At 66.4% G+C, this 57,671-nt stretch carries 42 protein-coding genes and 1 tRNA gene (2 of these 43 only partly in view); 28 read left to right on the forward strand and 15 right to left on the reverse strand.

Annotated features, from left to right (window positions below; genetic code table 11):
- The 4 genes from rpoB to K7G82_RS26405 all read left to right on the forward strand — a co-directional run.
- On the forward strand, positions 1-2,425 hold the 3' portion of the coding sequence (gene rpoB / locus K7G82_RS26390; RefSeq protein WP_222992949.1) for a DNA-directed RNA polymerase subunit beta. The gene continues 1,727 nt to the left of window position 1, outside the view; only the last 2,425 of its 4,152 coding nucleotides appear in the window; the start codon falls outside the window, past its left edge; it ends in the stop codon at positions 2,423-2,425.
- A 71-nt stretch (positions 2,426-2,496) separates the two neighbouring features.
- Complete coding sequence (rpoC, locus tag K7G82_RS26395; RefSeq protein WP_222992950.1) at positions 2,497-6,750, forward strand: DNA-directed RNA polymerase subunit beta'; 4,254 nt, start codon at positions 2,497-2,499, stop codon at positions 6,748-6,750.
- A gap of 133 nt (positions 6,751-6,883) precedes the next feature.
- Positions 6,884-8,935 carry an amidohydrolase family protein gene (locus K7G82_RS26400; protein ID WP_222992951.1) on the forward strand — a complete coding sequence of 684 codons (2,052 nt, stop codon included), beginning with the start codon at positions 6,884-6,886 and terminating at the stop codon, positions 8,933-8,935.
- Positions 8,936-9,105: 170 nt separating this feature from the next.
- Positions 9,106-9,663 carry a CHAP domain-containing protein gene (locus K7G82_RS26405; protein WP_222992952.1) on the forward strand — a complete coding sequence of 186 codons (558 nt, stop codon included), beginning with the start codon at positions 9,106-9,108 and terminating at the stop codon, positions 9,661-9,663.
- Between the two features lie 187 nt (positions 9,664-9,850).
- Here the strand turns inward: K7G82_RS26405 and K7G82_RS26410 are convergent, their stop codons facing one another.
- From K7G82_RS26410 to K7G82_RS26425, 4 genes are all read right to left on the reverse strand, one after another.
- Positions 9,851-10,126, reverse strand: coding sequence for a DUF3297 family protein (locus K7G82_RS26410; protein ID WP_222992953.1), 276 nt, complete (start codon positions 10,124-10,126; stop codon positions 9,851-9,853).
- A 95-nt stretch (positions 10,127-10,221) separates the two neighbouring features.
- On the reverse strand, positions 10,222-11,067 hold the full coding sequence (locus K7G82_RS26415; protein ID WP_222992954.1) for a S1 family peptidase: 846 nt from the start codon (positions 11,065-11,067) through the stop codon (positions 10,222-10,224).
- The gene (locus tag K7G82_RS26420) at positions 11,067-11,480 is read right to left on the reverse strand and encodes a DUF350 domain-containing protein (RefSeq protein WP_222992955.1); all 414 of its coding nucleotides are present in this window, start codon (positions 11,478-11,480) and stop codon (positions 11,067-11,069) included. The genes K7G82_RS26415 and K7G82_RS26420 overlap by 1 nt, the downstream gene beginning before the upstream one ends.
- 247 nt (positions 11,481-11,727) lie before the next feature.
- A complete protein-coding gene (locus K7G82_RS26425) occupies positions 11,728-12,120 on the reverse strand; it encodes a hypothetical protein (RefSeq protein ID WP_222992956.1) in 393 nt (130 codons plus the stop codon).
- 229 nt (positions 12,121-12,349) lie between these two features.
- On the opposite strand from K7G82_RS26425, the gene K7G82_RS26430 reads away from it, so the two are divergent.
- From K7G82_RS26430 to K7G82_RS26440, 3 genes are read left to right on the forward strand one after another with little or no spacing between them, the layout of a single operon-like run.
- Complete coding sequence (locus tag K7G82_RS26430) at positions 12,350-13,240, forward strand: intradiol ring-cleavage dioxygenase (RefSeq protein WP_222992957.1); 891 nt, start codon at positions 12,350-12,352, stop codon at positions 13,238-13,240.
- Between the two features lie 60 nt (positions 13,241-13,300).
- Positions 13,301-14,047: a response regulator gene (locus K7G82_RS26435; protein ID WP_222992958.1), complete on the forward strand. Its 747-nt coding sequence runs from the start codon at positions 13,301-13,303 to the stop codon at positions 14,045-14,047.
- Between the two features lie 6 nt (positions 14,048-14,053).
- Complete coding sequence (locus K7G82_RS26440) at positions 14,054-15,316, forward strand: HAMP domain-containing sensor histidine kinase (protein WP_222992959.1); 1,263 nt, start codon at positions 14,054-14,056, stop codon at positions 15,314-15,316.
- Here K7G82_RS26440 and K7G82_RS26445 read toward each other — a convergent pair whose 3' ends face one another.
- Complete coding sequence (locus K7G82_RS26445) at positions 15,317-16,969, reverse strand: FAD-dependent oxidoreductase (RefSeq protein ID WP_222992960.1); 1,653 nt, start codon at positions 16,967-16,969, stop codon at positions 15,317-15,319.
- 126 nt (positions 16,970-17,095) lie between these two features.
- On the opposite strand from K7G82_RS26445, the gene K7G82_RS26450 reads away from it, so the two are divergent.
- Positions 17,096-17,395 (forward strand): UBP-type zinc finger domain-containing protein, encoded by a 300-nt coding sequence (locus tag K7G82_RS26450; protein ID WP_222992961.1) that lies wholly within the window; start codon positions 17,096-17,098, stop codon positions 17,393-17,395.
- Between the two features lie 48 nt (positions 17,396-17,443).
- Here the strand turns inward: K7G82_RS26450 and typA are convergent, their stop codons facing one another.
- Positions 17,444-19,276, reverse strand: a complete 1,833-nt coding sequence (typA, locus tag K7G82_RS26455) for a translational GTPase TypA (protein WP_222992962.1) — start codon at positions 19,274-19,276, stop codon at positions 17,444-17,446.
- A 77-nt stretch (positions 19,277-19,353) separates the two neighbouring features.
- A complete protein-coding gene (locus K7G82_RS26460) occupies positions 19,354-19,812 on the reverse strand; it encodes a YaiI/YqxD family protein (protein WP_222992963.1) in 459 nt (152 codons plus the stop codon).
- 135 nt (positions 19,813-19,947) lie between these two features.
- Between K7G82_RS26460 and K7G82_RS26465 the strand changes: the two genes are divergently transcribed.
- From K7G82_RS26465 to K7G82_RS26480, 4 genes are all read left to right on the forward strand, one after another.
- Positions 19,948-21,153: a toxic anion resistance protein gene (locus K7G82_RS26465; RefSeq protein WP_222992964.1), complete on the forward strand. Its 1,206-nt coding sequence runs from the start codon at positions 19,948-19,950 to the stop codon at positions 21,151-21,153.
- Between the two features lie 4 nt (positions 21,154-21,157).
- Positions 21,158-21,874, forward strand: a complete 717-nt coding sequence (locus tag K7G82_RS26470) for a hypothetical protein (protein WP_222992965.1) — start codon at positions 21,158-21,160, stop codon at positions 21,872-21,874.
- An 84-nt stretch (positions 21,875-21,958) separates the two neighbouring features.
- A complete protein-coding gene (locus K7G82_RS26475; RefSeq protein WP_222992966.1) occupies positions 21,959-22,582 on the forward strand; it encodes a YqiJ family protein in 624 nt (207 codons plus the stop codon).
- A gap of 4 nt (positions 22,583-22,586) precedes the next feature.
- A complete protein-coding gene (locus K7G82_RS26480; RefSeq protein WP_222992967.1) occupies positions 22,587-24,338 on the forward strand; it encodes a flotillin family protein in 1,752 nt (583 codons plus the stop codon).
- A 113-nt stretch (positions 24,339-24,451) separates the two neighbouring features.
- Here K7G82_RS26480 and K7G82_RS26485 read toward each other — a convergent pair whose 3' ends face one another.
- Positions 24,452-27,754 (reverse strand): M10 family metallopeptidase C-terminal domain-containing protein, encoded by a 3,303-nt coding sequence (locus tag K7G82_RS26485; protein WP_222992968.1) that lies wholly within the window; start codon positions 27,752-27,754, stop codon positions 24,452-24,454.
- A gap of 598 nt (positions 27,755-28,352) precedes the next feature.
- Between K7G82_RS26485 and K7G82_RS26490 the strand changes: the two genes are divergently transcribed.
- From K7G82_RS26490 to K7G82_RS26500, 3 genes are all read left to right on the forward strand, one after another.
- The gene (locus K7G82_RS26490) at positions 28,353-29,048 is read left to right on the forward strand and encodes an EF-hand domain-containing protein (RefSeq protein ID WP_222992969.1); all 696 of its coding nucleotides are present in this window, start codon (positions 28,353-28,355) and stop codon (positions 29,046-29,048) included.
- A gap of 82 nt (positions 29,049-29,130) precedes the next feature.
- On the forward strand, positions 29,131-29,865 hold the full coding sequence (locus K7G82_RS26495; protein WP_222992970.1) for a response regulator: 735 nt from the start codon (positions 29,131-29,133) through the stop codon (positions 29,863-29,865).
- On the forward strand, positions 29,862-31,229 hold the full coding sequence (locus K7G82_RS26500; RefSeq protein ID WP_222992971.1) for a sensor histidine kinase: 1,368 nt from the start codon (positions 29,862-29,864) through the stop codon (positions 31,227-31,229). The genes K7G82_RS26495 and K7G82_RS26500 overlap by 4 nt, the downstream gene beginning before the upstream one ends.
- Before the next feature lie 70 nt (positions 31,230-31,299).
- On the opposite strand, the gene K7G82_RS26505 is transcribed toward K7G82_RS26500, so the two are convergent.
- The gene (locus K7G82_RS26505; RefSeq protein WP_222992972.1) at positions 31,300-33,444 is read right to left on the reverse strand and encodes a prolyl oligopeptidase family serine peptidase; all 2,145 of its coding nucleotides are present in this window, start codon (positions 33,442-33,444) and stop codon (positions 31,300-31,302) included.
- Positions 33,445-33,484: 40 nt separating this feature from the next.
- Positions 33,485-35,578: a TonB-dependent receptor gene (locus K7G82_RS26510; RefSeq protein ID WP_222992973.1), complete on the reverse strand. Its 2,094-nt coding sequence runs from the start codon at positions 35,576-35,578 to the stop codon at positions 33,485-33,487.
- Positions 35,579-35,750: 172 nt separating this feature from the next.
- On the opposite strand from K7G82_RS26510, the gene K7G82_RS26515 reads away from it, so the two are divergent.
- The gene (locus K7G82_RS26515; protein ID WP_222992974.1) at positions 35,751-36,269 is read left to right on the forward strand and encodes an RNA polymerase sigma factor; all 519 of its coding nucleotides are present in this window, start codon (positions 35,751-35,753) and stop codon (positions 36,267-36,269) included.
- A complete protein-coding gene (locus K7G82_RS26520) occupies positions 36,266-37,327 on the forward strand; it encodes a FecR family protein (protein ID WP_222992975.1) in 1,062 nt (353 codons plus the stop codon). Before K7G82_RS26515 ends, K7G82_RS26520 begins: the two co-directional genes overlap by 4 nt.
- 41 nt (positions 37,328-37,368) lie before the next feature.
- Here K7G82_RS26520 and K7G82_RS26525 read toward each other — a convergent pair whose 3' ends face one another.
- Together K7G82_RS26525 and K7G82_RS26530 are read right to left on the reverse strand one after the other, a co-directional pair.
- The gene (locus tag K7G82_RS26525; RefSeq protein ID WP_246623890.1) at positions 37,369-39,690 is read right to left on the reverse strand and encodes a TonB-dependent receptor; all 2,322 of its coding nucleotides are present in this window, start codon (positions 39,688-39,690) and stop codon (positions 37,369-37,371) included.
- 177 nt (positions 39,691-39,867) lie between these two features.
- Positions 39,868-39,941, reverse strand: a tRNA-Gln gene (locus tag K7G82_RS26530).
- Positions 39,942-40,119: 178 nt separating this feature from the next.
- Between K7G82_RS26530 and K7G82_RS26535 the strand changes: the two genes are divergently transcribed.
- Both K7G82_RS26535 and K7G82_RS26540 read left to right on the forward strand, forming a co-directional pair.
- Positions 40,120-41,151, forward strand: coding sequence for a Ppx/GppA phosphatase family protein (locus tag K7G82_RS26535; RefSeq protein ID WP_246623891.1), 1,032 nt, complete (start codon positions 40,120-40,122; stop codon positions 41,149-41,151).
- The gene (locus K7G82_RS26540; RefSeq protein ID WP_222992977.1) at positions 41,148-41,813 is read left to right on the forward strand and encodes an RlmE family RNA methyltransferase; all 666 of its coding nucleotides are present in this window, start codon (positions 41,148-41,150) and stop codon (positions 41,811-41,813) included. The genes K7G82_RS26535 and K7G82_RS26540 overlap by 4 nt, the downstream gene beginning before the upstream one ends.
- 162 nt (positions 41,814-41,975) lie before the next feature.
- Here the strand turns inward: K7G82_RS26540 and K7G82_RS26545 are convergent, their stop codons facing one another.
- The 3 genes from K7G82_RS26545 to K7G82_RS26555 form a co-directional block, all read right to left on the reverse strand.
- Entirely contained in the window at positions 41,976-42,692 is a 717-nt protein-coding gene (locus K7G82_RS26545) for a DsbA family protein (RefSeq protein ID WP_222992978.1), read from the reverse strand.
- A 55-nt stretch (positions 42,693-42,747) separates the two neighbouring features.
- On the reverse strand, positions 42,748-44,118 hold the full coding sequence (locus K7G82_RS26550; RefSeq protein WP_222992979.1) for a M48 family metalloprotease: 1,371 nt from the start codon (positions 44,116-44,118) through the stop codon (positions 42,748-42,750).
- A gap of 96 nt (positions 44,119-44,214) precedes the next feature.
- Positions 44,215-46,896 carry an Rne/Rng family ribonuclease gene (locus tag K7G82_RS26555; protein WP_222992981.1) on the reverse strand — a complete coding sequence of 894 codons (2,682 nt, stop codon included), beginning with the start codon at positions 46,894-46,896 and terminating at the stop codon, positions 44,215-44,217.
- Between the two features lie 468 nt (positions 46,897-47,364).
- Between K7G82_RS26555 and K7G82_RS26560 the strand changes: the two genes are divergently transcribed.
- The 9 genes from K7G82_RS26560 to ileS all read left to right on the forward strand — a co-directional run.
- On the forward strand, positions 47,365-48,615 hold the full coding sequence (locus K7G82_RS26560) for an N-acetylmuramoyl-L-alanine amidase (RefSeq protein ID WP_425517313.1): 1,251 nt from the start codon (positions 47,365-47,367) through the stop codon (positions 48,613-48,615).
- A 102-nt stretch (positions 48,616-48,717) separates the two neighbouring features.
- Complete coding sequence (locus tag K7G82_RS26565) at positions 48,718-51,240, forward strand: penicillin-binding protein 1A (protein ID WP_222992983.1); 2,523 nt, start codon at positions 48,718-48,720, stop codon at positions 51,238-51,240.
- 56 nt (positions 51,241-51,296) lie between these two features.
- A complete protein-coding gene (prfB, locus tag K7G82_RS26570) occupies positions 51,297-52,424 on the forward strand; it encodes a peptide chain release factor 2 (RefSeq protein WP_222992985.1) in 1,128 nt (375 codons plus the stop codon).
- A 23-nt stretch (positions 52,425-52,447) separates the two neighbouring features.
- On the forward strand, positions 52,448-53,101 hold the full coding sequence (locus K7G82_RS26575; RefSeq protein ID WP_222993074.1) for a class I SAM-dependent methyltransferase: 654 nt from the start codon (positions 52,448-52,450) through the stop codon (positions 53,099-53,101).
- Between the two features lie 87 nt (positions 53,102-53,188).
- Positions 53,189-53,983 (forward strand): thymidylate synthase, encoded by a 795-nt coding sequence (locus K7G82_RS26580; protein ID WP_222992987.1) that lies wholly within the window; start codon positions 53,189-53,191, stop codon positions 53,981-53,983.
- Between the two features lie 47 nt (positions 53,984-54,030).
- The gene (locus K7G82_RS26585; protein WP_222992989.1) at positions 54,031-54,519 is read left to right on the forward strand and encodes a dihydrofolate reductase; all 489 of its coding nucleotides are present in this window, start codon (positions 54,031-54,033) and stop codon (positions 54,517-54,519) included.
- On the forward strand, positions 54,516-55,694 hold the full coding sequence (locus tag K7G82_RS26590; RefSeq protein WP_222992992.1) for a dipeptidase: 1,179 nt from the start codon (positions 54,516-54,518) through the stop codon (positions 55,692-55,694). The genes K7G82_RS26585 and K7G82_RS26590 overlap by 4 nt, the downstream gene beginning before the upstream one ends.
- Before the next feature lie 219 nt (positions 55,695-55,913).
- Entirely contained in the window at positions 55,914-56,837 is a 924-nt protein-coding gene (locus K7G82_RS26595; RefSeq protein ID WP_222993076.1) for a bifunctional riboflavin kinase/FAD synthetase, read from the forward strand.
- A gap of 49 nt (positions 56,838-56,886) precedes the next feature.
- Positions 56,887-57,671 carry the start of an isoleucine--tRNA ligase gene (gene ileS / locus K7G82_RS26600; RefSeq protein WP_222992994.1) on the forward strand. It continues 2,092 nt past the right edge of the window, so 785 of the gene's 2,877 nt are visible here — the first part of the coding sequence; it begins with the start codon at positions 56,887-56,889; its stop codon lies off the right edge, out of view.

A 57,671-nucleotide genomic window follows, 5' to 3' on the forward strand; every position in this document is an offset into this window, starting at 1 on the left:
AGGCCCGAACATCGGTCTGATCAACTCGCTCGCGAGCTTCAGCCGGGTCAACAAGTACGGCTTCATCGAGACGCCATACCGCAAGGTCATCGACGGCAAGGTCACCACCGAGGTCGTGTATCTCTCGGCGATGGAAGAGGCGAAGCACACCATCGCGCAGGCGAACGCCGAGCTCGATGCCGAGAACGGCTTTGTCGAGGATCTGATCTCCGCCCGCGAGGCCGGCGAGTTCCTGATGGCGCCGCGCGATCACATCACGCTGATGGACGTCAGCCCCAAGCAGCTCGTGTCGGTCGCCGCATCGCTCATTCCGTTTCTGGAAAACGACGACGCCAACCGCGCGCTCATGGGATCGAACATGCAGCGGCAGGCGGTGCCGCTCGTCCGCGCCGAGGCGCCGTTCGTCGGCACCGGCATGGAAGAGACGGTCGCGCGTGACTCGGGTGCCGCCATCGGCGCCAAGCGCGGCGGCATCGTCGATCAGGTCGACGCGACCCGTATCGTGATCCGCGCCACCGGCGACGTCGAGGCCGGCAAGTCGGGCGTCGACATCTACACGCTGATGAAGTTCCAGCGCTCCAACCAGAACACCTGCATCAACCAGCGCCCGCTGGTGAAGGTAGGCGACATCGTCAACGAAGGCGACATCATCGCCGACGGTCCGTCGACCGAGTTCGGCGAACTGGCGCTGGGCCGCAACGCGCTCGTCGCGTTCATGCCCTGGAACGGCTACAACTACGAAGACTCCATCCTGATCTCCGAGCGGATCGTGAAGGACGACGTCTTCACCTCGATCCATATCGAGGAGTTCGAGGTGATGGCCCGCGACACCAAGCTCGGGCCGGAAGACATCACGCGCGACATCCCCAATGTCGGCGAGGAAGCGCTGCGCAACCTCGACGAAGCGGGCATCGTCTATATCGGCGCCGAGGTCGAACCGGGCGACATCCTGGTCGGCAAGATCACGCCGAAGGGTGAAAGCCCGATGACGCCGGAAGAAAAGCTGCTCCGCGCGATCTTCGGCGAAAAGGCGTCCGACGTGCGTGACACGTCGCTGCGCCTGCCCCCGGGCGTCGCCGGCACGATCGTCGAGGTGCGCGTGTTCAACCGCCACGGCATCGACAAGGACGAGCGCGCGATGGCGATCGAGCGCGAGGAGATCGAGCGCCTGAAGAAGGACTCGGACGACGAGCGCGGCATCCTCAACCGGGCGAGCTATGGCCGCCTGCGGGAGATGCTGCTCGGCCAGGTCGCGACCGCGGCGCCCAAGGGCGTCAAGAAGGGCTCGGAGATCGACGAGTCGCTGCTGGAGGAAGTCGAGCGCCACGAATGGTGGAAGTTCGCGGTCCAGGACGACAAGCGCCAGGCCGATCTGGAAGCCGTGAAGGCCCAGTATGACGAGGCGGTCAAGCTCATCAACGAGAAGTTCGAGGACCGTCGCGAGAAGCTGGAGCGCGGTGACGAACTGCCCCCGGGCGTGCTCAAGATGGTCAAGGTCTTCGTCGCTGTGAAGCGCAAGCTGCAGCCGGGCGACAAGATGGCCGGCCGCCACGGCAACAAGGGCGTCATCAGCCGGATCCTGCCGGCCGAAGACATGCCCTTCCTGGAAGACGGCACCCCCGTCGACATCGTGCTGAACCCGCTGGGCGTGCCTTCGCGCATGAACGTCGGGCAGATCTTCGAGACGCATCTCGGCTGGGCCGCGCGCGGCCTGGGCCGCCAGATCTCCGGTGCGCTGGAGCAGTGGCGAGAGGCCAATCCGAACGGCACCGGCGGCAACGCGCCGCAGGTGGTGATCGATCGGCTGAAGACGGTCTATGGCGAGCATTATGTCGCCGAGATCGAGGCCCGGAACCCCGAGCAGATCATCGAGCTGGCGGGCAACCTGACCGGCGGCGTGCCGATGGCGACCCCGGTGTTCGACGGCGCCCGCGAGTCCGACGTGGCCGACATGCTGGAACTGGCGGGTCTCGATCCGTCGGGCCAGGTGGAGCTGTTCGACGGCCGCACCGGTGATGCGTTCGACCGCAAGGTGACCGTGGGCTACATCTACATGCTGAAGCTGCACCACCTGGTCGACGACAAGATCCACGCGCGTTCGATCGGCCCCTACTCGCTCGTCACCCAGCAGCCGCTGGGCGGCAAGGCGCAGTTCGGCGGCCAGCGCTTCGGCGAGATGGAGGTGTGGGCGCTCCAGGCCTATGGCGCCGCCTACACGCTGCAGGAGATGCTGACGGTGAAGTCGGACGACGTGGTCGGCCGCACCAAGGTCTACGAAGCGATCGTCAAGGGCGACGACACCTTCGAGGCAGGCATTCCGGAGAGCTTCAACGTTCTCGTCAAGGAAATGCGCTCGCTGGGCCTGAACGTCGAGCTGAAGAGCATCGAAGACAGCGAAGACGGCCTGGCCGAGGCCGCGGAATGACGGACGGCGTGCCGCCCATGGCGGCACGCTTCCTCCGCCCGGAAATTTGACCCTTCATAAGGGACTGAGACATGAACGAACTGACCAATTTCGCCAATCCGATCGCGAAGCCCGAGACCTTCGACCAGATCCAGATCGGCATCGCCAGCCCGGAACGCATCCGTTCCTGGTCGTTCGGCGAGATCAAGAAGCCGGAGACGATCAACTACCGCACGTTCAAGCCCGAGCGTGACGGCCTGTTCTGCGCGCGCATCTTCGGCCCGATCAAGGATTACGAGTGCCTGTGCGGCAAGTACAAGCGCATGAAGTACAAGGGCATCGTCTGCGAGAAGTGCGGCGTCGAGGTGACCGTTTCGAAGGTTCGCCGCGAGCGCATGGGCCATATCGAACTGGCCGCCCCCGTCGCGCACATCTGGTTCCTGAAGTCGCTGCCGTCGCGCATCGGCCTGCTGCTCGACATGCAGCTCAAGCAGCTTGAGCGCGTCCTGTACTTCGAAGCCTATATCGTCATCGAACCCGGCCTGACGCCGCTTGAGAAGTATCAGCTCCTCACCGAGGACGAACTGCTCGACGCGCAGGACGAATATGGCGAGGACGCCTTCAGCGCCGGCATCGGCGCCGAGGCCGTGCGCCGCATGCTCGAGGAACTCGACCTGGTCGGCGAGCGCGAGGACCTGCTGAAAGAACTGGCCGAGACCAAGTCCGAACTGAAGCCCAAGAAGATCATCAAGCGGCTGAAGGTCGTCGAGAGCTTCATCGATTCGGGCAACCGCCCCGAATGGATGATCCTCGAGGTGATCCCGGTCATTCCGCCCGAACTGCGCCCGCTGGTACCGCTGGACGGCGGCCGTTTCGCGACGTCGGACCTGAACGACCTGTATCGCCGCGTGATCAACCGCAACAACCGCCTGAAGCGGCTGATGGAACTGCGCGCGCCGGACATCATCGTCCGCAACGAAAAGCGCATGTTGCAGGAAGCCGTCGACGCGCTGTTCGACAACGGCCGTCGCGGCCGCACCATCACCGGCGCCAACAAGCGTCCGCTGAAGTCGCTCAGCGACATGCTCAAGGGCAAGCAGGGCCGCTTCCGCCAGAACCTGCTCGGCAAGCGCGTCGACTATTCGGGCCGTTCGGTGATCGTGACCGGTCCGGAACTCAAGCTGCACCAGTGCGGCCTGCCCAAGAAGATGGCGCTCGAGCTGTTCAAGCCGTTCATCTACGCCCGTCTCGACGCCAAGGGTCTCTCCATGACCCTGAAGCAGGCGAAGAAGTGGGTCGAGAAGGAGCGCAAGGAAGTCTGGGACATCCTGGACGAGGTGATCCGCGAGCATCCCGTGCTGCTCAACCGCGCGCCGACGCTTCACCGCCTCGGCATCCAGGCGTTCGAGCCCGTGCTGATCGAGGGCAAGGCGATCCAGCTTCACCCGCTGGTCTGCTCCGCGTTCAACGCCGACTTCGACGGTGACCAGATGGCCGTGCACGTGCCGCTGTCGCTGGAAGCGCAGCTCGAAGCGCGCGTGCTGATGATGTCGACCAACAACATCCTCAGCCCCGCCAACGGCAAGCCGATCATCGTGCCGTCGCAGGACATGGTCCTGGGCCTCTATTATCTTTCCATGCTGAAGGAGAACGAGCCCGGCGAAGGCATGCTGCTCGCCGACATGGCGGAGGTGCATCAGGCGCTCAACGCCAAGGCGGTGACGCTGCACACCAAGATCGTCAGCCGCGTTCCGCAGACCGACGAGAATGGCCAGCCCTATCTGAAGCGCTTCGAGACGACGCCGGGCCGCATGCTGCTGGGCGAAACGCTGCCGAAGAGCCACAAGGTGCCGTTCGAAACGGTCAACCGCCTGCTGACCAAGAAGGAGATCGGCGACGTCATCGACATCGTCTATCGCCACACCGGCCAGAAGGAGACCGTGCTGTTCGCCGACGCCATCATGGCGCTGGGCTTCCGTCACGCGTTCCGCGCCGGCATCTCGTTCGGCAAGGACGACATGATCATCCCGGGCGAGAAGGAAGGCCTGGTCGACGAGACCCGCGAGCTCGTGAAGGATTACGAGCAGCAGTATCAGGACGGCCTGATCACCCAGCAGGAAAAGTACAACAAGGTGATCGACGCCTGGAGCCGTTGCGGCGACCAGGTGGCCGCGGCGATGATGAAGGAAATCCAGGCCGTCAAGAAGGACGAGAACGGCCGCGAGAAGCCGATCAACGCCATCTACATGATGGCGCACTCCGGTGCGCGTGGTTCGGCCGCCCAGATCAAGCAGCTCGCCGGCATGCGCGGCCTGATGGCCAAGCCTTCGGGCGAGATCATCGAGACGCCGATCATCTCGAACTTCAAGGAAGGCCTGACCGTCCTTGAATATTTCAACTCGACCCACGGCGCCCGCAAGGGCCTGGCGGACACCGCGCTCAAGACCGCAAACTCGGGTTACCTGACCCGTCGTCTGGTCGACGTGTCGCAGGACTGCGTCGTGATCGAGGAGGATTGCGGCACCGAGCGCGCGCTGGAGATGAAGGCGATCGTTCAGGGCGGCTCGACCATCGCGTCGCTCGGCGAGCGTATCCTGGGCCGCACCACGGCCGAGGACATCGTCGACAGCAAGAGCAACGAAGTGCTGATCCCCGAAGGGACGCTGCTCGACGAGCCGATGATCGCCGCGATCGAGGCCATCGGCATCCAGTCGGTCAAGATCCGCTCGCCGCTGGTCTGCGAATCGACCCAGGGCGTCTGCGGCAAGTGCTACGGACGTGATCTGGCGCGCGGTACGCCGGTGAATATCGGCGAGGCCGTGGGCGTGATCGCGGCGCAGTCGATCGGCGAGCCGGGCACGCAGCTGACGATGCGGACCTTCCACATCGGCGGCGCGGCGCAGCTCAACGAGCAGTCGAACCTGGAAGCGGTTTCCGACGGTACCGTCGAATATCGCGACCTGCGTATCATCGTCGATCAGCGCAACCGTCGCGTCGTCCTGGCGCGTTCGGGCGAGCTGGCGATCATCGACTCCGAAGGCCGCGAGCGCGCGGTCCATCGCCTGCCCTACGGCGCCTATGTGCTGGTCGAGGACAAGGCGAAGGTTTCGAAGGGCGATCGTCTGGCCGAATGGGATCCGTTCACCATGCCGGTGATCACGGAAAATCCGGGCGTGGTGAAGTATCAGGACCTGATCGACGGCAAGACGCTGACCGAGCAGGCCGACGAAGCCACGGGCATCACCCAGCGCGTCGTGATCGAGTATCGCGCGCCGACCCGTTCGAAGGAGGATCTGCGTCCGCGCCTGACCCTGCTCGATGCGGCATCGGGCGAGGCCGGCCGCTACATGCTGACGCCGGGCACGACGCTGTCGGTGGAGGACGGCCAGGAAGTGCGGGCCGGCGACGTGCTCGCACGCGCCAGCCGCGAGGCCGCCAAGACCCGCGACATCACCGGCGGTCTGCCGCGCGTCGCCGAACTGTTCGAAGCCCGCAAGCCCAAGGAAAACGCGATCATCGCGAAGGTCTCGGGCCGCGTCGTCTTCGGCAAGGACTATAAGGCGAAGCGCAAGATCGGCATCCAGCCCGAGGATGGCGGCGAGGTCGTCGAGTATCTGGTGCCCAAGTCCAAGGTCATCGACGTGCAGGAAGGCGATTACGTCAAGCGCGGCGACAACCTGATCGGCGGCTCGCCCGATCCGCACGACATTCTCGAGGTCCTCGGCATCGAGGCGCTCGCGGAATATCTCGTGTCGGAAATCCAGGAAGTCTATCGACTCCAGGGCGTGAAGATCAACGACAAGCACATCGAGGTGATCGTTCGCCAGATGCTGCAGAAGGTCGAGATCACCGATGGCGGCGACACCACCCTGCTCGCCGGCGAGCAGGTGGACCGCGAGGAGATGGACGAGATCAACGCCAAGCTGACGAACGGGCTCCGCCCCGCTCAGGGCAAGCCGGTGCTGCTCGGCATCACCAAGGCGAGCCTGCAGACGCGTTCGTTCATCTCGGCCGCGTCCTTCCAGGAAACGACCCGCGTGCTCACCGAAGCGTCCGTGCAGGGCAAGTCGGACACGCTGATCGGCCTCAAGGAGAACGTGATCGTCGGTCGCCTGATCCCGGCCGGCACCGGCGCGGGCATGAACCGCATGCGCGTCACCGCCTCCAGCCGCGATGCCGCGCTTCGCGCCAGTCAGCGCGCCTGGCAGGAAAGCCTGATCGCCCCCAATTCGGCGGCGGAAGAGCATGAAGCGGAACTGCGTCAGCCCGTCGAAGCCGATACCGGTGACGATCCGCTGGCCGTGGTCGTGGCCGACACCAATGGCGAGGACGGCGCCGAAGCGTAAGCTCAACGCCGAACTGGCTTCAAGAAACCCCGCCGGAGCGATCCGGCGGGGTTTTTCTTTGGCCCTGACGCGATTGCGGCATTCCCTTGTTTCGTGCGACCAACGTCGAGGATCCGAACTGAGGGCGCCCCGCATGAAACCCATCGCATTCGCAACCATGGCCGCGCTGATCGCCATCGCCTCCCCCGCCGCCGCGCATGGGGACACGCCGCAAACGGCGGAGGCGGGCCTGGCCGAAGCCGCGCTCGCCAAGCCGCCGGCGGACGCGCGCAAATGGCGCATCACCTCCAGCGCCGGTCCGCATGGCGAGATCAGCCTGTGGACGGCCGCGGACGGCAGTCGATGGTCGCGCCAGAGCCTGTTGCTGCGCGGCTTCAAGACCGAGATCGACCAGCGCTTCACGCTCGCGCCCGATGGCGGGTTCGAGACGATCGAGATCCGGGGCAGCACGCCACAGGGCAATGCCGCTGAGAGCTATTCGGCCAGATCCGGATACAGGACGCCCGTCGACAATGGCCCGCCCGCCCCCGCCGGCACGCTCTACATGCCCTTTGGCGGCACGATCGACATCCTCGCCCATGCCGTCGAAACCCTGCGCAAGGCGCCGGGCGGCACCTTGCCGCTCGGCCCCTCCGGCCGCGCGACCATCTCCGAGTTGACCAGGGCCACGATCTCGAACGGCCGGACGAGCAAGACGCTGACAGCCTATGCCGTTGGCGGCTTCAGCCTGTCTCCCATGCCCGTCTGGTTCGACGGCGACCGCTTCTTCGGCATGGCGAGCTACCTGGCCTTCCTGCCCGACGGTTGGGAATCCGCCGCGCCGGCACTGATGAAAGCGCAGGACGAGGCGCTGGCCGCCCAAGCCCCCGCATTGCTCGCCAGGATCGCACCCAAGGCGACCGCGCCCGTCGCCTTCCGCAATGTCCGCCTCTACGATGCCGAGCGCCGGGCGTGGCGCGACGGCATGAGCCTGGTTGCCGACAAGGGCCGCATCGTCGCGGTGGGCGCGGCCGCGTCGGTGACGATCCCGGCGGGCGCGACGGTCTTCGACGGCGCCGGCAAGACGCTCGTGCCGGGGCTGTGGGACAGCCATATGCATTATGGCGACGACGCCACCGGCCCATTGCTGCTGGCGCAGGGCATCACCAACGTCCGCGACCCCGGCAACGATGTCGAGACCGGATCGGCGCGGCGCGCGCGGATCGAGGCGGGCACGCTGCTCGGGCCGCACAGCGTGCCATCCATGCTCATCGACGGCGCCGGCCCGCTCGCCGCCCAGGGCGCGGTGACGGTTTCCGACGAAGCAGGCGCGCTGGCGGCGGTCCGCCGCGCCAAGCAACTCGGCTTTTTCGGCGTGAAACTCTACGGCTCGCTCGACCCCAGGCTGGTCAAGCCGATCGCGGCGGAAGCGCATCGGCTGGGCCTGCGCGTCCATGGCCATATCCAGCGCACGCGCCGCCCCGCGGAGGCGGTCGCCGACGGCTATGACGAGATCACCCATATCAACTGGGTGATCATGCAGGGCATGCCGCAATCGGTCATCGACCAGTCGAACGGGCTGCAGCGCTTCTACGGCCCCTATCGCTACGGCCCCACGCTCGATTTCAAGGCGGAGCCGATGGACTCCTTCCTGGCCGAACTCGCCCGTCGCAAGATCACGATCGATCCCACCGTCGCGACCTTCGAAGGCGATTACATGCCGCGCGGCGAACTGCCGCCCGCCTATCGCCCCTTTGCCGGCACCCTGCCGCCCCAGGTGGATCGCGGATTGCGCGGCGGCGGGCTCGCCCCCACGCCCGAGGTTTCCACCGCGCAGATCGAGAAGGGCATCGGCGCCTACAAGCGCATGGTGAAGGAACTGCACGATCGCGGCATTCCGATCGTCGCCGGCACGGACGGTTATGGCATCGAGCTGGTCCGCGACCTGGAACTCTATGTCGAAGCGGGCTTGAGCCCCGCCGATTCGCTCGCCACCGCGACCATCGTTCCGGCGACGCAATTCGGCATGGGCGCCGAAACCGGATCGCTGACGGTGGGCAAGCGCGCCGATCTGTTCCTCGTCTCGGGCGATCCGTCGCAACGGATCGGCGACCTCCGCCATGTCGAGGTCGTGATGCATGACGGCCGGCTGATGAAGGCCGGCGATCTCCGGGCGGCGGCGGGGTTGAGCGGCCCGCCACGCTGACGCATTCCCCCGGAAAGGCGGCCGGGCTGTGACCGAGCGCACGGCGTTCCGGCCGCTCATCCCGGACTCCCAACATCTCGCCGCAAGACGGCCCGTTTCGGCGCCCGCCCCTATTTTCCCCCGGCGAACTTCCCGGCAAGCAAGCTGGCAGGGACGCAAAGGGGGATTCGATGACATCGCGAGCTGCAAAGGCGCTTCTCGGCGCACTGGCTGTTCTCGGCGCGGCGTTCGCCGCCGTCTCGCCCGCTTCCGCGCAATTCTGGCAGTGCGCGCCCTATGCCCGCGAGATTTCCGGCATCCAGATCCGCGGCAACGCGAACACCTGGTGGGATCAGGCGGCCGGCAAGTACGAGCGCGGCCATGAACCCAAGATCGGATCGGTGCTCGCGCTCAAGTCCTTCGGCCGCATGCGTGTCGGCCATGTCGCGATGGTCAGCAAGATCGTCTCCGACCGCGAAGTGCTGCTCACCCATGCCAACTGGTCGCGCGGTGGCGCGATCGAGCGCAATGTTCGCGCGATCGACGTTTCCGAAGCCGGCGACTGGAGCAAGGTGAAGGTGTGGTACGCCCCGATGGGTGACCTCGGCCTGACCGCCTATCCCGCCTATGGCTTCATCTACGCGGATGGCGATGACGGCGATGTCGCCCCCGCCCCGGCCAGGAAGTTGCAGTTCACCGAGAATCGGCTGGCCAGCATCGGCACGCTGATCGACGGCCTCCGGAACTGATCCGGACCGTCCTCCCCGCGAGAGCCGAACCCCTTCGCCCGAGCCCCCGCTATCAAGGCAAAGCACAGGTTCGCTTTCGCGGGGTATTTTTTGGACATCGCAAAGCCTTCGCCGCCGGCTGATCGCCGACGGCGGATTTCGTCTTTATGCGGGCAACCCGACGAGCCCGGCTCGCCAAGCCCCGATATTATTCCTGATCGGTCGCCGGATCCTCGGCGGCGTCGCTCTCCGCCTCGAACCATGCCTCGACGGGGCCGCTGAGCTTGATCGTCAGCGGCTTGCCGCGACGATCGAGCGACTTGCCCGCCTGGACGCGGATCCAGCCTTCGGAGATGCAATATTCCTCGACATTGGTCTTCTCGACGCCCTTGAAGCGGATGCCGACGCCGCGCTGCAACAGCGCGGGATCGTGGAAGGGGCTGTCCGGATCGACCGACAGGCGGTCGGGAGGGGTGTCGCTCACTGAATGTCTTCCCGATGAGATGATGGCGCGGTCCCTAAAGCGAGCGTGCGGTCATCGTCAATGGCAGCAGGGCCGAATGCGATGCGCCGACATGATCAACCCGTGACTTCGCAGAAAACCTGCCGGATCGCGCCCGCACGCACCAGCGAGACGAAGCGCGACACGGCGGCGCCATTGTCCGTGATCGGCGTGACCGGATCGGGTTCGGCCGCTGCACGGCTCGCACGCACGAGATTGATCGCCTGCGCCGGATGGGTGGTGAGCACCCTGCCCCGCCGGTCGCTCGACGCCGAATTGATGCCGACGACCCGGCCGAACCGATCGAGCGTCGGCCCGCCACTGATGCCGCCCAGCGTGTGATCGAATTCGGGCATGCGATCGACCTCCGCCCAGGCGAGAATGGGTTGCGCCGTCCCGCCCGCGCGCACCGCATTGGCCTCGCCGATGAAGCGGCTGTGGATCACGGCCGGGCGCCCGGCCGGAAAGCCCATATGATATCCGTCGTCCCCGCGGCGCGGAATCTCACGCGCGAGCGGCAGCGCGACGCCGCTCGGCAAGCCATCGGCGATGATCGCCGCGTCGCTCACCGCGCTGGCGACGACGCGGTCGACACGTTCGGCCCGGTCGGGCGCGGTGGCGAGCCCGATCAGATTGCAGCCGTTCACGACATGCTCGGCGGTCAGCCACAATCCGTTGCGCGCGATCGCGAAGGCCGTGCCCTGGCTGTCGCGCGGCGGCCCCGGATCCTCGATGCCATATTGCGGCGCCATCTCCGATGGCGGAACCACGGGAATCTCCCCATTCGCGCCCGCTTCCGGTATCGCGGGCCGGCGCACCTCGACATCCGGCGCATCGCGACCGCCGTCGAAGGTGAGCACGGCGCCGATGAACAGCGCGAGCAGGATGGGAAAGGCGCAGCCGCCGCGCCGCCCGGATGCCATCAGCCGGAAACTGCCGCCGCGATCAGCATGGCGACGGAGATCTTCATCGAGGCGAGGAAGATCGCGGCCGACACTTCGTCATGCTCGATGCGTTTGGGCAGATGGTGCAGCACCAGATCCACCGCCCGAAAGGCGAGTACCTGCAAGAACAATGTCACCGCGCCCCAGATCACGATATCCCAGACGTTGATCGAATTGCCGAGGCAAAAAGCCATCGGAATGGCGAGGCCCAGCGCGGCGCCGCCGAGCGACACCGCCGCCGCCGTATTGCCCTGGCGGATCAGCTCCATTTCCTTGTGCGGTGTCAGCCACAAATAGGTGGACAGCGCGAACAGGAAAACGGCGAGCGAAACCGCGAGATGGAGGAGGAAAACGGGCAGGCCCGCGACAAGGCTCTGAAGAACGGGCTGCATCGATACTCCCTCGTCGATTCCGGATCGCGGTGACGCCTTGTCTATAGCATCACGCAAAAACGTCGATGCCAGAACGAAACCGCGCCCGCCCAGGGAGTGGGGCGGACGCGGCGATCAAGGACGGGGCGGGAGCGTTTCCACGAAAAGTGGCAACGCTCTTGTCTTTCGCGGTCGCATTTTCCAGGCCGTTAACCGTAGACGGTCAACTCGAAAATGCTTCAGCCAGAAAACAGCCGCCCCGGCCTCGTCAACGGCAGTAACGGACGCGCACGCGGCGCCCATAATAGGGATCCCACACCCGGCGGGTGTAGCAGCCGCGATCATAGCCCCGGTAACGATAGGGCCGATCGTAATAACCGCGATCATAGCCGCGATATCGGTACGGCCGGTCGTAATAATAGGAATCGCCGTAATAGCCGCGATCATAATAATAGCCGCGGTCGTAACGATTGTTCGACGCCAGCGCGGCGCCGATCGCGAGCCCGGCCACGCCCGCCGCGATCGCGGCGCCGCCACGGTCGCGATGATGATAACGGTCATACCGGTCATAACGCCGCTGCGCCTCGGCAGGCGTCCCGGCCATGGCAAGCGTCGCCGCGCCCAGCGCGATCGACGTCGCCTTCACGATCATCGAGTTCATCCTGTGTCTCCTTCCGTCGCCTCGCAGGGTCACGGCCCGACTCGGCACGCAACGCCCGGATCAGACAGACTCTACGCATGGCCACCTGAACCGGTTTCAAATGAGATATTCATCGGGCCGACAGGAACGCCGCCTGAAACAGAGTGAAACATCCTGTCGGGCGGCGGACATACGCGCGCACGACAAGCCTGCCATGCCCGATGCCATCAACGGCCAAAGGGACATGGCGATGGCGGATATCAATGAACATGATCGCGGACTGGCGCACGATCTGGCGACGATCGGGGCAAGGCTGATCGGGCGCAGGCGGGCGCTGTCCCTGTTCGCGTCGGCGGGCACCGCCGCGCTGGTTTCCGGGTGCGGCGGCGGATCCGACAGCGGCACGGGCACGATCGTCTCAACACCGACGCCGACTCCAACGCCGACACCCACACCGACCCCTACGCCCACCCCCACGCCTGCCGGAAGCTGCACGGCCTATGCCGTCGAAACCAATGGCCCCTATCCGGCGGACGGCACCAACACATCGAGCGGCGCCACATCCAATGTGCTCACCTCCAGCGGCGTGATCCGCAGCGATATCAGGTCGAGCTTCATCGGATCCACCACGCAGGCGGCGGGCGTGCTGCTGACGATCACGCTGACCGTGGTCAACGCCAACGCTAGCTGCGCGCCGTTGGCCGGCTATGCGATCTATATGTGGCATTGCGATCGCGACGGGCGCTATTCGCTCTACGACCTGCCCGCCGAAAGCTATCTGCGCGGCGTGCAGGTGACCGACGCCAACGGCCAGGTGACCTTCACCACCATCTTCCCCGGCTGCTATTCGGGCCGCTACCCGCATATCCATTTCGAGGTCTTTTCCAGCATCGGCAACGCCACCGGCGGCCGCTACGCGGTGCTGATCTCGCAGCTCGCCATGCCCGCGACCGCCTGCGCCACCGTCTATGCCAGCAGCGGCTATTCAACGAGCGCGACCAATTATGCGCGCACCGCGATCGCATCGGACAATGTGTTCGGCGACAACAGCAGCGCGCAGATGACCGCGATGACGCTCACCGCCACGGGCGGCGTCGCCGCAGGCTATACCGCGACGGCGGTGATCGGCGTCGCCACCTGATCCGCGATCGATCCGTGGGGGACGGATCATTGCGGAGCCATTGCCCGGGGGGTAGGAATCATGGTCGAAACGCCTGCTCATGCGATCGGCCCGGACGTGAATTCGAACAACCATATCCTTGTGGTCGACGACGATCCCGGCATCCGCGAGGTGATCGGCGATTTCCTGTCCGATCATGGATATGATGTCGTGCGCGCCGCCGACGGCAGGGCGATGCGCGCGGCGATGGCGGCCCGCCCTGTCGATCTGATCGTGCTCGACATGATGATGCCGGGCGAGGACGGCCTGTCGATCCTTCGCTCGCTCGACCCGACGACGATGCCCGCCGTCATCATGCTCTCGGTCATGGGAACCGATGTGGACCGGATCGTCGGACTGGAACTCGGCGCGGACGATTATCTGGCCAAGCCCTGCAATCCGCGCGAATTGCTCGCGCGCGTCAGGGCGGTCCTGCGCCGCCGCGACGAGCGCGCCGCCGGCGCGACCGAACCGCCGATGCTGCATTTCGCCGGCTGGCGGATGGATCCGGCCGCGCGCACCGTGACCGATCCGGATGGGGCGCCGGTGACGCTGACAAGCGGCGAATTCCGCCTGTTGCTCGCCTTCGCCGAGCGACCGCGCCGTGTGCTGACCCGCGACATGCTGCTCGATCTGGCCTGGCGCGGCGACGGCGACTCGTTCGATCGCGCGATCGACGTCCAGATCAGCCGCCTGCGACGCAAGCTCGCGCGCGCGGGCGAAGAGGAGCTGATCCGCACGCTGCGCAACGAGGGTTATCTGTTCGTTCCCGCGGTCAGGCGGGGCTGACGGCCAATGGCGGTTCGTCCAGGCGGCGCCATCACGGGCCGGATCGTGCTGCTGGTGGCCGCCTGCGTGCTGCTGGCCGCGCTGGTCAATTTCGCCATCACCTTCAACGGGCCGCCGCCCAAGCCCGCGCCCTATCGCACCGAGGATCTGGCGATCGCGCTGGCTGGCGGGCGGGTGCCGGGGCCCGGGCAGCCGCCACGGATCATGCGAAGCGCCACGCCGCCCGCACCGCGTGACGGCGAGTTCCGCAATCCGGCGCTGGAAGCCGAGCTTGCCCGCCGCCTGAACCAGCCCGCCGATACAGTGCGCGCCTGGGCCCGGCATGGCGGACGCCGCGATCTGCGGGGCAGCTTCACCGTCGCGATCAGGGACGGACCGGGATGGCGCGTCGCGACCACACGGCCCGAACCCTGGCTCAGCCGCTGGCATCTCGTCACCATCGGCGCGATGACGGCGACGCTGATCCTGCTCACCCTTATCGGATGGGTGGTCGCGCGCGCGATCACGCGGCCATTGGCCAGGCTCGCCGAAGCGGCGGACGCGGTCAGCGTGAACCATCATGGCGCGCCCGCCGACATTTCCGGCCCGCCGGAGATCGCGCGCGTCGCGCACGCCCTGAACGCGATGCGGGCAAGGCTGGTCGACCATGTCGCCCAACGCACCACGATGCTGGCGGCGATCACGCATGATCTCGGCACGCCGCTGACGCGCCTCGCGTTCCGGATCGAGCGGCTGCCCCCCGCCGACCGCGCGCGCGCGATCGCCGATATCGAGGAGATGCGCGCGATGATCCAGAGCGTGCTGGAATTCGCGCGCGGCGAAAGCAGGCCGCATCGGGCGCTCGACCTCGCCCCCCTGCTCGACGGGCTCGCCGATGACATGGCGATCACCGGCGCGCGGATCGAACGCCAGGTGGCGGCGCCCCTGCCGATGATGGGTGACCCCGCCGCGCTGCGCCGCCTGTTCAGCAATCTGGTCGACAATGCGTTGCGCTATGGCGGCAATGCCCGGATCGACGCCACGACCGGGAATGGCAGGATATGCGTGACCGTGGATGATGACGGGCCGGGCATTCCCGCCGCGCTCGCGGCCAGCCTGTTCGATCCCTTCGTTCGCGCGGAACCCTCGCGCAGCCGGGAAACAGGCGGAATCGGCCTGGGCCTGTCGATCGCGCGCAATATCGCCGAGGCGCATGACGGCCAGATCGTCGCCGGCAATCGCGACGGCGGCGGCGCGCGCTTTACGGTCTCGCTGCCGCTGGCCGGCTGATCAACGCGCGACCGATTCCAGATGGCGATGGATCGCCTGGACGACCACCGATCCCTCGCCCACGCCCGACGCCACGCGCTTGACCGAGCCTGACCGGACGTCTCCGACCGCGAAGATGCCGGGCCGGGTGGTGGCGTAGGGGGACCCGCCCTCCCCGGTGCGGACGAAGCCGGCATCGTCTAGATCGAGGCAGCTCCCCAACCAGTCGGTGCTCGGAACCGCGCCGATCATGACGAAGAGCGCGCCGACCGGCTGCGCCCGCGCCGCGCCGGTCCGGCTGTCGCACCAGGTGACCGCATCGAGGGCGTCGTCGCCATGCAGTTCGGTGACGGCGCAATAGGTATGCAAAGTGATCCGGTCGGACGCCGCGATCCGATCGATCAGATAGCTGGACATGGTTTCCGCCAGCCCGTGCGAGCGGACCAGCATGTGCACATGCGACGCCGCGCGCGACAGGAACATCGCCGCCTGGCCCGCCGAGTTGCCGCCGCCGACGACCACGACCGGCTGGTCCGCGCACAGCCCCGCTTCCATCGCGGTGGCGGCATAGTGGATCCCGGCCCCTTCGAAACGCCCATAATCGGGCAGGTCGAGCTTGCGATACCGGGCGCCGGTGGCAATCACGACGACGCGCGCGCGCATCGATGCGCCGTCCGCCAGCGTCAGGCGATAGGGCTCGCCGGCGCCGCCGCATTCGAGCGCCGTCACCTCCCGCGACACCGCAAGCCGCGCGCCGAATTTCTGCGCCTGCACCTGCGCCCGCCCGGCGAGCGCCTGGCCCGAGATACCGGTGGGAAAGCCCAGATAATTCTCGATCTTCGAACTGGTGCCCGCCTGTCCGCCTGGCGCCGTGCCTTCGATCACCACGGTTTCCAGCCCTTCGGACGCCGCATAGACCGCCGCCGCGAGGCCCGCCGGCCCGGCGCCGACCACCGCGACATCGTGAACATGATCGGGATCGATATGCACGGCGATGCCGATGCAATCGGCCAGAGCGTGGTTGCTCGGGTTGCGCAGCACCCTGCCGTCGCAGATCACCACGGGCAGTTCGTCGGCCGCAACGCCGAAATGCGCGAGGAAACCGGCCGCCTCGCCATCCACCTCGGTATCGATGGTGCGATGCGGATAAGCGTTGCGCGTGAGGAACGCGTTCAGCCGCACCATTTGCGCCGAATGGCCGGGGCCGACCAGCGTGACCCCGCCCTGCCCCTGTGACAGCAGCGCGACGCGGCGCAGGATGAAGGCGCGCAGGATGATTTCACCGATATCGGGCTCGGCGGTGATCAGCCTGCGGAAATCGGCGCGGGCGATGCGCAGGACGCGGGTGTCGCCGGCGACGCGGGCGGAAACCAGCGCCTTGGCGTCGTTGAACATGGTGACTTCGCCTGTGAACTGCCCGGCCCGATGCGAGACCACGAAGCGGACGGCGCCGCAATCGTCGTGATCGAACACGTTCACGCCGCCATCGAGGATGACGAAGAACTCGCTGGTCCGGTCACCGCGCCGGAACAGATACTCGCCGTCGCCAACCGCTTCCTCGGCGCCGAACGGCGCGATCCGCGCGATCATCTCGTCCGGCAGCACCGGGAATGTCTGTGCCTCGCGGGCAAGCGGGTCGCTGGGGTCGCGGAGAATCGAGTCGCTGTCGGCCATGGGCGGAAGCGTAACGACCCTTCGCCTTGCAATCGAGCCGCCATTGGAATGATTTCGAGGCAGGTGGACTCACCTGCCGGCCCGAAAATCATGGCCAACAAACGAATATTCTGCGACGCTCCGCCCATGAGCGGCTGCAGCCATCTCGATCGCTTCGCGGAGGTCACGCCCGGAACCGACGGCTGCGCCGAATGCCTCGAGCAGGGCGGCCGCTGGGTCCATCTGCGCATCTGCCGCGTGTGCGGCCATGTCGGCTGCTGCGACCAGTCCCCCGGCAAACATGCAACCGCGCATTTCCATGAAAGCGGTCATCCCGTCATGGAAAGCTACGATCCGCCCGATCCCTGGGGCTGGTGTTATGTCGACGAGGTGATGATCGACCTGGGCGCATCGGTGACGCCGCACCCGAAGGGCTGGCGCTACTGATCCTTGCGCGGGACGGCATCGCGGCCCACCGGCCGCGATGCCCGTGCCTCAGGCCGCCTGCTTCGCCCGGTTGGCGCGCTTGCGCTCGTGCGGATCGAGGTGGCGCTTGCGCAGGCGGATCGACTTGGGCGTCACTTCCACCATCTCGTCCTCGTCGATATAGGCGATCGCCTGTTCCAGCGTCAGCTTGCGCGGGGGCGTCAGGCGGATCGCGTCGTCCTTGCCGCTCGCCCGGAAGTTGGTGAGCTGCTTGGACTTCATCGGATTGACCTCAAGGTCTTCCGGCTTGGCGTTCTCGCCGATGATCATGCCCTCGTACAGCGCTTCGCCCACGCCGACCATGAGCACGCCGCGCTCCTCGAGCGGGCCGAGCGCATAGGCATTGGCCTCGCCCGCGCCGTTCGAGATCAGCACGCCATTGGCGCGGCCCTCGATCGCACCCTTATAGGGTCCGTATTTCTCGAACAGGCGGTTCATGATGCCCGTGCCGCGCGTGTCCGACAGGAATTCGCCATGATAGCCGATCAGGCCGCGCGAGGGGGCGGAGAAGGTGATGCGCGTCTTGCCGCCGCCCGAGGGGCGCATATCGGTCAGCTCCGCCTTGCGGATCGACATCTTCTCGACGACGGTGCCCGAATATTCCTCGTCCACGTCGATCACGACGGTTTCATAAGGCTCTTCGCGGCCACCGGTCTCGCCCTCGCGGAACAGCACGCGCGGACGGCTGATGCCCAGCTCGAAGCCTTCGCGGCGCATCGTCTCGATCAGCACGCCGAGCTGGAGTTCGCCACGGCCGGCGACTTCGAAGCTGTCCTTGTCCTCGGCTTCGGTCACCTTGATGGCGACGTTCGATTCGGCCTCGCGGAACAGGCGGTCGCGGATCATGCGCGACGTCACCTTGGTGCCCTCGCGGCCCGCCATCGGCGAATCGTTGACCGCGAAGCGCATCGACAGCGTCGGCGGATCGATCGGCTGCGCCTGCAGCGGCTCGCTGACCGCCGGATCGGCGATGGTGTTGGCAACCGTCGCGGTGGTCAGACCGGCGATCGAGATGATGTCGCCCGCCTTCGCCTCGTCGACGGGAACGCGCTCCAGCCCGCGGAACGCCATGATCTTCGATGCGCGGCCGCTCTCGACCACCTTGCCCTCGGCGTCGAGCGCATGGATCGGCATGTTGGTCTTGACCGAGCCCGAAAAGACCAGGCCGGTCAGGATGCGGCCAAGGAAATTGTCGCGATCGAGCAAGGTCACCAGGAACTTGAACGGACCGTCCGGGTCGGCCGAGGGCGCGGGCACATGCTCGACGATCTTCTTGAACAGCGGCGTCAGCGTGCCTTCGCGCGCCGCGGGATCCTCGCTCGCATAGCCGTTGCGGCCCGATGCGAAGAGCACGGGGAAATCGAGCTGCTCGTCGGTCGCGTCCAGGCTGACGAACAGGTCGAACACCTCGTCCAGCACTTCCTGCGTCCGCTCGTCGGGACGGTCGATCTTGTTGACGACGACGATCGGGCGCAGGCCCAGCGCCAGCGCCTTGCCGGTGACGAACTTGGTCTGCGGCATCGCACCTTCGGACGAATCGACCAGCAGGATCACGCCGTCGACCATCGAGAGAATGCGCTCCACCTCGCCGCCGAAATCGGCGTGGCCGGGCGTATCGACGATGTTGATGCGGGTCTTCTCGCCCTCATGATCCCATTCGATCGACGTGCACTTGGCGAGAATCGTGATGCCACGCTCTTTTTCGAGATCGTTCGAGTCCATCGCCCGCTCTTCGACGCGCTGATTGTCGCGGAAGGTGCCGGACTGGCGGAAAAGCTGATCGACGAGAGTGGTCTTGCCATGATCGACGTGCGCGATGATGGCCACGTTGCGGAGGCTCATTGACTGTTCCGATGCTGGGAATGCGTTTCAGCGCGGGCCCATAGCCGATTTGCTGCGTTGCGGGAAGGGGTAAGCCCCTATCCCCTTTTCAGTCGCACCAGCGCGGTATCCAGCGCCTGGAGGAAACGCGAGCGATCCTCCTTCGAAAAAGGCGGCGGACCGCCGATATTCGCGCCCATGCCGGCGCGCAGATCGGCCATGATCGCGCGCGTCGCGACGGCGCCGCCGATCGAGGCGGTGGTGAAGGGCTTGCCGTTGGGCCCGATCACCGTCGCCCCCGCCTTCAGGCAGCGATCGGCGAGCAATATATCGGCGGTGACCACCACCGCGCGGGCATCGGCCGCCTCCGCGATCCAGTCGTCCGCGGCGTCGAAACCGTCGCTCACGACGATGCGTGCGATCAGCGGGTGATCGGGAACGCGCAGATGCGCGTTGCTGACGACGGTGACCGGCACTTCGAGGCGCCAGGCGACACGGTAGATCTCGTCCTTCACCGGGCAGGCATCGGCATCGACGAGGATTCGGACGGTGGACATGGCGGCGCTATGGCCCCTGACAAAGCGGCACGGCAAGCCCCGCAGCCCCGCGATCGAGATATCCCGCTCACCGTCATGCTTGAACAACACAGCATTTCCCTCCATCTTGGGGGTGCAAGGGCAGGAGGTTTTTGAATGGCTACCGAAACTTTGGTTGCGGAAGAATTGAAGCTGACCGCACCCGAGCCCGTTGCGCCCATCGCCGCTGAAAAGGCGGCGGGGCTCGTTCCGATCGAGGACGAGAAGAAATCGAAGCTGGACGAGAAGGTGGACGGCTTCATCGCCGATCTGGTCGCGCAGGACGCGAACAGCCCCGAATTCGGCGCGAAGGTGGATCAGATCACCAATATGGGCCGCAAGGAGATCATGGAGGCGGCCGGCCAGTCCAACCGCTTCCTCGACCGGCCGGTTCGCGCGATGGACCAGGAAACCGGCGTCGGCGCCGACCTGGCCGAACTGCGCCGCACGATCGAGGATCTCGATCCCAGCAGCAAGGGCGACCTGATGGCGCCGCGCAAGCTGTTCGGGATCATCCCGTTCGGATCGAAGATCCGCAATTATTTCGACGGCTACAAATCGGCGCAGAGCCATATCTCGACGATCCTGGTCAAGCTGGCCAACGGCAAGGACGAGTTGCTGAAGGACAATGCGGCGATCGCGGTGGAGCGGCAGAATCTGTGGGCGGCGATGGGCCGGCTCGAACAGATGATCCATATCTCCAAGACGATGGACGCCAAGCTGGAAGCCAAGGCGATGGAGCTGGAATCGACCGATCCGGCCAAGGCCAAGGCGATCAAGGAAACCGCGCTTTTCTACGTCCGCCAGCGCACGCAGGATCTGCTGACGCAGATGGCGGTGACGGTGCAGGGCTATCTGGCGCTCGATCTGGTCAAGAAGAACAATGTCGAGCTGGTGAAGGGCGTCGACCGCGCATCGACCACCACCGTCGGCGCACTTCGCACCGCGGTGACCGTGGCGCAGGCGCTGACCAACCAGAAACTGGTGCTGGAACAGATCACCGCGCTCAACACGACCACCGCCAGGATCATCGACGGCACCGGCGAGATGCTGAAGAACCAGACGGCGCAGATCCACGAGCAGGCGGCGGCGAGCACGATCCCGCTCGAAACGCTGCAGCGCGCCTTCCAGAACATCTACGACACGATGGACAATATCGACACGTTCAAGCTGAAGGCGCTCGATTCGATGAAGCAGACGGTCAACACGCTGTCGAACGAGGTCGAGAAGTCGAAGGGCTATATCGCCCGTGCCGAGGGCGCGGCCCAGTCCGCATCGTCGGGCGGCGGATCCAGTTCGCCGCTGTCCGCGCTGGAGGGATAAGCCGATGACCGATGTCGACCGCCAGATCGAGCGGTCCAGCGAGCTGCTCCACCGCCTGTCGCCGCAGGCGCAGCGGCTGGCCCATCGCGCCCGTCAGCGCAAGCGCGCCTTCTTCATCAAGAAGATCGGCCGCGTCATCATGGCCGGCGGCGCGATCCTGATCGCGTCGGTGATCTTCGGCCTTGCCGTGGGGCCGATCGGCAGCAGCGGTTTCCTGGTCGCGCTGGGCCTGTTCATCGCCGCCGCGCTGCTGCTGCTGATCTATCCGCAATATCCCGAGGCGAGCACCGAGACGCTGGTCAACACCGACCTCAAATATCTGCCCGCGCAGACCGAGGTCTGGCTGTCCAGCCAGCGCAAGGCCCTGCCCGCCCCCGCCGCCAACCAGCTCGACCAGATCGGCCTGCGGCTGGAGACGCTGGGGCCGCAGCTCCAGACGCTCGATCCGCGCGAACCCGCCGCGCAGGAAGTGCGCAAGATCCTGACCGAGCATCTGCCCGATCTCGTCAACGGCTATAAGCGCGTGCCCGAAACGCTGCGCCGCGAGCGCCAGTCCAACGGCCAGACGCCCGACCAGCAATTGACCGAGGGGCTGAAGCTGATCGACGAGGAGATCGCGGAGATGACGCGCAACATCGCGGCCGGCGACCTCGATTCGCTGGCGACGCAGGGCAAGTTCCTGGAACTCAAATACCGCGATCCCGAAGGCATGCGCGACTGAACCGCGAGCGCGCCGTCCGCCGGTCGGGTTTCGTTTTGAGAATCACTCGGCTCCGTTCTAGTCTTACTTGAACAGGGAGACGTGATGACTTCGGCGTTGGCGTTCATGCTTGCAGGCGACAATGTCGTTTTCACGTCCGCGCTCGTCCTGATGGTCCTGATCGGCGTCGTCGAGGCGATCGGGCTGGGCGGCAGCGCGGTCGATCTCGATTCGCACGCCGATCTGGACGGTGACCTGCTGGGCTGGCTGGGCGTCGGCCGGCTGCCGTTGCTGATGCTGCTCGTCGTCTTCCTCTGCATGTTCGGCGTGATCGGCCTGTCGCTCCAGCAGCTCGCGGTGTCGCTGACCGACGAGACATTGTCGCCATGGCTGGCGGGGATCGCGGCGGCGGTCGCGGCGCTGCCGGCGACGGGCCTGCTTTCCCGCCCGATCGCGCGCATCCTGCCGCATGACGAGACCACCGCGGTCTCGCTCGAAAGCCTGGTCGGGCGCAGCGCGGTGATCGTGACCGGTCGCGCGGCACAGGGTTCACCGGCCCGCGCCCGCGTTTTCGACCAGCACGGCCAGACCCATTATGTGATGGCCGAGCCCGACAATGCCGGACAAAGCTTCGCGGAAGGCGAGGACATCATCCTCGTCCGCCGCGAGGACCATGTTTTCCGCGCGATCAGCGCGGGTCGTACCCACCTCCCACAACTGGATCCCTGACCCCATGAACGAGATCGTCGAAAGCGGCAGCAGCATGCTCCCCGTCCTCATCTATGCGGGCATCGGCTTGGTCGCGCTGATCACGCTCGGCATCATCATCGCCCGGCTCTACAAGCGCGCATCCAAGGAGATCGCGTTCGTCCGCACCGGCTTCGGTGGCGAGAAGGTGGTGATGAACGGCGGCGCGCTGGTGCTGCCCGTCTTCCACGAGACGATGCCGGTGAACATGAACACCGTCCGGCTGGCGGTGGAACGCAAGAATGCCGACGCGCTCATCACGCTCGACCGTCTGCGGATCGACGTGAAGGCCGAATTCTACGTCCGCGTCCGCCCCGATGCGGGGTCGATCGCGGTCGCGGCGCAGACGCTCGGCCTGCGCACGATGAACCCGGAAGCGCTGAAGGAACTGGTCGAAGGCAAGTTCGTCGATGCCCTGCGTTCGGTCGCGGCGGGCATGACGATGAACCAGCTTCACGAGCAGCGCAGCGATTTCGTGCAGAAGGTGCAGCAGGTTTCGTCCGCCGACCTCGCGATGAACGGTCTGGAGCTCGAATCGGTGTCGCTGACGGGCCTCGACCAGACCTCGATCGAGCATTTCAACGCCAACAACGCTTTCGACGCCGAAGGCCTGACCAAGCTCACCGAGCAGATCGAGATGCGCAAAAAGGCGCGCAACGACATCGAGCAGGATACGCGCGTGCAGATCGAGACCAAGAATCTGGAGGCGCAGCGCCAGTCCTTCCTGATCGGCCGCGACACCGAATTCGCGCGGCTGGAGCAGGAACGCGAGGTCGAGATGCGCCGGGCCGAACAGATCTCGGTCGTCGCCAGCCAGCAGGCAGAGCGCCAGCGCGAAGCCGATCAGGCCCGGATCGCCGCCAAGCAGGTGACCGATTCGGCGCAGATCGAGGCGGATCGCGCGGTTCAGCAAGCCCGGATCGCACAGGAGCAGGCAATCGAACTCGCACGCCAGGAACAGCAGATCGCGGTGCAGAATAAGAGCCGCGAGGAAAGCCAGGCGCGCGCGGAAGCAGACAAGGCACGCGCCGCCGCCGTCTCGGCGGAGGAGCAGGTCTCGACCGCGCGCGAATCCGAGATCGCCGAGCGCACCAAGAAGATCGAGCTGATCGAGGCGTCGAAGGAAGCCGAGCGCCAGGCCATCGGCATCAAGGTTCAGGCCGATGCCGAGAAGCAGGCCGCCGCCGACCGGGCCGAAGCGGTCCGCGAAGCGGCGCGCGGCGAGGCCGAGGCCGAGAAGTTGCGGGCCGAAGCGGCGCGCGTCCGTTTCGAGGTGGAAGCCGCCGGCCAGCGCGCCGTGAACGAAGCGGCGAACCTGCTGTCATCCAACCAGATCTCGCTCCAGACCAAGCTGGCGCTGCTGAAGGTGCTGCCCGAAGTGGTGCGCGAGGCGGCGAAGCCGATGGAGGCGATCGACAGCATCAAGATCGTCCAGGTCGACGGGCTGACCGGCAAGGGTGGTTCGGCGGGCGTGGGCGGCGCCAATGACGATGGATCGGGCGGCGACCGCAATCTCGCCAACAGCGCGGTCTCGGCGGCGCTGCGCTATCGCGCGCAGGCCCCGGTGATCGACGGACTGATGAAGGAACTCGGCTTCGACGGCAGCTCGCTCGACAGTCTGGTCGCGGGTGCGGCCGGCAGCGACTACCCGGCCGTGGCGGATGAAGCCGCCCGCAAGCCGCGCGGCAAGACGAAACCCGCCAGAGCCGAGGAGGAAGGCCAGGACGCCGCCGAATAGAGGATTTGAGATCAGGCGCACGCCTGGCGGCGCGCCAGATAAAACAAGCAAAGAGCGGGCCGCGCTTCGCTGTGAGCGCAGCCCGCTGTCGCTATCCGCTCCGCACGATGCGATCAGGCGAAGCCGTCGGCGAGCAAGTGGATGGGGGTGGATCCGATCGCCTGGTCGCCGACCTTCACGGCACCGTCATAGATCAGGATGCGATCCCCGTCGGCGAAGCGCAGGGTGGCGCCGACAATGCCGATAGGAACGAGCAGTTCGATATCGTCGGAGACCAGAACCGCCAGGCTGCCCGCGACCCGCGCCGTGAAGCTGGTCGCGGCTTCGTTCACGATGATGATGTCGCCGCCGGCGCTGAACGAGCCGTCGAGATTCGCCCGGCCACCCAGAATCTCGATCGTTTCCTGGCCGCGCGAACCGAATATCTCGACATTGCCCGAAACCGAGACCGATTCACCCGCGCCGATCACGACGCGCCCCAGCATATTGGGGTCGCTGCCGGTTGGAGCGGGGCCCGATTCGGCAGCGGCGGAGAGCAGGCTCAGCGCCGAGCCGATCACCTGGCCACCCACACGCACGGCGCCGTCCGCATAGACCAGAGTCCGCAACCCGTCGTCGAACAGCAATGCGGTGCCGACCGTACCGACGGGAATGGCAATCTCGGTATCCCCATCGGACAGAATGGCATTGCTCCCGCCAACCGAGACCACATAGTCGGCGGCATTGCCGTGCAGCCGGACAAGATCGCCACCGCCGCTGAACGAGCCATCCAGCGCCACCGCCCCCGGCCGGTCGAGGATCGTGATCTCCTGGAAACCCGCCCGCGTACCGAATATGTCGCTGTCGCCGCCGCCCCAGCTACCGACGAACTTGCCCGGCGCGATCAGCCGGCTGCTCCTGACGGCGGCTTCGGTCGTGAAGTCGTAACCGGTCAGGCCGGCATAATCATTGCCCGAAAGATCCCTGATCGCTCCAGCCGCGATCGAGACCGTGTAACGGGTCCCGGCGGCGAGTTCCTGGGTCGGATCGACAACCAGCATTGAACCGGAGACAAGGATGCGGCCGCTCGTCGCGATGTCGAAGGTCTCGACCATCGTGCCGTCGTCGCGGCGCAGGACGACGGTTCCGGCACCCCGTGCGATCGCCTCGTCGAACTGTGCGACGATATTGGCGTTGACCACCACGCCGACGGCCGCATCACTAGGGGAAATGGTCGCCAAAGCCGGCGCGGTTCGGTCCACCGCCAGGGTGCGCAGTTCCGCCATCGTCTTGGCGACGCCCGCGAAGACCGCGGTTTCCACATTGGCCAGCCGATCGACACCCTGGTTCTTCGTCTCGACAACGCAGACGTCACCGTCGAAGCTGATCACGCAATCCGCGAGGACATCGGTAAACTCGGCCCGGTCGGCGCCGGCGCCGCCATCGATGCTGTCATTGCCGGCACCGCCGACCAGCACATCATCGCCGTCGCCGCCCTCCAGCCAGTCGTCCCCCGAGCCGCCGTCGAGCGTATCGTTGCCCGCCTCGCCCATGAAATGGTCTTTGCCGAAAATGCCGTAAAGCAAATCATTGCCGGCACCCGCACGGACCGTGCTGTCGCCTTCGAGCGTGCCGACGAAGAAATCATTGCCATTGCCCATGACCAGATCGAACCGCTCGATCGACGTGAACTCGATCAGCGAAACGCCATTTCGCAGGATCTCGCCATGATATTGATCGGTCCGGACGAGCCAGGCCTCATGGGAATCGGGCGCCCAGTCCGTCAGGGCGAGCGTATCGGTGCCGGCACCGCCGTCCACGGTGGCCTTGCCCGACCCCGGATCGAGGCGGTCGTCGCCATATCCGCCGAACAACCCGTCGTCACCCGCGCCGCCCAGCAGCGTGTCGTTGCCGAGTTCGCCGAACAGCAGATCGTCACCGTCTCCGCCCGAGATGAAATCGTGGCCGTTCATATCGAACAGATCGTCCATCCCGTTGCCGCCATGGATGGTGTCGGCGCCCGCACCGCCTTCGAGCGAGTCGGATCCCTCGCCTCCGACGATGAAATCCCCACCATCGCCACCCTGGATGCTGTCCGCACCCGCCATGCCGAACACTATATCGGCGCCTGCAGTACCGGCGACGGGGTTACCGCCATTGCCGTCCACTGTCGCCGCGATCGCGCCGGGCAGCAATTGCTCGAGCGTGAAACTGCCATCGACCAGGATGGAAAGCACGCCGTTCGCCGTGGTCGCGTTCAGGCGGGTCGCGCCACCTTCCGCCGAAACCGAAAAGCCGGTCGCGCCGGTCAGACGCAGATCGATGGTATCGACGCCCGGCGTGAAATCGACGATCCGGTCAGGCGCCGCCTGCGTCGAATCGCCCGCGCCTTGAAACAGGAAAACGTCCGCGCCATTGCCACCGCGCAGCGTGTCCGCTCCGGCACCGCCAATGATGGTGTCGGCGCCGTCACCGCCATCGATCGTGTTACCCGCCTGATTGCCGGTGATCAGATCGTCGCCGCTGCCGCCGACCGCATTCTCGATCACGACGCCGTTGGCGATCGAAAAGCCGCCGATGATGCCGGTCGCCTGCGAGAAATAGCCGCCGCCGCCGGGCGCCACCTGCAAGGTGGCGGCGCGCAGGTCGATCACGCTTGCGGCCGCCCCCTGATACCGCACGGTATCGTTGCCGCCGGCATCCCAGATGCACCAGAAATAGGTGCCGATGCCGTTGGTTGCCGGCAGGTCGTAGATATCGTCACCGGCCCCCGTCGCCATGTTGGCGCCGTAAATCGCCTGCGCCGCCGCGATATCGAACGCCATCGGCCCGCCGATATAGCCCCACTCGACCGAGTAGGAGAGGCCGAAGCGCGACTGATGATCGCCGACATAGGACATCACGCTGTAGGCATCGGTGTTCAGATCGAAGGAACCGCGATCCTGCGGCCCGGATGCGCCGGGGAAATAGACGTCGCCAGAGCCGCCATCATGGGTATGATCAAGCCCCAGGCCATGTCCGAGCTCGTGCAGCAGGATGCGGAAATACTCGCCGCCGACGCGGCTGTCCCCCGGATCGCTATTGGGCAGCAGATCATAACCGCCGCCATAGACGCCGACGAACGAGCTCGGATAATAATGGTAGGCGGTCGCGCCGAAGGAATAAGGCGTGAGGACACGCTCCACCCAATTCGCTTCGGACGCCGAGAACACTTCGGTGAAATCGAGATCGATCACGCTCGCCCATGAGGCGACGGCTGCCCGCAGTCCATCGCCGGCGCCGTCCTGATCCCAATCGTTCACGCCATTATTGTCGTGATCGCTCGGCGCGATATAGTAGGTCACCGGGCCGGCATTGTTGTAGCGGACGCCCGCCGCGAGCGCGAGAATGAATGGATTGTCGGTCGCGGGCGTGAAATTTTCCGCTGTCGTGCTCATGAAGATCCCCCCGGACTCGAACCTTGTCCGGTCCTAGCGAGGAGGCCGGGTATCGACAACCGTGGCCAGCCAGGCCGCGCACGTCCATTTCGCGGCCACCTCATCCGCCGCGCGACACCGGCCGGCATCCGCTCGGTCCGGCACGGGATCACGCATTCGATGATTCTGGTCGATGCGATGCCGTCATCACCGGCATCGGGGTAACGGGCGAGCGACCGGAGACGCGGCAAAAGAAGCGACCCGCGAAGTCGGAACTTCGCGGGCCGACGTCGCTAGGCCAAGGGAAGCCTAGAAACGAACTCTGCGCAGCTTTGAGGATATCGGCCGATCGATGCCCTCATTGGATTGCTGCGTGCTTGCCCCGCCTGTCTGCGGACGGCTGGTTTCTGCCGAATGACAGATTCTTGCAGTATGTTTCAACCGCCCGCGCCGCGCGGGGCAGGCCGGATCGCGGCAATACCGCCCGCATGCGAGGCGATCGCGGCATTGCACGCGCCGCGCCGCTGAAATTTCCGAGCAACATTTGCGGCCGATGGACGCATTCGGGATGCGCCGGATCGCTCAGGCTCTCCTCGAACGGCCTGATAAGGGATGATTGATGCGCAAGATGATCGCTGTCCTGGCAATGCTGGCGGCCACGGCGGGGGGGCAGGCGCAGAATGCCCCGCCCGGCGGTGGGCGCCCCGGCGGCGGCGGGCCGCCCGGCATGGGCCGGCCGGGCATGGGCCAGGGCCCGCGAATGATGAAACCGATCAAGCGCCAGGCGTTCGACAAGGCCGTCACCGCCCTGTTCCGGTCCGGCGACGCCAATCGCGACGGTTTCGTGACGCTGGAGGAATTGCAGTCGATCGTCGGCGCGCGGCGCGATGCGATCGTGCGCACGCGCTTCGAGACAATCGACGGCAACCGCGACGGTGCCATCGACATGAACGAATTCCTGGCCTGGCAGCGGCGGCTGGGATCGCTGGCGGCGGCGGACGACCAGCGTCTGATCGGCAGCGACAGCCCCGTGCCGGAAGTCATCGCGCCCGAACTGGGCGACGACATGGACGATCGCATCCTTGCCCGCCTCATCGAACCGCTGGGCGCGCTGATGATCGTCAATGCGAACAGCAATTACGATACCGGCACGTCGCTGCAGGAACTGCTTGTCTATCAAGGCAAGCGCTTCGACGCCGTGGACACGAACGGTGACGGCGAAATCTCGATGGAGGAGGCGCGCGCCGCCGATCCGCGCGACGGCCCGGCGCGCTTCGGGCGTCCGCCGGGCCGCCCGGACCAGCCGACACCATGAACCGACGCATCGCGCGATGTTCCGGATTTCGCGACGCTGAATTATTGAACCGGTATGGAAACGCTTGATCGTGACGCTGCTGATGACTGACACCGCGCCGGAGACCGAGGCGCCGGTCTGCGTCCTCGTCGTCGACGACGATCGCGATATCCAGACCCTGGTCGCCGAGAGCCTGAGCGCGCGGGGCTATCATGTGCTGTGCGCCTCGAACGCGGTGGAGATGGACCGCCAACTCGCGCAAAATCCGGTGGACCTCATCATCCTCGACATCATGATGCCGGGTGAGGACGGATTGTCGATCTGCCGCCGCATGGGCGGCCCCGGGAACCCGCCGATCATCGTGATGAGCGCGATGGGCGACGAGAGCGACCGGATCGTCGGTCTCGAAATGGGCGCCGACCATTATCTGGCCAAGCCGTGCAGCCCGCGAGAGCTGCTCGCCAATGTCCGCGCGGTGGTGCGCCGGTCGCGCCTGTCGGGAGCCCGCGCCGAGGAACCCCATCGATCGTTTCTGGGCTTCGCCGGCTGGAAAGTGGATCTGATCACGCGGGAACTGACCAATCCGGACAATGTGCTGATCAACCTGTCCGATGGCGAGTTCGCGCTGCTGCGCGCCTTTGTCGAGCGCCCGCGCCGTGTGCTGACCCGCGAACAGCTTCTGGAGGCTGCGCGCGGCCCGGATTCGGATTCGTTCGACCGCGCGATCGACGTCCAGGTCAGCCGCCTGCGGCGGAAATTGCTGATGCCCGATCAGGAGATGATCCGCACGGTGCGCAATGAAGGCTATATGTTCACGCCCAGGGTGATGCGACTGTGACCATCGCCGCCCGTATCTCCGGCCTTGTTCCCGGCCGTATCCGGCGGCTCGTCCAGCCCCTTTTCATCCAGATCTTCCTGACGATGCTGGCCTGCGTGCTGCTGGTCCAGCTCGTCAACATTCTGGTCGTGGTGGCCATGCCGAGGCCGATGCCCGAGGTCTTCACGCTCGCCGACATTCGAACGGCGCTGGTCACGGGCCGGGATCCGACCGGCCGCCTCGACGTCGCAAGGTCTGGTACGGTGGATTTCGACACGAGCGGCGGACGCGCCCAGCACATGCGATCGGCGCTCGCGCGCGAGATCGGGGTGGCGTCCGACGCGATACGTATGTCGTGGCATATGCCGATGCGCCTCGGCCCGAGGCCCCCTCTGCCCGCGCCCTATGCCCAGGACCGTGGCGCGCCGGGATGGCACGAGGATGCCAGACGGGATCTGGTGATCGGCCGCTTCTCGGTCGCCATGCGGCAAGCCGATGGCAGTTGGCGCATCGCCACCTCGTCACGCGGGCTCGACCCCTTCCAGCTGCGGCTGCTGATCTGGCTGCTGGCGGCGCTCGTGCTGGTGACGCCGTTCGCCTGGCTCCTCGCCCGGCGCATCGCGGCACCCATCGGCGCGTTCGCCGCAGCCGCCGAACGGCTGGGCAAGGATCCCCGCCCCCACGCGCTCACCCTGCACGGCCCGCGCGAGGTGGAAGCAGCCAGCCTGGCGTTCAACGAGATGCAGAATCGGCTTGGGCGCTATGTCGAGGATCGCACCGCGATGATGGGCGCGATCGCGCACGACCTGCGCACACCGTTGATGCGGCTCAGCTTCCGGCTCGAGAATGCGCCGGAAGATCTGCGTCGCAAGGCCGAGGCCGACATCCGGGAAATGAAGGACATGCTGTCCGCGGTGCTCGGCTTCGTCCGCGACATGAGCCAGACGTCGCCGCGCCAGAAGCTCGACCTGCGCGCGCTCATCGAAAGCATCGCCGACAACATGACCGATATGGGGGATGACGTCGTCGTCGAGGACGGCGCGGCCCTCATCATGGATGGGGATTCGCTGGGCCTGCGACGACTGTTCGGCAACCTCCTGTCGAACGCGGTCAAATACGGCCAGCGCGCGCGCGTGAAGATCGTCGCCGATCAGAAGATGGTGATGGTGGACATCGCGGATGACGGCCCGGGCCTTCCCGATGACGCGCTCGAACAGGTCTTCGAACCCTTTTACCGGCTCGAGCCATCGCGCAACCGCAACACCGGCGGGGCAGGGATCGGGTTGGCGACGGTGCGCACGATCGCACGCGCGCATGGCGGCGACGCCGCGCTCAGGAACGATCCGGCGGGCGGGCTGGTCGCACGGGTGACGCTCCCGATCTGAGCGGCCGCCTGGAGCAGCCGATCCGATTCTATCGAATCGGCTGCTCCAGATCGATGCGAACGGCGATCGATCAGCGCAGCTTGTCGATCAGGAAGGTCATCCGGTCCGCCATCAGTTCGGGCCGGCTGAGCGGGTCGCTGACGCCGTGGCCGCCTTCCTGGTCCTCCAGATAATAAACCTCCGATCCCGCATCGATCAGCCGCGCCGCCATCTTGCGGGCATGGCCCGGGCCGACGCGATTGTCCGATGTGGCGACGGTGAGCATGAACGGCGGATAGGATTTGCCCGCCTGCACATTCTGGAAGGGCGAATAGCGCTTGATCGCCGCCGCCATCACCGGATCGCCTGGATCGCCATATTCATTGGTCCAGGCGGCGCCCATGCCCATCAGCGGCATGCGGATCAGGTCGGTCAGCGGCACGTCGCTGACGATCGCGCCATAGAGATCCGGCCGCTGCGTGCCCATGGTCGCGGCGAGCAGCCCGCCATTGGACTGGCCGAACACGCCAAGATGCTTCGGCTTGGTGAACCCCTCGCCGATCAGCGCCTCGCTGACCGCAGCGAAATCGTCATAGCTGTTCTGGCGCTTCTCGCGGATCGCCGCCAGATGCCAGGCCTCGCCCCGATCGCCGCCGCCCCGGATGAGCGGCAGCACGAGCGCGCCGCCGCGCGTGAGCCAGGGCACCAGCGAACGCCCGCCGACGATCGCGTCGAGATAGCCGGGCGTGAAGGAGAGCGCAAAGGCGCCATAGCCGGTCATCAGGGTCGGCGTTTCGCCCGGCCGCGCCGGCGATTTGGGGCGCAGCAGATAATAGTCGATCTCGGTGCCGTCCTTCGACCGCGCTGTCTTCAGGTCGACGGTGAAGCGGCTGGCGTCGAACACCGGCTTTTCGGCGAAGAGTTCGGCCGTTCGCCCGCCCGCGCCCGACAGGTCCAGCCTGGTCGGCAGCAGATAGCCGGTCCGCTGCACCACCGCATCGTCGCTCGCGGGATTGGTCGCCGCGACGCTGACGCTGGTGCCGACCGGTTCCGCCGCGCCGCGCGTCACCGTCCACGCGCCATTGGCGAAACGCGCGGTGTCGAGCCGCTTCACGCCGCGACTGTCCATCGCCATGCGCACCGTCGTCCGCCCGGCGGCGAGGCTATTGAACCCGGACAGGAAATCCTTCCCATTGGGACGCGCGACGACGCTGAAGCGCTTGTCCGCCGGGGTCGCGCGCCGCACGTCATAGGCGACGATGGTTTCGGCGGGCAGCGCCTTGCCGGCGACCGTCGCATCCTCGGCGAGTTGGGCGACGATCCAGTCACCACCCGTCACGAACGCCAGCATGCTGCGCCGCTGCGGGATCGCGGTCGTCTCCACCGAACCGTCCCCGCGAACGATCAGCGTCTCCAGGTTGGAATAGTCGATCGCGCGGCTGATCACGCCGACGCGCTCGCCACCACTCCCAGCCGAACTCAGCGTCATGATCGCGTCGTTGGGCTGCGCGCGATAGACGATCCGCGCGGATTCGAGCGGCGTGCCGCGCGTCCAGAGCGAAACGGTGGTCGGCCAGCCGGTCGCGAGCTTCGGCGTGTCGCCCAGCGCATGTTCGATCAGCAGATGGTCGCGGTCCATCCAGATCGCCTGGGCGCGGCTGGCGGGCGCGCGGAAACCGTCCGCCACGAAGCGGCCGTCGGCCAGATCGAACTCGCGCAGCTCGACGTCGTCGGCCCCGGCGGGCGACAGCGCGAAGATGCAGCGATTATAATCGGGCGCCAGGCAGGCATCGGCGAACGAATAGGTGTGGAATTCATAAGGTTTGCCCTCCGCCTTGCGGAGCGCGTCCACGTCCAGCAGGTCTCGCCATGCGCCGGGCTTGCCATTCGCATCCTTGCTCGCGATCGACAGCACGCCATGCGGATTGGCGACCGAACGGCGGAAGCGGAGGATCCGATCGCCCAGGGGATAGAATTGCGGCGGCGGATCGCCGGCCTTGAGCAACGCCCGCAATTCGGCCTCGATTGCCGCGCGATCGTCCAGTTTGGCGATCCTGGCCTGTGCCGCCCTGGTCTGTTCGGCGGCCCAGGAGAGCGCCTTGGCGCTCTGCGGCTCCTCCAGCCACTGATAGCGTTCGTCCTGCGCATGGGCGACACCGCCCGACGCCAGCAGCGTGGCCGCCATCATGCCCAGTATCTTGCCCGTCCGCGCCTTCGGAAAAACATCCTTCTTCATCATCTCACTCCATGTCTGATTTTGTAGACGACAATCCCGATCAGCGCGCCGGGCCACCGAAGCGGAAGCTCGCCTCGATCCCGATAGTGCGCGGGCGGAAGCGGTAGGCGGTGATGTCATTGTCGCCCGGCGCGATCGGCTGGACGCTGCGATAGCTGGTCGCGCCATTCTCGTTGGTCAGGTTATCGGCGAACAGCGCGACGCTCAGTTGATCGAAATCCACGCCGATACGCGCGTCGATCCGGTTGGTGGCGTCGCCCGGCAGATAGCCGGGGAAGGAATTGAAGCGCCGCGGGCTGGCATGCTGCCAGCCGATGCGCGCGGTGCCGAGCACGCCATCGGCGATCTCCGTCCGGTAATCGGCCGAGGCATTGGCGGTGAATTTGGAAACATCGTCGACCGCGGCGCCGTCGACAATGCCCGTCCCCGCAACCGCGCCCGAATAGGTCGCGTCGACATATCCGCCGCTCGCCGAAAGCGTCAGCCCCTTCACGGGCCGCAGGATGACGCTCAGCTCGGCGCCCTTGGTGTGGGTGCCGTTCGAATTGATCAGGCCGTTGAAGCCGGTGGTCGCGATCGGGATGCGGACGGTCACGTCCTTCCAGTTGCTGTAATAGATCGCGCCTTCGATCGTCAGCATGCGATCGAACAGATCGGCCTTGCCACCCAGTTCATAGGTCCAGATCGAATCCTGCGCGAGCGCCGGCGGCAGGTCGATGCCGAACTGCTTGCCCAGCGCGACCGAGACGGTGGGCTGGAGCTGCCCGGCACGGAAGCCCTTGGCGGCGCTGGCGTAGATGGTGGTGTTGGGCTGGGGGTGCCAGGCGATGCTGACGCGCGGATTGAGGCTCTTGTAGGTGTCGCCCTCGTCCGGAGTCACGATCCCCGCATTGACCTCGTATCCGCCCAGATCCTCCTCATAATAGCGCAAGCCCGCGGTGATATCGATCGGCGCCCCGCCCAGCGTGTAGGTCGCTTCGCCGAACACCGCCTTCGCCTTGCTGCGCGTGAAATCCACATTGTCAATGCCGAACAGCGCGAACTCGACGCCGTCGCTGCGCTTCGCCTCACGCAGATAGCCGCCCACCGTCCATTGCAGCGGCCCATCGCCGGTGGAGGCCAGCCGCAGTTCATGCGCATCCACCTTGATGTCGATCGTCGCGACCAGCGTGCCGCCAAGCAGCGGGCCGCTCTGCGGCAGCGCGTATTTGCTGTGGGAATAGCCGTAGAACAGCTCCGCCCCGCCAAAGTCATAGCGCGCCGCGCCATTATAGAGCCGGTATCGGGACTTGCTGGTCAGCACCGAGGATCGCGACTGCTGGCCATCGTCGGTCGCGGTCGATCCGCCTTGCGGGAAGCTGCTGTTGAACATCCAGTAGCTGCCGGTGATCGACAGGCGATCGGTCGGATCGAAGCGCAGCTTCGCCCGGAAGGTATCGAAACGCTGGTCGTTCAGGTTGCGCGTGCCCGCCGCCCGGTTATCGACCCAGCCGTTGAAGCGTTCATGCGTGCCCGCGACACGGACCGCCAATATGCCGGGAATGATCGGCGCGTTGAAGGCGCCCTTGACCCCGCCATTGGTCGCGCCGCCGTCGGTGTCCGACACGAAGCCCGATGCCTTGGCCTCCCAATTGTCGAGATCGGCACCCTTGGTCAGGATGCGGACGGTGCCGCCCATCGACCCTTCGCCGAACAACGTGCCTTGCGGACCGCGCAGCACCTCGATCCGGTCCAGATCCCAGGCGCGCACATCCGGGTTCAGCGGAACCGTCACGCCGGTGAAGGGCAGATCGTCCAGATAATAGCCGTTCTCGTTCGCGCCGAGCGAGGTGGAGATGCCGCGGATGGTGATGCGCGACAGGCCGTTGCCCTGATCATAGACGCCCACGCCCGGCGCCTCCTGAAGAAAATCGCTCAGGTTGCGCGCGCCGCGCTGCTCCAGCGCCTCGCCCGAGACGACGTTCAGCGCGATCGGCACGTCGATCGCCCGCTCCTCGCGCTTGCGCGCGGTCACGACGATATCGTCGCTCTCGGCCGCCTCCGCGCCGGCGCTCTGCGCCATAGCGGGGCTGATCGTCGCCGTGCCGCCGAGCAGGCCGATCACGATCGCGTGCCGCAGATTGAATATGGCCATATGGAGTCCCCTTCTCGCTTGTTATGTTGAGAAGGACGCGCCAGCCTCGGGGACAGATAGGACGATCTCGGAATTATTTTGGCGAACGCGAAAAAAGCGCGCGCGCTGCTATCCCTCAGCCGATCTGGCGCGTCATGCTAGACAGGGCTCACCAGATGGTGGCGGCGGCGAAATGACGGCGGTGGCACAGGAACAGCAACAATCGATCGAGAGCGATCTCTGCCGGCGGTGGCGCCCGGCGCTGGTCTCTTTCTTCCTGCGGCGCATCCGCAATGAAGCGGAGGCGGAGGATCTGGCGCAGGAAGTGCTGTTGCGCGCGCTCAACAGCAAGACGGCGATCGACCAGCTCGACGGTTATATTTTCCGCATCGCGCAGAATCTGCTCGTCGATCGCGCGCGCCGCCAACAGGTTCGCGACAGCCATGCCAGTGCGATCTTGTCCGAAACCGATGCGGATCTGTATGAACTCGATCCCGAACGGATCGCCCAGGGCCGCGAACAGGTGTCGAGCCTGATCGCGATCCTCGGCGAACTGCCCGAACGATCCCGCACCATGTTCATCCTCTATCGGCTGGAGAACATGTCGCAGGACGATATCGGGCAAATCTATGGCATCAGTGCCAATGCGGTGAAACAACATGTGGCGAAGGTGATGGGGGTCCTCGTCAAGAAAATGCGAGAAAAGACGTGAAGCTTGTCCATGATGATGGCGAGGTCGATCGCGACCAGCAGGCGGCCCTGTGGTGCATGCGGCTGTCCGAAGGCCCGCTGTCCGAAGCGGAGCGCGCCGAACTGACCGCCTGGATAGAGACGCCCGCCAACGCGGAGGCCTTTCATGATCAGGCCAGCCTTTGGGGCGTCACCGAAGCAGCCGCCACCGCCCCGGAGATGATCCGCATGCGCGGCGAAGCCCTGGACAGCTATCGCCGCGGCCATGCCGATCGCTGGCGTGGGCAGGCGCGCGCGCGGCCGCGCTGGGTGCTGGCGGGGCTGGCCGCCGCGGCGAGCGTCGTGATCGCGGTCGGCGCGATGACGCTGGTCCGCTTCACGGACCTGCCGGTCAGCGGCTCCGCCGATGATCGGGCCGCGCGCGCCGTCGACTATCGCACCGGCACCGCCGAGCGCAGCGTGGCGGTGCTGGAGGACGGATCACGCCTGACGCTCGACGCGGACAGCGCGGTCAGCGTGCGCATCACCGATGCGCGCCGCGACGTGAAGGTGCTTCAGGGGCGCGCGGGCTTCGAAGTGGCCAAGAACGGCCGCCCGTTCGCGGTGACGGCGGGCGACAAGACCGTTGTCGCCACCGGCACCAGGTTCAGCGTCGAACTGCTGGGCAAGGCGACCAATGTCGCGCTCTACGAAGGATCGGTCGATGTGCTCGGCGCGCGCGCGGGCGGCGCGCGCAAGATCACCGCGATGAAGCCCGGCTCCGCCCTGACGCTTCCGGCATTTGGCGATGTCGACAGCGCCCCGCCACGGATCCAGTCGGCGCGCGCGCCGCTCTGGGAGGCTGGCCAGCTCGAATTCGTCGACGAACCGCTGCCCGAGGTAGTCGCACGCTTCAATCGCTATGCGGCGCGCCCGCTGGTGATCGGTGCCGGCGTACCCGCGGATATCCGGATCACGGGCGTGTTCGAGGCGAACGACGCGGCGGCCTTCGCCCAGGGCGTCGCGGCCTTGCACGGCCTGACCGTCAGCCGAGGGGATCGCGAAACCGTGCTGTCGGCGGGATCCGGCGCCGCGCGCTGAGCGCGTCACATGGCGTGCCGGTGGTCAGGGCGTGCCGGTGGTCAGGGCCTGCCGCCGAAGCGGAGACTCGCCTCGATCCCGATCGTGCGCGGGCGTGGGCGGAATGCCGAGATGTCGGTGCCGCCCGATGCGATCGTCTGAACCAGACGATAGCTGGTCGCGCCATTCTCGTTAGTCAGATTGTCCGCGAACAGCGCCACGCTGACACGGTCGAAGTCCAGTCCGACGCGCGCATCGATCCGGTCGATCGTATCGCCCGGCAGATAGCCCGGAAACGCGACGAAGCTGCGCGGACTGCTGTGCTGCCACCCGATGCGCGCGGTGCCGAACACGCCATCGGCGATCTGGGCACCATAATCGATCGATGCGCTGGCGGTGAAGCTGGCCACATCGTCGGCGATCGCGCCCTTGATGATGCCCGTGCCCGCCACCGCGCCGGAATAGGTGGCATCGACATAGCCGCCATTCGCCGAGAGCGTGAGGCCGTTCATCGGCCGCAGGATCACCGACAGTTCGGCCCCCTTGCTGCGGATTCCCTTGGAATTGATCAGCCCGTTGAAACCGGTGGCCGCGATCGGGATGCGGACGGTCACATCCTTCCAGTCGCTGTAGTAGATCGCGCCCTCGATCGTCAGCATGTGATCGAACAGATCGGCCTTGCCGCCCAGTTCATAGGTCCAGATCGAATCCTGCCCGAGCGCCGGCGGCAGATCGATGCCGAACTGCTTGCCCAGCGCGAGCGATGTGGTCGGCTGAAGCTGGCCAGCGCGAAAGCCCTTGGCGGCGCTGGCATAGATGGTGGCATCGGGCCTTGGATGCCAGGCGATGCTGACGCGCGGATTGACGCTGCGATAGGTGTCGCCCTGATCATGGGTGACGATGCCGGAATTGACCTCGTACCCGCCCAGATCCTCCTCATAGTAACGCAGGCCCGCGGTGATATCGATCGGCGCCCCGCCCGGCGTGTAGGTCGCTTCGCCGAACACCGCCCTCGCCCTGCTGCGCGTGGAATCCACATTGTCGATGCCGAACAGCGCGAAATCGAGATTGTCGTTGCGATCGGCGTCGCGCAGATAGCCGCCGACGGTCCATTGCAGCGGGCCGCCGCCGGCCGATGCCAGGCGCAATTCATGCGAGTCGACCTTGATGCCGATCACGGCGCTGATCGCGCCGCCGAGCAGCAAGCCGTTCTGGGGCAGCCTGTAATCGCTGTGCGAATATCCATAGAAGAGTTCGGCGCCACCGAAATCATAGCGGGCCGCGCCGTTGTAGAGCCGGTGCCTGGGCGTGGTGCGCAACACCGACGAGCGCGATTGCTGGCCATTGTCGGTTCCGAGCGAGCCCCCCGTCGGAAACCGCCCCTGGTAGAACCAGTAGCTGCCGGTGATCGATAGCCGTGCGACGGGATCGAAGCGCAGCCTGACGCGGACGGTGTCGAATCGCTGGCCGTTCAGGTTGCGCGTGCCGGCGGCATCATCGTCCAGCCAGCCATCGAACCGTTCATGCGTCGCCGCGACACGAACCGCCAATATGCCGGGGATGATCGGTGCGTTGAGCGCCCCCTTGATTCCGCCATTGGCGCCGCCGCCATGGGTGCCGGACATGAAACCCGCCGCCTTTGCCTCCCAGACGTCCAGATCCGCACCCTTGGTCAGGATGCGGATGGTGCCGCCCATCGATCCTTCGCCGAACAATGTGCCCTGCGGGCCGCGCAGCACCTCGATCCGGTCCAGATCCCAGGCGCGCACATCGGGGCTGAGCGGCACCGTCACCCCGGTGAAGGGCAGATCGTCCAGATAATAGCCGTTCTCGTTCGCGCCGAGCGAGGTCGACACGCCACGGATCATGATCTTGGACAGGCCGTTGCCCTGATCGTAGACGCCCACGCCGGGCGCTTCCTGGAGAATCTCGGCGACGCTGCGGCCCCCCCTGCGCTCCATCGCCCTGCCCCCGATGCTCGTCAGCGCCACCGGAATGTCGATGGGGCGTTCGGCGCGCTTGCGCGCGGTCACGATGATGTCGTCGTCACGGTCCGCCGCGCCGAATCGCGACGCGGAGATCACATAGATGCCGCCAGCCTGCCACCGCGCCGTCATGCCGGTGCCTTCGAGCAGCATCGCGAGCCCGTCGGCGGGGCAAATGGTCGCGTTGAAGGGCGAAGCGCTCAGCCGCGCGACATCGCTTTCGTTGAAGATGATCTGGATGCCCGCGGCGCGCGCATAGTCGCGCAGGACCTTCGAAAGCGCCCCGCCCACGCTCACGAACCGAACGCAACGTTCGCGCGCCTGAACGGCTGCGGGAAATGCCATCAACGCAATGGCGATCGCCGCCCCGTAACAGGCGTTCCGCTTCAGCCGTACCAATGCTGCCCCTTGACGAATTCCGCGTATTTTTTCGGTTATTCGCCGTCAAACCTAGACGAAAAACCCTGGCCGTCAAAGCGGGATGGACGCGCTTTCGCGGCGAATCCGGCCACGGGCCTCGCCCGCGCGCCGATCGGGCGCCTCGGCGGATTCTTCAGCGCTTCGGGAAGGTATGTTTGGATGCCCCGCGAGGATTCGAACCTCGATTGACGGAGTCAGAGTCCGTAGTCTTACCTTTAGACGACGGGGCAACGAGGCGCGCGAAATAGGCGGGGGGTGCGCCCGGGTCAAGGGGCTTCGTGCACCATCCGTCAGATGCCCGCCTTGCGGTTCGCGCGAGCAGTCCCTAGTCTGTCATTCAAGTACCGGGCGGTATTCCCGTTTTCCGGAGAACATAAGAGTGATTTGACGGCCATGGTGGAGCGTTCCATGCCATTGCCGCACCAGCCCGCCCCGCATGCGGGCCCTGCGGCCTCCAGGCGTACCGCGTCCGCGCGGTGGCCACATCGGCGCGCATATGCCGCGCTGGATCTCGGCACCAACAATTGCCGGCTGCTGATCGCCAAGCCCGAAGGCGACGGCTTCGTGGTGATCGACGCCTTCTCGCGAATCGTGCGGCTGGGCGAAGGCCTGGCGGCGACCGGACGGCTGAGCGAGGCCGCGATCGACCGCGCGATCGCCGCGCTCACCATCTGTGCCGACAAATTGCGCCGCCGCCACGTCACGCTCGCGCGCTCGGTCGCGACCGAGGCGTGCCGCCAGGCGGTGAACGGGCAGGCATTCATCGACCGTGTCTATCGCGAAACCGGCATCGCGCTCGACATCATCAGCGCCGAGGAGGAAGCGCGGCTGGCCGTCATGGGCTGCCACGCGCTGCTCGAACCCGGCGACGGCCCGGCGCTGATCTTCGATATCGGCGGCGGATCGACCGAGCTTGTGCTGATCGACACGCGCGAGGGCCATCCCCACATCCGCGACTGGCTGAGCGCGCCCTGGGGCGTCGTCTCCTTGACCGAGAGCGAACCCGTCGCCGAAGACAGCGACGCTGCCCGGCTCGACGCCTATGCCCGCATGAAGCGCCGCGTGAGCGACAGCTTCGCGCGCTTCGCGGAACGGCTGCCGCTGGGCGAGATGGAAGGCATCCGCCTGCTCGGCACCAGCGGCACCGTCACCACGCTCGCCAGCCTGCACCTGGGGCTGACATCCTATGATCGCAGCGCGATCGACGGGCTGATCGTGCCCGCGCAGGCGATGCAGCAGATCAGCACCAGCCTGTCGCGCATGTCGATCGAGGAACGGCAGCGGCAGCCCTGTATCGGCGTCGAGCGCGCCGATCTGGTGGTGGCGGGCTGCGCGATACTGGAGGCAATCATCGATATCTGGCCAGCCGAACGCCTGGGCGTCGCCGATCGCGGCATCCGCGAGGGCATATTGCGCCTGCTGATGGCCCGCGACAAATGAGCCGGGGCGGATCGGGCGGACGCCAGCGGGTACGCACCTCCAAGGGGCGCACCGCGCAATCGACGCGCTGGCTGGAACGCCAGCTCAACGACCCCTATGTGAAGCGCGCGCGCGCCGAGGGCTATCGCAGCCGGGCGGCTTACAAGCTGCTCGAACTCGACGAGAAATTCGCACTGCTGCGCGGCGCGAAGCGCATCCTGGATCTCGGCATCGCGCCGGGCGGCTGGAGCCAAGTCGCGCGCAAGGCGACGCCGCGCGCGGCGATCGTCGGCATCGACCTGCTACCCACCGACCCCATCGACGGCGTGACCATCTTCCAGATGGATTTCATGCACGACGACGCGCCCGCGCGGTTGCAGGAGGCGCTGGGCGGCGGCGCGGACCTGATATTGTCGGACATGGCGGCGAACACCGTCGGCCATCCGCAGACCGATCATCTGCGCACCATGGGACTGGTCGAGGCGGCGGTCGATTTCGCGATCCAGATCCTGGAACCCGGCGGCGCCTTTGTCGCCAAGGTCTTCGCCGGCGGCACCGATCGCGAGCTGCTGACGATCCTCAAGCAGAATTTCGCGACGGTGAAGCACGCGAAACCACCGGCGAGCCGCAAGGACTCGTCGGAATGGTATGTGATCGCGCAAGGCTTCAAGGGACGCGATTAAGGGGCTCGAAACCCCGCCCTTCCATGTCACCCCCGCGAACGCGGCGATCCGGCTTTTCCATGAAGCATCAGAAAACCAACAAGGATCCGCCCTCCCGCATTCGCGGGGATGACAGATGCAGGCAATGACGCGAGGTCCCGTCGCTCCACGGGACTCAAACGCTCACCCCTTCTTGCGCGCCTCGGCGATCGCCTTCTTCAGCGTGTCGTAACCGACCGCGCCGTTCAGGATCTGGTCGCCCACCACCCAGCTCGGCGTGCCGCTGAAGCGCAGGTCGCGCGCGAGCTGGACATTGCCCTCGATCTCGCGGCTGGCCTCGGGCGAGGTCTGCACCTTCGCGGCGGCGGAGATATCGATGCCGACCTCCTTCTGGACGCGCTCGATCGTCTGCGGCGTCGGACGGCCGGCGGCGTAGAGCGCGTCGTGGAACGCCTTGAACTTGCCCTGTGCCGCGGCGGCCAGGCTCGCGCGCGCGGCGAGCTCGCTGGTCTCGCTCAGGATCGGCAGTTCGCGGAAGACGACCTTGAGCTGCTTGTCTTCCTTCAGCAGCCGTTCGATATCCGGCAGGCTCGCCCGGCAATAGCCGCAGGCATAGTCGAAGAAGATGGTGAGCGTGGCATCGCCGCGCTCATTGCCCGCCCATGCGCTTGCGAAGGGGGTTTCGATCCGGCTGCGATTCGTATCGACGACCTTGCTGATCTCCCGCTGCTGGAGCTTCTCCATCGCCTCCGGGATGATCTCCGGATGCGCGAGGATATAGTCGCGCACCACCGCCTCGATCTTCGCGCGTTCCGCGTCCCCCACCTGCGGCGCGCCGAGCACGCCGGTGGCGAGCGCGGTGCCGGCGGCGCCCGCGAGAAAAGCGGCGATGCCGATCATTATGGTCGTTCTCCTGGATATGGTCTTCGTCATCTCATCACTCGATTCGCTGGCGTCAGCGTTTTTTCTTCTTCGACATGGCGGCTTCGGACACCATCGCGATATCCTGCGCACGCAGCCAGTCCGGCGTGCCTTCCTTGATACCCTGCATCGCCTGCCGCGCATTGGGAAGCGCCAGTTCGGGGCGGTTCTGCAGATTATAGCGTTCGGCCGTGGCGAGCTGCGCGCGCGGAATGTCGCCTTCGCGCTCATAGACCACGCCAAGCTGATACCAGGCGAAGGGATTGTCGTTGTCGCGGGTCACCGCCGCCTTCAGCACGCTGCGCGCCTCGTCGAAATTCCTGGGATCCTCGGTCGCGATCAGCGCATGGCCGAACAGTGCGGCGATCAGCGGCTGCGCGCGCGTCGCCTGCACGGCCTCGCGCAAGGGCGGAATGGCGGCGGCCGGCTGCCCCGATTCGAGCAGGATCTGCCCCTTGAGTTCCAGATAATAGGGATCGTGCGGCGCCTTGGTCAGCAGCGCGTCCACCTCCGTCATCGCCTTGTCCGGATAAGCGGATTTGTGCCAGGCATAGGCGCGCGCATAGCGTGCCGCGTCCGTCTTGTTGGTCTCGGGATATTCTCGCAGCGTCTGCGCCGAATCCCATGCAAAGCCCCGCAGCTTGGCCTTGATCCGCTGGAAACGCGCCTCCAGCCCGGGATCGGTGGGTTTGTTCCAGGCCGGCGACGCCTGATATTGATGCTCCAGCACGGACAGGCGTTCGCTGGTCAGCGGGTGGGTGCGGCCATAGCTGTCGTCCTGCGGGATATTCAGGCGATATTCGAGATTCTGGATGCGCTTGAAGAAGGCGATCGAGCCCTTGCCGCTGATGCCGGCGGCGGCGAGATATTTGACGCCCGCGGCATCCGCGCTCACTTCCTGGGTACGGGTGAAGGCGAGGAACTTGCCGAGTGCCGCCTGCTGGCCGGCCATCATGATGCCCATGCCTGCATCGCCAGCCCCCGCCGCGACCGCGGCGAGGCCCGCCAGCAGGCTCAGCAGCGTGATGCCCGTCGCCTGCTTCATCCCCTCGGACGAGCGGATGATATGTCCGCCGGTGATGTGGCCAAGCTCGTGCGCGATCACGCCCTGCACTTCATTGGCGTTGTCCGCCTGCATGATCGTGCCGGAATTCATGTAGACGATCTGCCCGCCCGCCACGAAGGCGTTGATGCTGGGATCGCCGACCATCACGACGGTGACGTTCTTGGGTTCCAGCCCGGCCGCCCGGATCAGCGGCTCGGACATCTCGTGAAGGACCGCTTCGGTTTCGGCGTCGCGCAGAATCGACTGCGCCATCGCCGGCTGGACGATCAGGATCGCGGAGACGAGAAACGCCAGCGCCGCGCGCAGGGCGGCGCCGGGGGAACGAAACGGTCTGGCCATGGCCACCCGTTCCTTGCCCCCGGCGGCTGAACCCCTGCTGAAGACGCGCCCTGGCCTCACGGCCTCAGCGCGTCCGCATGCGCTCCGCGGCCCGGATCACTCCTGGCCGCCGAACGTCCGCTGCCACCAGCCGCGCCGGGGCGTATCGCCCGCGTCGTTCGCGGCAAGCGGCTGATCGGCATCGGCCGGGACGGCATCGGCGGTCACCGCCTCGACCGCCGTCGCCTCGGCCGCGACAGCGGCCTTTTTGCGCGTGCGCTTGGGCTTTGCCGGCGCCGCTTCCTCGGCAGGAGCCTCGGCGACCGGCTCGGGCTCGGGTGCGGGTGCCTCGGGCTCAACGAGCTCGGCGGCCTTCGCCTTGGGCGCTGCCTTCTTGCGGGTACGCTTCGGCTTCTCGGCCGGCGCCTCGACAGGAGCGGGCTCGACGGCCGCTTCCTCAGCGACCGGCGCTTCGACGACGGGTTCGGCCTGAACCTCGGCCTTCTTGCGACGGGTGCGCTTCGGCTTCTCGGCCGGCGCCTCCGCGACGGGTTCGGGAGCGACCTCATCGACGGCCTGGACCTCAGCGATCTCGACCTCGGCCTCGATTTCCTCGGCCTGTGCCTCGGCATCACCGCCGTCGATCGCCGCGCCACCTTCACGACGGCGCTTGCCGCCACGACGACCGCGACGGCCGCGACGGCGCTTGCCGCCCTCGTCCGATCCGTCATCGCTTTCGGCGGTGACATCGGCATCGACATCGGCGTCCTGCGCGTCCTGATCGCGCTCACCCGCTTCGTCCGCTTCGTCGGACTCGCCCTGATGTTCGCCGGCATCCGCCTCGCGATCGCGGCCCTCGCCTTCCTCGTCACGGCGGCCGCGACGGCCACGGCGGCGGCGGCGGCGGCGGCCGCCTTCACGATCGCCACGCTCCTCGCGGCTCTCACGCCGTTCCTCGGCCTCGGCTTCCTCTTCCTCGTCGATCTCGTCCTCGATCGGCAGATCGTCGTCCTCGTCCTCGATCACCACCGGCGCGAAGCGCGGCGCGTGCTCGGGCGGCGGGCCGCTGGCCTCGACGCTCATGCGCGCGCCTTCCGCCTCGCCATCGGGCAGCACGTCGATCGTCACGCCATAGCGATCCTCGATCTCGGCGAGTTCGGCGCGCTTGCGGTTGAGCACGTAGACGGCGGCTTCCTGGCTGGCGCGGAGCGTCAGCTTGCTGCCGCGGCCGCGCGCGGCCTCGTCTTCCAGCATGCGCAGTGCGGAGAGGCCCGCCGACGACGCGGTGCGGACCAGGCCGGTGCCTTCGCAATGCGGGCACTGGCGCGTCGATGCCTCCAGCACGCCGGTGCGCAGGCGCTGGCGGCTCATCTCCATCAGCCCGAACGAGCTGATCCGGCCGACCTGGATGCGCGCGCGATCGTTCGCGAGCGCGGCCTTCATCGCCTTCTCGACCTTACGGATGTTGGAGTTGTTCTCCATGTCGATGAAATCGATCACGACCAGGCCGGCCATGTCGCGCAGGCGGAGCTGGCGGGCGATCTCGTGCGCCGCTTCCAGATTGGTCGCGACGGCGGTCTGCTCGATGCCATGCTCGCGCGTCGAGCGGCCCGAGTTGATGTCGATCGAAACGAGCGCCTCGGTCGGGTTGATGACCAGATAGCCGCCCGATTTGAGCTGCACCGTCGGATGGTACATCGCGGCGAGCTGATCCTCGACGCCGTTGCGCTGGAACAGCGGCACCGCGTCCGAATAGGGTTTCACCCGCCGGGCATGGCTGGGCATCAGCAGCTTCATGAAGTCCTTCGCGGCGCGGTACCCTTCCTCGCCCTCGATGATCACTTCCTCGATATCGCGATTGTAGATGTCGCGAATCGCGCGCTTGATCAGGTCGCTGTCGCCATAGACGAGCGCGGGCGCCGTCGATTGCAGCGTCTTTTCGCGAATCTCGTCCCACAGGCGCGCGAGATAGTCGAAGTCGCGCTTGATCTCGGTCTTGGTGCGCTGAAGGCCCGCGGTGCGCACGATGCACCCCATGGTCGACGGCAGCTTGAGCTCCGCCATGATCGTCTTCAGGCGCTTACGATCCCCGGCATTGGAGATCTTCCGGCTGATGCCGCCGCCATGCGACGTGTTGGGCATCAGCACGCAATAGCGGCCGGCGAGGCTCAGATAGGTGGTCAGCGCCGCGCCCTTGTTGCCGCGCTCTTCCTTCACGACCTGGACGAGCAGCACCTGGCGGCGCCGGATCACGTCCTGGATCTTGTAGCGGCGGCGCAGGTTCATGCGCTTCTGGCGAAGCGATTCCACCGCGCCGTCGTCTATGGCCTTGCCACGGCGGCGCGGACGCGCCTCGCCTTCGCTTTCGCTATCGGCGGCTTCGCCGTCGCCCTCGTCGCCATGGTCGATCGCCTCGACGACCTCGACGCCAGAGCCATCCTCGCCCTCGCCGTCATAATCGTCGTCATATTCCTCGGCCTGGGCGGCGCGCAGCGCCTCTTCCTCGGCGGCGTGCTCGGCCTCCTCGCGAAGCAGCGCCTCGCGATCTTCCTTCGGAATCTGATAATAGTCCGGATGGATCTCGCTGAACGCGAGGAACCCGTGGCGATTGCCGCCATAATCGACGAACGCCGCCTGAAGCGACGGTTCGACGCGTGTCACCTTGGCGAGATAGATATTCCCCTTGAGCTGCTTGTGCTCGGCGGATTCGAAATCAAACTCCTCGATTCGGTGTCCCTTGACGACGGCCACGCGGGTTTCCTCCCGGTGGCGCGCGTCGATCAGCATGCGCGTTGTCATTGAAAAATCTCCGGGCGCGCCATGTGCGGTCCCGCTCGGGCCGCGGCGCGCCAAATAATGTGGATGCCGGTCGGTCTGTCGCGGGCATCCGGGTTGATGTGATGAAATTATGTGCCTCTGCTGCGTCGACACGTCCGGCCAGTCGGACCGGAACCCCCCACAGCGGCAACGCATCGCCGATCCTTTCGGCGAAATGCGGAGCAGGGGAGAAATGCCTCATGCAGCGTCAACCTGTTAATATCGCCCCTTCGAGCGACATGCGTAAGCCAGCGGGGAACCTGTCCCGCATCCGGCGACACTTCGCTAGCACCCGCGCTCCCCCGGAGCAACAAAAAGCAAGTTCGCCGCCGGACACCTCCTGCCCCATCAATGACTAACAGCCCGTTAATCATATTCTTTCACCGTCATTTGAGGCGTTTTTCCTAGGTCTGCGAACAGGTGTGGACCAAGGGTGGAAACCAGTTGCGTATATCGAGGGTATGGACCGGCCCCAGGCCGAGCTGGCACAATGGCGTCATGACCGCCGCGCTTTTCCTGTTCGCAGCCCTGTTCGCGCCAACGGCGGAGGCCGCGCGCGTGCAGAGCATCGCGGTCGATGGCGACGCGGTGGTGCTGAGTTTCGACGAAGCGATCGAGCGGGCATCGACCTTCGCGCTCGACGGCCCGCGCCGCCTGGCGGTGGACATTCCGGGCGTGGAGCCGGGCTCCGTTTCCACGGCGGGCGGCCCGATCGATCAGGTGCGCCAGGGCCGTCAGAATGGCGACACCGCGCGCATCGTCCTCGACCTCGCCAGCCCGACGCTGATCTCCGACGCGCGATTCGGCTCGGACGGGCGCACGCTCACCCTGTCGCTCAAATCCGTGGAACAGTCCGAATTCACGCGCGCCGCGCGCGCCGGACGCAGCCGCTGGGAAGTCGAGGGCACGCAGCTCGCCATGAACACGCCGCCGAAGCGGCGCTATTCGGTCACCATCCCGCTCGATCCGCCCAAGCGCCTGTCGCTGCCGCGCATCCAGGGGCCGGACGGACGACCGCTGGTGGTGATCGACGCCGGCCATGGCGGTCATGATCCCGGCGCGATCTCTCCGCACGGCGGCGCGCGCGAAAAGGACGCGACGCTCGCCATCGCCCGCGCCATCCGCGACGAACTGGTCTCGTCCGGCCGCGTCCGCGTCGCGCTGACGCGCGAGGACGATCGCTTCATCGTGCTCAACCAGCGCTACGAGATCGCACGGCGGCTGAACGCGGACCTGTTCATCTCGATCCATGCCGACAGCGCGGGCAACGAGCAGGCGACCGGCGCCACCGTCTATACGCTGTCCGAGGTCGCGTCCGACCGCGAGGCGGCGCGGCTGGCGGCGCGCGAGAACAAGGCGGACATCCTGAACGGCGTCAACCTGGGTGGCGCGACGAGTGACGTCAGCTCGATCCTGATCGACCTGACCCAGCGCGAGACGATGAACATCTCGTCGAAATTCGCGACGCTGCTGAAACGCGAGGCGGCCCCGCTCGTCCCCTTCCGCAGCGACTATCACCGCTTCGCCTCGCTGATCGTGCTCAAGGCGCCCGACGTTCCCTCGGTGCTGTTCGAAACCGGCTATCTCAGCAACGAAGCCGATATGAAGTTCCTGTTCTCCAGCGACGGTCGCAAGCGCATCGCGACGGGCGCCGCGCGCGCGATCGAGACGCATTTCGCCCGTCAACTGGCGTCGCGCTGACCGATCGGAGTCACGTTTCCGCCGTCGAATTGCCTATCGCTGCGCCGAATTGCGCGCAGCCCGGCTGGCATAGCGGCGAATCTTTGCTAGAGCCGGTCAGGCATGACCGAGGCCTCGGACCAGAATTTCAGCTATCGACTCCGGCGTGAGGCGAGCGGCGCATGGGCATTGCTCGCGCGCTGGCGCCGCAAGCGCTGGGTGCAGTGGCTGCTCGCCTTCGCGCTGCTGGCGCTGCTCGGCTGGCTGCTGATCTGGCTGATCTTCGCGCGCAACCTGCCCTCGGCCGAAACGCTGCTGACCTATGAACCGCCGCTGCCGACCAATGTCCGCGCGATCGACGGCACGCCGGTGCACAGCTATGCCCGCGAACGCCGCGTCCAGCTTTCCTACGCCGAATATCCGCCGTTGCTTGTCCGCGCCTTCCTGGCGGCGGAGGATCGCACCTTCTTCGAGCATGGCGGCCTGGATTATCCCGGCATCGTCGCGGCGATCATCAACAACATCACCAGCGACGGACGGCCCGTCGGCGCCTCCACGATCACCCAGCAGGTCGCCAAGAACCTGCTGCTGACCAACGAACTCAGCTATGTCCGCAAGGTGAAGGAAGCGATCCTCGCCAAGCGCATCGAATCGGTGCTGACCAAGCAGCAGATCATGGAACTCTACCTGAACCAGATCGCGCTGGGACGGCAGAGCTTCGGCGTGCAGGCCGCGGCGCGCGCCTATTTCGACAAGGATGTGGAAGCGCTGACGCTGCCCGAAATGGCGTTCCTGGCGATCCTGCCCAAGGCGCCCTCCACCTATAGCCGCGATACCGCCAAGGCGACCACGCGCCGCAATTTCGTGCTCTCCGAAATGAAGCGCAACGGCTTCATCACCGAGGGACAGATGCTCGCCGCGCAGGCCGCGCCCCTGGGCATCCGCCCCAATATCGGGGCGCGTTACGAATATGTCGGCGGCTATTACATGGAAGAGGTCCGCCGCCAGCTCATCGACAAATATGGCGAGAACGCCGATGGCGGCCGCAACCCCTACAGCGTCTATGGCGGCGGCCTGTGGGTGCGCACGTCGTTCAATCCCGCCTATCAGGAATATACCCAGGACGCGCTGCGCGCCGGGCTGATCCGCTATGACGGCGGGCGCGGCTGGCACGGCCCGATCGACAAGATCGAGGTGGGCGATCGCTGGCGGACCAATCTGGCGCTGCGCAATATCGGCGTCGACTACAAGGATTGGCGGATCGCCGTCATCATCTCCAAATCGGCCGCCGCCGCCGAAATCGGCTTTTCGGACGGCGCGACGGGCACGCTGCCCGCGGGCTTCGCGTCGATGCCCAGGCGCGGCACCGCCGAAACCGCCTTTTCGGTGATGAACCCGGGCGACCTGATCGCGGTCGCGCCCGAAGGCAATGTCTGGGGCCTGCGCAACATCCCCGAAGTCTCGGGCGGCATGGTGGTCGAGGATCCGCACACCGGCCGCGTCCTCGCGATGCAGGGCGGTTTCGACGCGCGGCTGCAAAGCTATAATCGCGCGACACAGGCCGAGCGCCAGCCCGGATCGACCTTCAAGCCGATCGCGTATGCCGCCGCGCTCGATTCGGGCATGACGCCGGCATCGATCATCGTCGACGGCCCCTTCTGCGTCTATCAGGGCGCGCGGCTGGGCCAGAAATGCTTCCGCAACTTCGGCGGCAGCGCCGGCGCCGGCCCGCAGACGATGCGCTGGGGCATCGAACAGTCGCGCAACCTGATGACCGTCCGCGCCGCCAGCCAGACGGGCATGGACAAGGTGGTGAAGATGGCGGCCGCGCTGGGCGTCAGCCTGCCCGGCAAGGCGTATCCGCAGGTGCTGGCCGTAGCGCTCGGCGCCGGCGACACCACTGTGCTGCGCCTGACCAACGCCTATTCGATCCTCGCCAACAACGGCAAGGCGCTGACCCCCACGCTGATCGACTATGTGCAGGATCGCCACGGCAAGGCGATCTACCGCGCCGACACGCGCCCCTGCGAGGGTTGCAGCGCCAAGGACTGGGACGGCAAGGCGATGCCGCGCCCGCCCGCGCGGACCAAGCTCGCCATGGATCCGATGACGGCGTTCCAGATGGTCCATATCCTGGAAGGCGTGATCCAGCGCGGCACCGCGACCACGCTGCGCGAGCTCAACCGCCCGATCTTCGGCAAGACCGGCACGACCAGCGGCCCGACCAATGTCTGGTTCGTCGGCGGCTCCGCCGATGTCGTCGCCGGCGTCTATATGGGCTTCGACCAGCCCCGCTCGATGGGCGGCCATGCCCAGGGCGGCACGATGGCGGCGCCGATCTTCAAGGCGTTCGCGCAAAAGGCGTTCAAGGACATGGCGGTCGTGCCCTTCCGCGCGCCGCCGGGCATCCGCATGGTGCGGATCGACCGGCGCTCGGGCCGCAAGGTGTTCGGCGCATGGCCGTCGGGCGACGATCCGAAGCCTGCGGTGATCTGGGAAGCGTTCAAGCCCGAAAGCGAGCCGCGCCGGTCGATCCGCCGCGACGAGATCGCCAAGGACAAGAAGAAGGATCCCGCCACCGCCGGAGCCGCCGCCCGGCCACGCAACGACAGCGAGTTCTTGCAAAGGCAGGACGGGATTTACTAACCCACGGCGTCATTCCGGTGCAGCCGGAAGGTATCGCAAGTCATTGGAGTTTCGAAATGCGCGCCGAAGCGCAGGCACATGCCGACAAGATCAACGACGCGCTCGCGCTTCTCCGCCGTTTTCTGGACTGGGATCGCGCGCTGCGCCGACTCGACGAGCTGAACGCGCGCGTCGAGGACCCGACGCTTTGGGATGACCCCAAGGCGGCGCAGGACGTGATGCGCGAACGCCGCCGGCTCGACGAGGCGATCACCGCGACGCGCGCGATCGAAACCGAACTCAGCGACACCATCGAACTGATGGAAATGGCCGAGGCCGAAGGCGACAGCGCGCTTGTCGACGAAGGCGTCGTCGGCCTGGCCGCCCTTTCGGCGCGCGCCGACGAGGACAAGATCAAGGCGCTGCTGGCGGGCGAAGCCGACGCCAACGACGCCTATCTGGAGGTCCATGCGGGCGCAGGCGGCACCGAAAGCCAGGATTGGGCGGAGATGCTGCAGCGCATGTATCAGCGCTGGGCCGAAAAGCGCGGCTTCAAGGTCGATCTGGTCGAATATCAGGCCGGCGAACAGGCCGGGATCAAGTCCGCGACGCTGCAGATCAAGGGCGAGAACGCCTATGGCTATGCCAAGACCGAGAGCGGCGTGCACCGGCTGGTGCGGATAAGCCCCTATGATTCGTCGGCGCGGCGCCACACCAGCTTCTCGTCGGTCTGGGTCTATCCGGTGATCGACGACAATATCGAGATCGAGCTCAACGAGGGCGACATCAAGATGGACACCTATCGCGCATCGGGCGCGGGTGGCCAGCACGTCAACACCACCGATTCGGCGGTGCGCCTCACCCACATCCCGACGGGCATCATCGTCGCCAGCCAGAACGACCGTTCGCAGCACAAGAACCGCGCGACCGCGATGAACATGCTGCGCGCGCGCCTGTACGAGGCCGAGTTGCAGAAGCGCGAGGCCGCCGCCAGCGGCGAATATGCGGCGAAGACCGAGATCGGCTGGGGCCATCAGATCCGTTCCTATGTGCTCCAGCCCTATCAGCTGGTGAAGGACCTGCGCACCGGCGTCACCTCGACCGCGCCCGACGACGTGCTCGACGGCGCGCTCGATCCGTTCATGGCGGCGGCGCTGTCGCAACGCGTGACCGGCGAGACGGTGGACGTGGAGGATGTGGATTGAGGCGGGCTCTGCCGCTTTTCCTGATGCTTGCCGCGTGCAAGCCGAGCGAGCAGACGCCCGAATTCCCGGCGGCTGATCGTCCGGTCGCGCCGATCACCGCCAGCCGCTTCTCGACCGAGGAAGCGCGCGACCGCGTCAACGAATCGGGTACGGTGATGGACCTGGCCGGCATAAAGCCGGGCATGACCGTCGCCGATATCGGCGCGGGCGAAGGCTATTACACGATTCGCCTGGCGCAGCGCGTCGGCGAAAAGGGCCGGGTGCTGGCCGAGGATATCGTGCCGCAGGTGCGCGATGCGCTGGCCGAGCGCGTGACGCGCGAGCGGCTCGACAATGTCAGCGTGCGCCTGGGCGAACCGGCCGATCCGAAGCTGCCCGAACATAGTTTCGACCGGATCTTCATGGTCCATATGTATCACGAGATCGAGCAGCCCTATGAGTTCCTGTGGCGGATGCGTCCGTCGCTGAGCAAGGGCGGGCGCGTGATCGTGGTCGATGCAGAGCGCCCGACGCCCAATCACGGCACGCCGATCGCACTGCTGACCTGCGAGTTCGCGGCGGTCGGCTACAAGCTCGTCGAAAAGACGCCGCTTCCGGCCGTGGACGGCTATATCGCGCAGTTCGAGGCATCGGGCGAACGCCCGCAACCCGAGACGATCACGGCCTGCAAGGGTTGAGCCGCGGGGCCTGATACGCCCGAACCGTCGATGGATGTCGCAGGGGGCTTGGCGAGGCGGTGATCGCCCGTCATAAGTCTGGCGACCATGCAGGCCTATCTCGACCTCCTCCGCCGAATCCTCGACGAAGGCACCCGGCAGGACGACCGCACCGGTACGGGCACGCTTGCCGTGTTCGGCCACCAGATGCGTTTCGATCTTTCGCGCGGCTTCCCGCTGCTCACCACCAAGAAGCTGCATCTGCGCTCGATCATCTACGAACTGCTCTGGTTCCTGAAGGGCGACACCAATGTCCGCTGGCTGCAGGAGAATCGGGTCAGCATCTGGGACGAATGGGCCGACGAGAATGGCGATCTCGGCCCCGTCTATGGCAAGCAGTGGCGCGACTGGGAAAGCGCCGACGGCCGCCATATCGACCAGATCAAGGCGCTGATCGACCAGATCAACGCCAATCCGGGTTCACGACGCCAGATCGTGACGGCGTGGAATCCGGGCGAGGTCGATCGCATGGCGCTGGCGCCCTGCCATTGCCTGTTCCAGACCCAGGTGGCGGACGGACGGCTGAACCTGCAGCTCTACCAGCGCAGCGCCGACGTGTTCCTGGGTGTGCCCTTCAACATCGCCAGCTATGCCCTGCTCACCCATATGCTCGCCGACCAGTGCGGGCTGAAGCCCGGCACCTTCGTCTGGACGGGCGGCGACACGCATCTCTATCTCAACCATCTCGATCAGGCGCGCGAACAGCTCGCCCGCGATCCCCGCCCCCTGCCCGCGCTGCATATCCTGCGCACGCCGGAGACGATCGACGCCTATGAATATGAGGATTTCGAGATCGTCGGCTATGAGCCGCATCCCCACATCAAGGCGCCGGTGGCGGTCTAGCCGATGCCGAACCCCCTTTTTCCCGCGCCGTCAGGGCCTGTAGCCGCGTGACCGCCCATCCCGAGATCATCCTGATCCTCGCCCGCGCCGACAATGGCGTGATCGGCCGTGACGGCGCCCTGCCCTGGCACCTGCCCGCCGATCTTCGCCGCTTCAAGTCGCTGACCGTCGGCGCGCCGATGATCATGGGGCGCAAGACGTTCGACAGCCTGCCCGGCATCCTGCCCGATCGTCGGCATATCGTGCTGACCCGCGATCCGGACTGGCAGGAGGACGGAGCCGAGCGCGCGGGCACCGTCGACGAGGCGCTGAAGCTCGCCAACGCGCCGCATGTCTCGGTGATCGGCGGCGCGGAGATCTATCGGCTGCTGCTGCCGCGCGCCGATCGCATCGAGCTGACCGAAGTCCATATCGATGCGCAGGGGGACGCGATGATCGATTATCCCGGTCCGGAATGGCGCGAACTGCGCCGCGAACGCCATGAGGCCGAAGGCGGCCGTCCCGCATACAGCTTCGTCACCCTGGTCCGCGCATGATCCGCCGGATCGGCATCGGGGCCGCGGTCCTGCTCGTCATCGCCGCGATCGGGCTGTTCGGCGTGGCGCCCGGCATGCTCGAGCGCAGCATGAACAAGCTGGTTCCCGGCCCGCTGCCGACGGTGGAGCCGCATACCGCCTCGCTCCACAAATCGCTCCAGATCGCGGACCTTCACGCCGACACGCTGATGTGGAAGCGCAGCCTGACCGACACGAGCAAGCAGGGCCAGGTCGACCTCGCCCGGCTGGAAGCGGGGAACGTCGCGCTTCAGGTCTTCTCGTCGGTCACCAAATCGCCAAAGAACCAGAATTACGACGCGAACGGCGCCGATACCGACAATATCACGATGCTGACCATCGCCCAGCTCCAGCCGCCGCGCACCTGGACGTCGTTGCTCCAGCGCTCGCTGTGGCACGCGCAGAAGCTGCGCGAGGCCGAACGGAAGACCGGCGGGCGGCTGCGCATCGTCCGCACCGGCGCCGACGTCACCCGCCTGCTTGCCGACCGTCGCGCCGGCGGCCCCGTCACCGGGGCGCTGCTGTCGATCGAGGGCCTTCAGAATCTGGAGGGCAAGGCGGAGAATCTCGACACGCTCTACAAGGCCGGCTTCCGCATGGCCGGGCTCGCCCATTTCTTCGACAATGAGCTCGCCGGATCGATGCATGGCCTGAAAAAGGGCGGGCTCACCCCGCTCGGCCGGCAGGTGGTGGGCATGATGGAAGCGCGCGGCATGGTGGTCGACATCGCGCATGCCAGCCATGCCTCCGTCGCCGAGATCCTGGCGATGGCGAAGCGGCCGGTGGTCTCCAGCCATGGCGGCGTGCAGGCGACCTGCAAGGTCAACCGCAATCTGACCGATGACGAGATTCGTGGCGTCGCGCGCACCGGCGGGGTGATCGGCATCGGCTATTGGGATGCCGCGATCTGCGACACCAGCGCTCAGGCGGTCGCGAAGGCGATCGCGCATGTCCGCGATCTCGTCGGCATCGAGCATGTCGGCCTGGGCAGCGATTTCGACGGCGCGGTCACCACGCGCTGGGATACTAGCCAGCTTTCCGCGATCACCCAGGCGCTCGTCGATCGCGGCTTCACCGATGATGAGATCCGCGCGGTGATGGGCGGCAACGTGCTGCGGTTGCTGGCGCAGGGCCTCACGCCGCTTCCGGCACAATAGCCGACGATCCGCCCCAAACCCGTTTGCGTCGAGCCTGTCGAGACGCGACCGTCGAGAAGCGCGCGATATTGATCGCCTTCTCGACTCCGGTTCTCGACAAGCTCGAACCTGCGCTCGAAGCAAACGGTGGGACGCCCCCCTCCGCGCCTGACTCCGCAGAATGGTCCTGCTCCCGGCAAACCATTGATACCCGCCACACTGCCCGCTACAGGCCGGGTGATGGAGCGGCTTTCGGGTGAGCGGCCCGTTCCCGAGCAATTTCGCGGGGGCGTGATCGCGCTGGGCAATTTCGACGGTTTCCACCTCGGCCACCAGGCCGTGGTCGGGCGTGCTGTCGCGCGTGCGCGGGCCGAGGGCCGGCCGGTGCTTGTCGCCACCTTCGATCCGCATCCCGTTCGCTTCTTCCGGCCCGATGCCGCGCCCTTTCGGCTGACCACGCTCGACCAGCGCGAACGGCTGTTCGCGGCGGCGGGCGCGGACGCGATGCTGGTCTTCGCGTTCGACGCCGCGTTGGCCGCGAAGAGCGCCGAGGAATTCGCGGCGATCCTGGTCGAGGATGCCGGCGCCGCCGCGGTGGTGACCGGGCAGGACTTCACTTTCGGCAAGAACCGCAGCGGCGATGTGAGCAAGCTCGCCGAGCTTGGCGCCGCGCTGGGCATGATCGCGGAAACCGTGGGGCCGGTGGGCCTGGACGACGCGCCGGTCTCGTCGAGCCGGATTCGCGAGGCGCTCCAGGCCGGGGATTGCGCCACGGCCGCGCGGCTGCTGACGCGCCCCTTCGCGATCGAAGGCGTGGTGATCGACGGCGACAAGCTTGGCCGCACCATCGGCTACCCCACCGCCAATATCGCGCTCGGCCCCTATCTGCGGCCGCGCTACGGCATCTACGCGGTGCGCGGCCGCCTGCCCGACGGGCGCGTGCTGGACGGCGTGGCGAATCTGGGCATCCGCCCCACCTTCGATCCGCCCAAGGAACTGCTCGAACCCTATTTCTTCGATTTCAACGAAAGCCTGTACGGGCAGATGATCGAAGTCGAACTGATCCGGTTCATGCGCGACGAGATGAAGTTCGACGGGCTGGAGCCGCTGATCGCGCAGATCGAGCGCGACTGCGCGGCCGCCCGCGAAATCCTGACCAGATAGGTTCTGGAGGATTTTCTTTGTGCCGCGCTTCGGCTAGGCACCGCGCCGTATGACCGAAAAACCCGACTATCGCGACACCGTCTTCCTGCCGAAGACCGATTTCCCCATGAAGGCCGGACTGGCCCAGAAGGAACCGGCGATTCAGGCGCGTTGGGAGAAGATCGACCTCTACGGCAAGCTGCGCGCCCAGCGCGCCGGCAGCGAGCGCTTCATCCTGCATGACGGCCCGCCCTACGCCAATGGCGACATCCATATGGGCCATGCGATGAACAAGGTGCTGAAGGACATCGTCGTCCGCAGCCAGTCGCTGCTGGGCAAGGATGCGCCCTATGTTCCGGGTTGGGATTGCCACGGCCTTCCGATCGAATGGAAGATCGAGGAAGAATATCGCAAGAAGAAGCTGAACAAGGACGAGGTTCCCCCGGCCGAATTCCGCGCCGAATGCCGCGCCTATGCCGAAAAATGGGTCGCGGTGCAGCGCGGGCAGTTCGAACGGCTGGGCGTCATGGGCGACTGGGACGATCCCTATCTGACCATGAAGTTCGAGGCCGAGGCCGCGATCGTCGGCGAACTGCTCAAATTCGCCGAGACCGGACAGCTTTATCGCGGCGCCAAGCCCGTGATGTGGTCGCCCGTAGAGAAGACCGCGCTCGCCGAGGCCGAGGTGGAATATGAAGACGTGGTCTCGACGCAGATCGATGTTGCCTTCGAGATTGTCGAAAGCGCGATCCCCGAACTGATCGGCGTGCAGGCCGTCGTCTGGACGACGACTCCCTGGACGATCCCGGTCAACCAGGCGCTGAGCTTTGGGGCGGAGATCCAGTACGGCGTCTA

The organism is Sphingomonas colocasiae, from assembly GCF_019880585.1.
GTDB lineage: Bacteria > Pseudomonadota > Alphaproteobacteria > Sphingomonadales > Sphingomonadaceae > Sphingobium_A > Sphingobium_A colocasiae.

Excerpts from the sequence above, each read along its gene's own strand:
- K7G82_RS26555 (WP_222992981.1), bottom strand. The coding sequence starts at position 46,896 with ATGACAACGCGCATGCTGATCGACGCGCGCCACCGGGAGGAAACCCGC.
- K7G82_RS26580 (WP_222992987.1), top strand. The coding sequence starts at position 53,189 with ATGCAGGCCTATCTCGACCTCCTCCGCCGAATCCTCGACGAAGGCACC.
- K7G82_RS26510 (WP_222992973.1), bottom strand. The coding sequence starts at position 35,578 with ATGGCCATATTCAATCTGCGGCACGCGATCGTGATCGGCCTGCTCGGC.
- K7G82_RS26440 (WP_222992959.1), top strand. The coding sequence starts at position 14,054 with ATGGCGGTTCGTCCAGGCGGCGCCATCACGGGCCGGATCGTGCTGCTG.
- rpoC (WP_222992950.1), top strand. The coding sequence starts at position 2,497 with ATGAACGAACTGACCAATTTCGCCAATCCGATCGCGAAGCCCGAGACC.
- K7G82_RS26505 (WP_222992972.1), bottom strand. The coding sequence starts at position 33,444 with ATGAAGAAGGATGTTTTTCCGAAGGCGCGGACGGGCAAGATACTGGGC.
- K7G82_RS26565 (WP_222992983.1), top strand. The coding sequence starts at position 48,718 with ATGACCGAGGCCTCGGACCAGAATTTCAGCTATCGACTCCGGCGTGAG.
- K7G82_RS26420 (WP_222992955.1), bottom strand. The coding sequence starts at position 11,480 with ATGCAGCCCGTTCTTCAGAGCCTTGTCGCGGGCCTGCCCGTTTTCCTC.
- K7G82_RS26435 (WP_222992958.1), top strand. The coding sequence starts at position 13,301 with ATGGTCGAAACGCCTGCTCATGCGATCGGCCCGGACGTGAATTCGAAC.
- K7G82_RS26425 (WP_222992956.1), bottom strand. The coding sequence starts at position 12,120 with ATGAACTCGATGATCGTGAAGGCGACGTCGATCGCGCTGGGCGCGGCG.
- K7G82_RS26415 (WP_222992954.1), bottom strand. The coding sequence starts at position 11,067 with ATGGCATCCGGGCGGCGCGGCGGCTGCGCCTTTCCCATCCTGCTCGCG.
- K7G82_RS26480 (WP_222992967.1), top strand. The coding sequence starts at position 22,587 with ATGAACGAGATCGTCGAAAGCGGCAGCAGCATGCTCCCCGTCCTCATC.
- K7G82_RS26535 (WP_246623891.1), top strand. The coding sequence starts at position 40,120 with ATGCCATTGCCGCACCAGCCCGCCCCGCATGCGGGCCCTGCGGCCTCC.
- K7G82_RS26465 (WP_222992964.1), top strand. The coding sequence starts at position 19,948 with ATGGCTACCGAAACTTTGGTTGCGGAAGAATTGAAGCTGACCGCACCC.
- prfB (WP_222992985.1), top strand. The coding sequence starts at position 51,297 with ATGCGCGCCGAAGCGCAGGCACATGCCGACAAGATCAACGACGCGCTC.
- K7G82_RS26490 (WP_222992969.1), top strand. The coding sequence starts at position 28,353 with ATGCGCAAGATGATCGCTGTCCTGGCAATGCTGGCGGCCACGGCGGGG.
- K7G82_RS26475 (WP_222992966.1), top strand. The coding sequence starts at position 21,959 with ATGACTTCGGCGTTGGCGTTCATGCTTGCAGGCGACAATGTCGTTTTC.
- K7G82_RS26445 (WP_222992960.1), bottom strand. The coding sequence starts at position 16,969 with ATGGCCGACAGCGACTCGATTCTCCGCGACCCCAGCGACCCGCTTGCC.
- K7G82_RS26485 (WP_222992968.1), bottom strand. The coding sequence starts at position 27,754 with ATGAGCACGACAGCGGAAAATTTCACGCCCGCGACCGACAATCCATTC.
- K7G82_RS26575 (WP_222993074.1), top strand. The coding sequence starts at position 52,448 with ATGCTTGCCGCGTGCAAGCCGAGCGAGCAGACGCCCGAATTCCCGGCG.
- typA (WP_222992962.1), bottom strand. The coding sequence starts at position 19,276 with ATGAGCCTCCGCAACGTGGCCATCATCGCGCACGTCGATCATGGCAAG.
- K7G82_RS26550 (WP_222992979.1), bottom strand. The coding sequence starts at position 44,118 with ATGGCCAGACCGTTTCGTTCCCCCGGCGCCGCCCTGCGCGCGGCGCTG.
- K7G82_RS26450 (WP_222992961.1), top strand. The coding sequence starts at position 17,096 with ATGAGCGGCTGCAGCCATCTCGATCGCTTCGCGGAGGTCACGCCCGGA.
- K7G82_RS26460 (WP_222992963.1), bottom strand. The coding sequence starts at position 19,812 with ATGTCCACCGTCCGAATCCTCGTCGATGCCGATGCCTGCCCGGTGAAG.
- K7G82_RS26515 (WP_222992974.1), top strand. The coding sequence starts at position 35,751 with ATGACGGCGGTGGCACAGGAACAGCAACAATCGATCGAGAGCGATCTC.
- K7G82_RS26540 (WP_222992977.1), top strand. The coding sequence starts at position 41,148 with ATGAGCCGGGGCGGATCGGGCGGACGCCAGCGGGTACGCACCTCCAAG.
- K7G82_RS26495 (WP_222992970.1), top strand. The coding sequence starts at position 29,131 with ATGACTGACACCGCGCCGGAGACCGAGGCGCCGGTCTGCGTCCTCGTC.
- K7G82_RS26430 (WP_222992957.1), top strand. The coding sequence starts at position 12,350 with ATGGCGGATATCAATGAACATGATCGCGGACTGGCGCACGATCTGGCG.
- K7G82_RS26400 (WP_222992951.1), top strand. The coding sequence starts at position 6,884 with ATGAAACCCATCGCATTCGCAACCATGGCCGCGCTGATCGCCATCGCC.
- K7G82_RS26545 (WP_222992978.1), bottom strand. The coding sequence starts at position 42,692 with ATGATCGGCATCGCCGCTTTTCTCGCGGGCGCCGCCGGCACCGCGCTC.
- K7G82_RS26595 (WP_222993076.1), top strand. The coding sequence starts at position 55,914 with ATGGAGCGGCTTTCGGGTGAGCGGCCCGTTCCCGAGCAATTTCGCGGG.
- K7G82_RS26470 (WP_222992965.1), top strand. The coding sequence starts at position 21,158 with ATGACCGATGTCGACCGCCAGATCGAGCGGTCCAGCGAGCTGCTCCAC.
- K7G82_RS26590 (WP_222992992.1), top strand. The coding sequence starts at position 54,516 with ATGATCCGCCGGATCGGCATCGGGGCCGCGGTCCTGCTCGTCATCGCC.
- K7G82_RS26405 (WP_222992952.1), top strand. The coding sequence starts at position 9,106 with ATGACATCGCGAGCTGCAAAGGCGCTTCTCGGCGCACTGGCTGTTCTC.